The sequence below is a fragment of the Candidatus Bathyarchaeota archaeon genome, from assembly GCA_029882535.1.
In the GTDB taxonomy this organism is placed as follows: Archaea; Thermoproteota; Bathyarchaeia; order Bathyarchaeales; family SOJC01; genus JAOUKM01.
Map to the genome: position 1 here is coordinate 1 of JAOUKM010000006.1, position 57,239 is coordinate 57,239.

General features: G+C 43.4%; 61 protein-coding genes, 3 tRNA genes and 1 rRNA gene. 28 read left to right on the forward strand and 37 right to left on the reverse strand.

What is annotated here, in order from left to right; genetic code table 11:
* From OEX01_02950 to OEX01_02975, 6 genes are all read right to left on the reverse strand, one after another.
* Window positions 1–1,163 (reverse strand): hypothetical protein (locus tag OEX01_02950; protein MDH5447947.1); only part of this gene is annotated, 1,163 nt, incomplete at its 3' end.
* A 64-nt stretch (window positions 1,164–1,227) separates the two neighbouring features.
* Entirely contained in the window at window positions 1,228–2,853 is a 1,626-nt protein-coding gene (locus OEX01_02955; protein ID MDH5447948.1) for a hypothetical protein, read from the reverse strand.
* A gap of 63 nt (window positions 2,854–2,916) precedes the next feature.
* On the reverse strand, window positions 2,917–3,666 hold the full coding sequence (locus OEX01_02960; protein ID MDH5447949.1) for a nucleotidyltransferase family protein: 750 nt from the start codon (window positions 3,664–3,666) through the stop codon (window positions 2,917–2,919).
* A 60-nt stretch (window positions 3,667–3,726) separates the two neighbouring features.
* Window positions 3,727–3,993, reverse strand: a complete 267-nt coding sequence (locus OEX01_02965) for a transcriptional regulator (GenBank protein MDH5447950.1) — start codon at window positions 3,991–3,993, stop codon at window positions 3,727–3,729.
* Between the two features lie 58 nt (window positions 3,994–4,051).
* Window positions 4,052–5,308 (reverse strand): adenosylhomocysteinase, encoded by a 1,257-nt coding sequence (locus tag OEX01_02970; GenBank protein ID MDH5447951.1) that lies wholly within the window; start codon window positions 5,306–5,308, stop codon window positions 4,052–4,054.
* Window positions 5,309–5,361: 53 nt separating this feature from the next.
* Window positions 5,362–6,711 carry an amidohydrolase gene (locus tag OEX01_02975; protein MDH5447952.1) on the reverse strand — a complete coding sequence of 450 codons (1,350 nt, stop codon included), beginning with the start codon at window positions 6,709–6,711 and terminating at the stop codon, window positions 5,362–5,364.
* Between the two features lie 83 nt (window positions 6,712–6,794).
* Here OEX01_02975 and OEX01_02980 point away from each other — a divergent pair, with 83 nt between their 5' ends.
* Both OEX01_02980 and OEX01_02985 read left to right on the forward strand, forming a co-directional pair.
* A complete protein-coding gene (locus OEX01_02980; protein MDH5447953.1) occupies window positions 6,795–7,259 on the forward strand; it encodes a hypothetical protein in 465 nt (154 codons plus the stop codon).
* Window positions 7,246–8,382 (forward strand): aminoglycoside phosphotransferase family protein, encoded by a 1,137-nt coding sequence (locus OEX01_02985; protein ID MDH5447954.1) that lies wholly within the window; start codon window positions 7,246–7,248, stop codon window positions 8,380–8,382. Before OEX01_02980 ends, OEX01_02985 begins: the two co-directional genes overlap by 14 nt.
* Before the next feature lie 204 nt (window positions 8,383–8,586).
* Here OEX01_02985 and OEX01_02990 read toward each other — a convergent pair whose 3' ends face one another.
* On the reverse strand, window positions 8,587–8,775 hold the full coding sequence (locus OEX01_02990) for a hypothetical protein (GenBank protein MDH5447955.1): 189 nt from the start codon (window positions 8,773–8,775) through the stop codon (window positions 8,587–8,589).
* 111 nt (window positions 8,776–8,886) lie between these two features.
* On the opposite strand from OEX01_02990, the gene OEX01_02995 reads away from it, so the two are divergent.
* The 5 genes from OEX01_02995 (at window position 8,887) to OEX01_03015 (ending at window position 12,955) form a co-directional block, all read left to right on the forward strand.
* On the forward strand, window positions 8,887–9,678 hold the full coding sequence (locus OEX01_02995; GenBank protein ID MDH5447956.1) for a methyltransferase domain-containing protein: 792 nt from the start codon (window positions 8,887–8,889) through the stop codon (window positions 9,676–9,678).
* 136 nt (window positions 9,679–9,814) lie between these two features.
* The gene (locus OEX01_03000; GenBank protein ID MDH5447957.1) at window positions 9,815–10,456 is read left to right on the forward strand and encodes a class I SAM-dependent methyltransferase; all 642 of its coding nucleotides are present in this window, start codon (window positions 9,815–9,817) and stop codon (window positions 10,454–10,456) included.
* 222 nt (window positions 10,457–10,678) lie between these two features.
* Entirely contained in the window at window positions 10,679–11,245 is a 567-nt protein-coding gene (locus OEX01_03005) for an adenylyl-sulfate kinase (protein MDH5447958.1), read from the forward strand.
* Window positions 11,246–11,267: 22 nt separating this feature from the next.
* Window positions 11,268–11,966: a hypothetical protein gene (locus tag OEX01_03010; protein MDH5447959.1), complete on the forward strand. Its 699-nt coding sequence runs from the start codon at window positions 11,268–11,270 to the stop codon at window positions 11,964–11,966.
* A 236-nt stretch (window positions 11,967–12,202) separates the two neighbouring features.
* Entirely contained in the window at window positions 12,203–12,955 is a 753-nt protein-coding gene (locus OEX01_03015; protein MDH5447960.1) for a hypothetical protein, read from the forward strand.
* A 193-nt stretch (window positions 12,956–13,148) separates the two neighbouring features.
* On the opposite strand, the gene OEX01_03020 is transcribed toward OEX01_03015, so the two are convergent.
* The 3 genes from OEX01_03020 to OEX01_03030 form a co-directional block, all read right to left on the reverse strand.
* On the reverse strand, window positions 13,149–13,604 hold the full coding sequence (locus OEX01_03020) for a hypothetical protein (GenBank protein ID MDH5447961.1): 456 nt from the start codon (window positions 13,602–13,604) through the stop codon (window positions 13,149–13,151).
* Window positions 13,605–13,999: 395 nt separating this feature from the next.
* Window positions 14,000–14,275, reverse strand: coding sequence for a hypothetical protein (locus OEX01_03025; protein ID MDH5447962.1), 276 nt, complete (start codon window positions 14,273–14,275; stop codon window positions 14,000–14,002).
* A 323-nt stretch (window positions 14,276–14,598) separates the two neighbouring features.
* Window positions 14,599–14,676, reverse strand: a tRNA-Ala gene (locus tag OEX01_03030).
* A gap of 285 nt (window positions 14,677–14,961) precedes the next feature.
* Here OEX01_03030 and OEX01_03035 point away from each other — a divergent pair.
* Window positions 14,962–15,993 (forward strand): DUF4114 domain-containing protein, encoded by a 1,032-nt coding sequence (locus OEX01_03035; protein MDH5447963.1) that lies wholly within the window; start codon window positions 14,962–14,964, stop codon window positions 15,991–15,993.
* 67 nt (window positions 15,994–16,060) lie between these two features.
* Here the strand turns inward: OEX01_03035 and OEX01_03040 are convergent, their stop codons facing one another.
* The 4 genes from OEX01_03040 to OEX01_03055 form a co-directional block, all read right to left on the reverse strand.
* Window positions 16,061–16,315 (reverse strand): hypothetical protein, encoded by a 255-nt coding sequence (locus OEX01_03040; GenBank protein MDH5447964.1) that lies wholly within the window; start codon window positions 16,313–16,315, stop codon window positions 16,061–16,063.
* Window positions 16,316–16,318: 3 nt separating this feature from the next.
* Window positions 16,319–17,605: an SLC13 family permease gene (locus OEX01_03045; protein ID MDH5447965.1), complete on the reverse strand. Its 1,287-nt coding sequence runs from the start codon at window positions 17,603–17,605 to the stop codon at window positions 16,319–16,321.
* Window position 17,606: 1 nt separating this feature from the next.
* A complete protein-coding gene (locus OEX01_03050; GenBank protein ID MDH5447966.1) occupies window positions 17,607–18,143 on the reverse strand; it encodes a hypothetical protein in 537 nt (178 codons plus the stop codon).
* 114 nt (window positions 18,144–18,257) lie between these two features.
* Window positions 18,258–19,109, reverse strand: a complete 852-nt coding sequence (locus OEX01_03055) for a class I SAM-dependent methyltransferase family protein (GenBank protein MDH5447967.1) — start codon at window positions 19,107–19,109, stop codon at window positions 18,258–18,260.
* Window positions 19,110–19,522: 413 nt separating this feature from the next.
* Between OEX01_03055 and OEX01_03060 the strand changes: the two genes are divergently transcribed.
* The gene (locus OEX01_03060; GenBank protein ID MDH5447968.1) at window positions 19,523–19,693 is read left to right on the forward strand and encodes a DNA-directed RNA polymerase subunit P; all 171 of its coding nucleotides are present in this window, start codon (window positions 19,523–19,525) and stop codon (window positions 19,691–19,693) included.
* An 8-nt stretch (window positions 19,694–19,701) separates the two neighbouring features.
* Here the strand turns inward: OEX01_03060 and cofD are convergent, their stop codons facing one another.
* The 3 genes from cofD to OEX01_03075 form a co-directional block, all read right to left on the reverse strand.
* On the reverse strand, window positions 19,702–20,634 hold the full coding sequence (gene cofD / locus OEX01_03065; protein ID MDH5447969.1) for a 2-phospho-L-lactate transferase: 933 nt from the start codon (window positions 20,632–20,634) through the stop codon (window positions 19,702–19,704).
* Window positions 20,635–20,705: 71 nt separating this feature from the next.
* Entirely contained in the window at window positions 20,706–20,993 is a 288-nt protein-coding gene (locus OEX01_03070; protein ID MDH5447970.1) for a hypothetical protein, read from the reverse strand.
* A gap of 102 nt (window positions 20,994–21,095) precedes the next feature.
* Window positions 21,096–23,195, reverse strand: a complete 2,100-nt coding sequence (locus OEX01_03075; protein MDH5447971.1) for a carboxypeptidase-like regulatory domain-containing protein — start codon at window positions 23,193–23,195, stop codon at window positions 21,096–21,098.
* A 207-nt stretch (window positions 23,196–23,402) separates the two neighbouring features.
* Between OEX01_03075 and OEX01_03080 the strand changes: the two genes are divergently transcribed.
* The 6 genes from OEX01_03080 (at window position 23,403) to OEX01_03105 (ending at window position 28,694) form a co-directional block, all read left to right on the forward strand.
* The gene (locus OEX01_03080; GenBank protein ID MDH5447972.1) at window positions 23,403–24,584 is read left to right on the forward strand and encodes a hypothetical protein; all 1,182 of its coding nucleotides are present in this window, start codon (window positions 23,403–23,405) and stop codon (window positions 24,582–24,584) included.
* Between the two features lie 116 nt (window positions 24,585–24,700).
* Window positions 24,701–25,639, forward strand: a complete 939-nt coding sequence (gene twy1 / locus OEX01_03085; protein ID MDH5447973.1) for a 4-demethylwyosine synthase TYW1 — start codon at window positions 24,701–24,703, stop codon at window positions 25,637–25,639.
* A gap of 46 nt (window positions 25,640–25,685) precedes the next feature.
* Complete coding sequence (locus OEX01_03090) at window positions 25,686–26,321, forward strand: hypothetical protein (GenBank protein MDH5447974.1); 636 nt, start codon at window positions 25,686–25,688, stop codon at window positions 26,319–26,321.
* Window positions 26,322–26,331: 10 nt separating this feature from the next.
* A complete protein-coding gene (locus tag OEX01_03095; protein MDH5447975.1) occupies window positions 26,332–27,042 on the forward strand; it encodes an endonuclease V in 711 nt (236 codons plus the stop codon).
* Between the two features lie 21 nt (window positions 27,043–27,063).
* Window positions 27,064–27,951, forward strand: coding sequence for a PhzF family phenazine biosynthesis protein (locus tag OEX01_03100; protein MDH5447976.1), 888 nt, complete (start codon window positions 27,064–27,066; stop codon window positions 27,949–27,951).
* A 41-nt stretch (window positions 27,952–27,992) separates the two neighbouring features.
* Complete coding sequence (locus OEX01_03105; GenBank protein MDH5447977.1) at window positions 27,993–28,694, forward strand: HD domain-containing protein; 702 nt, start codon at window positions 27,993–27,995, stop codon at window positions 28,692–28,694.
* Here OEX01_03105 and OEX01_03110 read toward each other — a convergent pair whose 3' ends face one another.
* The 8 genes from OEX01_03110 to OEX01_03145 form a co-directional block, all read right to left on the reverse strand.
* Window positions 28,695–29,213, reverse strand: a complete 519-nt coding sequence (locus tag OEX01_03110) for a metallophosphoesterase (protein MDH5447978.1) — start codon at window positions 29,211–29,213, stop codon at window positions 28,695–28,697.
* A gap of 202 nt (window positions 29,214–29,415) precedes the next feature.
* Complete coding sequence (locus OEX01_03115; protein ID MDH5447979.1) at window positions 29,416–29,778, reverse strand: flavodoxin family protein; 363 nt, start codon at window positions 29,776–29,778, stop codon at window positions 29,416–29,418.
* A gap of 43 nt (window positions 29,779–29,821) precedes the next feature.
* A complete protein-coding gene (locus OEX01_03120; protein MDH5447980.1) occupies window positions 29,822–30,367 on the reverse strand; it encodes a 2-oxoacid:ferredoxin oxidoreductase subunit gamma in 546 nt (181 codons plus the stop codon).
* On the reverse strand, window positions 30,364–31,221 hold the full coding sequence (locus OEX01_03125; GenBank protein ID MDH5447981.1) for a 2-oxoacid:ferredoxin oxidoreductase subunit beta: 858 nt from the start codon (window positions 31,219–31,221) through the stop codon (window positions 30,364–30,366). Before OEX01_03125 ends, OEX01_03120 begins: the two co-directional genes overlap by 4 nt.
* Window positions 31,218–32,375, reverse strand: a complete 1,158-nt coding sequence (locus tag OEX01_03130; GenBank protein ID MDH5447982.1) for a 2-oxoacid:acceptor oxidoreductase subunit alpha — start codon at window positions 32,373–32,375, stop codon at window positions 31,218–31,220. Before OEX01_03130 ends, OEX01_03125 begins: the two co-directional genes overlap by 4 nt.
* Window positions 32,359–32,655 carry a ferredoxin family protein gene (locus OEX01_03135; protein MDH5447983.1) on the reverse strand — a complete coding sequence of 99 codons (297 nt, stop codon included), beginning with the start codon at window positions 32,653–32,655 and terminating at the stop codon, window positions 32,359–32,361. Before OEX01_03135 ends, OEX01_03130 begins: the two co-directional genes overlap by 17 nt.
* Before the next feature lie 11 nt (window positions 32,656–32,666).
* Window positions 32,667–35,075 (reverse strand): CoB-CoM heterodisulfide reductase HdrA2, encoded by a 2,409-nt coding sequence (hdrA2, locus tag OEX01_03140; GenBank protein ID MDH5447984.1) that lies wholly within the window; start codon window positions 35,073–35,075, stop codon window positions 32,667–32,669.
* A gap of 1 nt (window position 35,076) precedes the next feature.
* Window positions 35,077–36,498: an FAD-dependent oxidoreductase gene (locus OEX01_03145; protein ID MDH5447985.1), complete on the reverse strand. Its 1,422-nt coding sequence runs from the start codon at window positions 36,496–36,498 to the stop codon at window positions 35,077–35,079.
* Between the two features lie 229 nt (window positions 36,499–36,727).
* Here OEX01_03145 and OEX01_03150 point away from each other — a divergent pair, with 229 nt between their 5' ends.
* From OEX01_03150 to OEX01_03165, 4 genes are read left to right on the forward strand one after another with little or no spacing between them, the layout of a single operon-like run.
* A complete protein-coding gene (locus OEX01_03150; GenBank protein ID MDH5447986.1) occupies window positions 36,728–37,756 on the forward strand; it encodes a hypothetical protein in 1,029 nt (342 codons plus the stop codon).
* A gap of 18 nt (window positions 37,757–37,774) precedes the next feature.
* A complete protein-coding gene (locus OEX01_03155) occupies window positions 37,775–38,548 on the forward strand; it encodes a 5-oxoprolinase subunit PxpA (GenBank protein MDH5447987.1) in 774 nt (257 codons plus the stop codon).
* A gap of 9 nt (window positions 38,549–38,557) precedes the next feature.
* Entirely contained in the window at window positions 38,558–39,256 is a 699-nt protein-coding gene (gene pxpB / locus OEX01_03160; protein MDH5447988.1) for a 5-oxoprolinase subunit PxpB, read from the forward strand.
* Complete coding sequence (locus OEX01_03165; GenBank protein MDH5447989.1) at window positions 39,253–40,209, forward strand: biotin-dependent carboxyltransferase family protein; 957 nt, start codon at window positions 39,253–39,255, stop codon at window positions 40,207–40,209. The genes pxpB and OEX01_03165 overlap by 4 nt, the downstream gene beginning before the upstream one ends.
* A gap of 3 nt (window positions 40,210–40,212) precedes the next feature.
* Here the strand turns inward: OEX01_03165 and OEX01_03170 are convergent, their stop codons facing one another.
* The 4 genes from OEX01_03170 to OEX01_03185 form a co-directional block, all read right to left on the reverse strand.
* Entirely contained in the window at window positions 40,213–41,406 is a 1,194-nt protein-coding gene (locus OEX01_03170; protein ID MDH5447990.1) for an MFS transporter, read from the reverse strand.
* A 308-nt stretch (window positions 41,407–41,714) separates the two neighbouring features.
* Entirely contained in the window at window positions 41,715–43,259 is a 1,545-nt protein-coding gene (locus OEX01_03175) for a carboxypeptidase M32 (GenBank protein ID MDH5447991.1), read from the reverse strand.
* Window positions 43,260–43,359: 100 nt separating this feature from the next.
* Window positions 43,360–43,437, reverse strand: a tRNA-Asp gene (locus tag OEX01_03180).
* Window positions 43,438–43,484: 47 nt separating this feature from the next.
* Window positions 43,485–44,249 (reverse strand): class I SAM-dependent methyltransferase, encoded by a 765-nt coding sequence (locus OEX01_03185; GenBank protein MDH5447992.1) that lies wholly within the window; start codon window positions 44,247–44,249, stop codon window positions 43,485–43,487.
* Window positions 44,250–44,337: 88 nt separating this feature from the next.
* Between OEX01_03185 and OEX01_03190 the strand changes: the two genes are divergently transcribed.
* The 3 genes from OEX01_03190 to OEX01_03200 all read left to right on the forward strand — a co-directional run bounded on the left by OEX01_03190 (window position 44,338) and on the right by OEX01_03200 (window position 47,467).
* Window positions 44,338–45,786: a M3 family metallopeptidase gene (locus OEX01_03190; GenBank protein MDH5447993.1), complete on the forward strand. Its 1,449-nt coding sequence runs from the start codon at window positions 44,338–44,340 to the stop codon at window positions 45,784–45,786.
* Between the two features lie 534 nt (window positions 45,787–46,320).
* A complete protein-coding gene (locus OEX01_03195) occupies window positions 46,321–46,740 on the forward strand; it encodes a DUF6144 family protein (GenBank protein ID MDH5447994.1) in 420 nt (139 codons plus the stop codon).
* Between the two features lie 22 nt (window positions 46,741–46,762).
* Window positions 46,763–47,467 (forward strand): DNA alkylation repair protein, encoded by a 705-nt coding sequence (locus OEX01_03200; GenBank protein MDH5447995.1) that lies wholly within the window; start codon window positions 46,763–46,765, stop codon window positions 47,465–47,467.
* A 21-nt stretch (window positions 47,468–47,488) separates the two neighbouring features.
* Here OEX01_03200 and OEX01_03205 read toward each other — a convergent pair whose 3' ends face one another.
* Window positions 47,489–47,632: a hypothetical protein gene (locus OEX01_03205; GenBank protein MDH5447996.1), complete on the reverse strand. Its 144-nt coding sequence runs from the start codon at window positions 47,630–47,632 to the stop codon at window positions 47,489–47,491.
* Between the two features lie 106 nt (window positions 47,633–47,738).
* Window positions 47,739–47,832: transfer RNA gene (locus OEX01_03210), tRNA-Lys, on the reverse strand.
* A gap of 138 nt (window positions 47,833–47,970) precedes the next feature.
* On the opposite strand from OEX01_03210, the gene OEX01_03215 reads away from it, so the two are divergent.
* Window positions 47,971–48,591, forward strand: a complete 621-nt coding sequence (locus tag OEX01_03215; protein MDH5447997.1) for a DUF4443 domain-containing protein — start codon at window positions 47,971–47,973, stop codon at window positions 48,589–48,591.
* Here the strand turns inward: OEX01_03215 and OEX01_03220 are convergent.
* The 4 genes from OEX01_03220 to OEX01_03235 form a co-directional block, all read right to left on the reverse strand.
* Window positions 48,581–49,342 carry an ATP/GTP-binding protein gene (locus OEX01_03220; protein ID MDH5447998.1) on the reverse strand — a complete coding sequence of 254 codons (762 nt, stop codon included), beginning with the start codon at window positions 49,340–49,342 and terminating at the stop codon, window positions 48,581–48,583. The two genes, OEX01_03215 and OEX01_03220, sit on opposite strands and share 11 nt — an antisense overlap.
* A gap of 179 nt (window positions 49,343–49,521) precedes the next feature.
* Window positions 49,522–50,349: a nicotinamide mononucleotide deamidase-related protein gene (locus OEX01_03225; protein MDH5447999.1), complete on the reverse strand. Its 828-nt coding sequence runs from the start codon at window positions 50,347–50,349 to the stop codon at window positions 49,522–49,524.
* Window positions 50,350–50,461: 112 nt separating this feature from the next.
* A complete protein-coding gene (locus tag OEX01_03230) occupies window positions 50,462–50,668 on the reverse strand; it encodes a hypothetical protein (protein ID MDH5448000.1) in 207 nt (68 codons plus the stop codon).
* A 78-nt stretch (window positions 50,669–50,746) separates the two neighbouring features.
* Complete coding sequence (locus tag OEX01_03235) at window positions 50,747–51,802, reverse strand: radical SAM protein (GenBank protein MDH5448001.1); 1,056 nt, start codon at window positions 51,800–51,802, stop codon at window positions 50,747–50,749.
* Between the two features lie 112 nt (window positions 51,803–51,914).
* On the opposite strand from OEX01_03235, the gene OEX01_03240 reads away from it, so the two are divergent.
* On the forward strand, window positions 51,915–52,547 hold the full coding sequence (locus OEX01_03240; GenBank protein MDH5448002.1) for a winged helix DNA-binding domain-containing protein: 633 nt from the start codon (window positions 51,915–51,917) through the stop codon (window positions 52,545–52,547).
* Between the two features lie 469 nt (window positions 52,548–53,016).
* Here OEX01_03240 and amrS read toward each other — a convergent pair whose 3' ends face one another.
* Window positions 53,017–54,084, reverse strand: a complete 1,068-nt coding sequence (gene amrS, locus OEX01_03245) for an AmmeMemoRadiSam system radical SAM enzyme (GenBank protein ID MDH5448003.1) — start codon at window positions 54,082–54,084, stop codon at window positions 53,017–53,019.
* Window positions 54,085–54,178: 94 nt separating this feature from the next.
* On the opposite strand from amrS, the gene OEX01_03250 reads away from it, so the two are divergent.
* The 4 genes from OEX01_03250 to albA all read left to right on the forward strand — a co-directional run bounded on the left by OEX01_03250 (window position 54,179) and on the right by albA (window position 56,369).
* Complete coding sequence (locus tag OEX01_03250) at window positions 54,179–54,583, forward strand: hypothetical protein (GenBank protein MDH5448004.1); 405 nt, start codon at window positions 54,179–54,181, stop codon at window positions 54,581–54,583.
* Window positions 54,584–54,601: 18 nt separating this feature from the next.
* Window positions 54,602–55,117, forward strand: coding sequence for an Hsp20/alpha crystallin family protein (locus OEX01_03255; GenBank protein ID MDH5448005.1), 516 nt, complete (start codon window positions 54,602–54,604; stop codon window positions 55,115–55,117).
* A 16-nt stretch (window positions 55,118–55,133) separates the two neighbouring features.
* Window positions 55,134–55,838: a hypothetical protein gene (locus OEX01_03260; GenBank protein ID MDH5448006.1), complete on the forward strand. Its 705-nt coding sequence runs from the start codon at window positions 55,134–55,136 to the stop codon at window positions 55,836–55,838.
* A gap of 246 nt (window positions 55,839–56,084) precedes the next feature.
* Window positions 56,085–56,369 (forward strand): DNA-binding protein Alba, encoded by a 285-nt coding sequence (gene albA, locus OEX01_03265; GenBank protein MDH5448007.1) that lies wholly within the window; start codon window positions 56,085–56,087, stop codon window positions 56,367–56,369.
* Between the two features lie 126 nt (window positions 56,370–56,495).
* Here the strand turns inward: albA and OEX01_03270 are convergent.
* Window positions 56,496–57,239: ribosomal RNA gene (locus OEX01_03270) — 16S ribosomal RNA — on the reverse strand; the annotation flags it as partial.

The following is a 57,239-nucleotide window of genomic DNA, read 5'->3' on the forward strand; positions in this document are numbered from 1 at the left end:
CCAATGACCTCTCGGTGCATTTCATATTTGATTTCGCCGCGTTCCATGGCGAGTTTCAACGGCTCTACCATACCTTTGTATTTAAACCAGTCGTTAAACTCGGGAACGATGAAATTAAAAACTCTTCCAGAATAGGCTTGACCTATACGAATGAACCTGGCTGGAGTGATGCCTCCAGTGTAGCGGTTGCGTCCGGGAATTCCGTGAGGGGGAACTTTTGCTTCTGGCTTTCCTAGAATCATGTCTCTAGCTGAAAAGCTCTTACCTGTGCCTGGCTCACCAAATAAGGAGAGATTCCACCCTGTTCGCATCCCAGTTCTGCCCTCAGCGTGAACAATCTCAACGTCAGCCACCCCGTACTGCTGAGTAATACTAAGCAAACTATCAAAGTACAGAACTGGACCGAAAAGGTCCTCCAAGTAGTTGGCAAGGTGAGAGATTGAAAAAGATTTACCAAACGTTACCGCTTCATCTACTCGATACTTGAGCAAGTCATTTAAGTAATCGTTTAGTTCTCGGTCCATTTTCTCAATTATCCGATGTTCTTCATTTATGGGGTCACTCTTTATAGGGGCACCAGCAACCGTAGCCACTCTCCTTTCAACCTCCTTAGGCGCCAATCCCAACTCTAACTGGATTATCGGAGAGGTTTCTTCCAATATTGCCCATTCTTGAAGTTGCTTGCTCCTGTAAGAAGTTACTATCACTTTCAACCTTTCCAAGTCCGACAAAATTGGTGAAGGATCTGTGTCTTCTAGAAGATTCTGCTTAATGTCTTTGAGGCTGCAACCCTTACCCGATTCTATCAAACACTTCAAAACAGCGAAGCAGTTTTTTCCATATTTTTGCTTTGTTTGAGCAACCGAGGTTTGAATCGCTTTCCAAGAACCCTCGAGTCGAAGTTCACCGTTTTCAAATGTATAATATTGACCTCTGAAAACTTCCCATCTGCGGGGGGCATGTTTGGTGAAAGCTTCCTTGAGTTGCTCATCATGTATATTGGAAGCAATTTCGAGGGCTGCTCTATCATCGTCTATGTCCCATCGACTATGAAAATTATGAAAATAAGGGATGTCTAGCGTTTTTCCTATTTCGAAAAGTTTACCTCTTGAAAAAACACGTTTAAGCAGAAGCTTACGTTCAACAACTTTGTCATCCAACATTATATCTCAACTCTCTTAAAGACAGAAGTTGCTTTTTACGTTTTCAACTATTCGTGAGGACAAACTAGCTTGTCACATACGTCTCTAACATAGTTGCTTTTTCTTCCGGTTTAATCCACCCTTCAACTTCAAGTTCCTCTATTCCCTTTCTCACTTTTTCTTTGAAATCTACAGACGTTAACAAGTTGTGTGACATACCCAACTGAACCATTTTTCTTTGAACTTTCTTATCACTGCCTAGTCTTTCTTCAAAAGAGGTCAGCAATTTTTCTAAAACCTTAGAGCGTGGTTTCAAAAGGGTACTGTAGCGTCTAAAGGTCTTACGAATCTTCACGACAAATCCCTCATGTCCCCTCGCAACAATAGGCGGACGAATGCAGTGTCTTTTCTTTTTCTCAACTTCATATTGAATTAAGTAGAAGGGCACATGAATCAAAGTAAGAGTTTCAGTTTTCCAAGGAATTGTAGCTTCTTTAAGTGTTGAGGAACGCTCTCTTTTCTGTTCAACTAGTCTTTCAATCTTGTCCGTTATAGCTAATGTCTCTCGCCCCATTTCTTCTATTTTTTTTTCGTTTTTGTCGATTTCTGAGTCGCGCAAACTTTCTAAATCCGTGATTTTCTTTTCTTCTTCATCTACCAGATTCTGATAAGTGTCATGCAACTTTTTCGTTGTTTTTTCTGTTTCTTTGCTACTTCGATTGATAAAATCTGAAAGTGCCTTGATTTTTCCCTTCACAGTTGAAATTTGATTTTGAACATCTCGCAATCTTGCATCCCACCGAGCTTCCCCAACTTCATCGCTTTTCCGCTTCCGCAACTCTTTCCTTTTTTCATATTCACTCTTGTTTTGTTCGAGCCTCAGTAGCTCTTGTTCCCATTTTTTCCTTTCTTCGAGTCGAGTGTTTACCTCTTTTTCGTTAGTTGCTGTTATTTTCTCTATTTTCTCTTCTCGTTCCTTCTCCAATTCTCCTGTTCTCTTCTCAACCTCTACTCTAACATTTGAAATCTGTCCTTCGTATTTTTCTCGCGTTTGCTCCAGTTCTTGCCGCAACTTGCCGATATGTATCTCCGTTTCTTCGTTCACAGTGTCGATTGCAAATTTCAAGCCCTTTATTTCTGACTGAAGAGTGTTATAATGTTCCATAACCCTTTCGCTAATTCTAACCGCGTTTTCCTCATCGATTTTTGGCTGTATTAATGAGGTGAACTCTGGGAATGAAGTATTCTTTCCTGTTCGGCTGTCTTTGATGAAAGTCGACATGTCGGACAACAATTCTTCGTCAGTGATGTATCCTTCCATAGGAATTTCTGTTTGCGAGGTGAAGTCAGAAAAAGTCTCTTGGTGGCTTCTCAAAGTGCTGTGATACAATTCTTGAACTGTAGTGCTGCTTTTCAAATGTTCAATAAAGTTTTCTACGTTAGGTGGCTTGAAGTATAGTATATTGTTCGCAATAGTTTCCATACCGTCTATTAGTAGGCAGTTGTTTTCCCATGGGATTGCCCAAAGAGGATAATAGAGCTTGGAGATAAACGTAAGAGTTTCTGCTGCTCCTCTAAAAAGTCCTGATTTCTTTTTTCGTTCTGCTTCAGCAATGCCAAGAAGTGCCGCAACTTCCATGTTCTCAGAAAAGCGTTTCTTTCTGCCGCTATCTTCTATCGCATAAGGTAGTATTAGATTAGAGTTGGGCACAGCAGTCTCCACGAAAAATATATCCTACGAAAATCTCGCTTATAACTTATCCTCAAAGAGTTTCTAAAACAAGAAAGACATAGTGTCTTTCACTTTCTTTTTATCCAGTTTTTCGTAAGCTTCGGCGCTGCCAACATCATACCAAAAAGCGTCGGACACAAATCCATATACAGGTTTACTCATTTGTATCAGGTGAGGAATTATGTCTCCCATCAAATCCATCGTTCGTTTCTCTTCAGCCAATTTTTGTGCATCTTTCAAGACCTCTCCTTTAAAAGCCACGATGCCGATGCTTACAGGCTTTTCTAATGTGGGTTTCTCCACGAATCCCCGCATTTTACCCTCTTTTTCAAGGTCAGCTAAGCCAACTCTGACTACAAACCCAGAAGCAAGCGCCACAGTCGCAATTGCGTTCTTCTTCTTATGAAAACTAACCAAGTCCTTTAAGCTGATGTTGGTGATGATGTCTCCATAGTAAACAAGTACAGTGTCCTTTTCATTGAAAACTCCCTGCTTGTAAGCATTAATTACTGAGCCTCCTGTTCCCTTAAATGATTGACTATCTTGAACATAGCGTATTTTTACACCTAATCTGTCTCCGTTGTCAAAGTAATTGTGGATTTGCTCAGCTTTATAGTCCACCAAGAAGGTTATGTCAGTTATGCCGTGAAACTTGAGAAGGCGAACTATATATTCGAGAAGAGGTCGCTGCATATAACCAAGCGGAATCATGGTTTTTTGGAGATAATACGTGATTGGCCTAAGTCTTGTCCCTCTGCCTCCGCATAACACTAAAGCCTTAACTTTGCCCATAACGGACCACATAGTGCCCTTTTATGGAATGAGAAAGAAAAAAGCGTTTCGCTAGTGTGCCTATTTTTCTTTTTGCTCTTCGGCTTCAATTTCTTCAATTGGTTTTGGCGGAGGGGTAGTCGCCATAGTCCAACCTATCCAAGCGCCAATACCGAGGATAAGTATGAATGCGAGATACACTGGGATTGTGATGAGCCAAAATGACAGTGTCCAAGAATTGTCGCCAAGAGGCTCTCCTAGCCAGAAGAGCCCTAGGGTGTAGCCGATGGCTATGATAACGCATACGAGGAAGATTAAGCCGCCAATTCCTTGATCTTTACTTACCATGTTGTCATCACTTTGTAGCCTTTTTTATACTATTACTGTTATAAGTTTTGTCATTGATTTAGATTGTTCCAGCTTCCCAACTGGCAAGATATTCCCTCTGTTCTTCCGTCAGCCTGTCTATTTCCACTTTCATCGCTCTTAGCTTAAGACTAGCGACAAGTTCATCTATTTCTTTTGGGACGTTGTAGACCTTAGGCTCAAGCTTGGGTTCTTTGACTAGATGCTCTATGCAGAGGGCTTGGTTTGCGAAAGACATGTCCATAACTTCTGAGGGATGACCTTCTGCAGCGGCTAAGTTGACGAGTCTTCCCTCACCAAGCAAATACAGTTTTCTTCCATCTCGCAACTGGTACTCCTCCAAGTTTGGTCGAATTTTCCTTTTTGCAGCAGACATGTTTTCTAGTTCGGGAATGGTTATTTCTACGTCGAAGTGTCCACTGTTAGCCAGTATTGCGCCATCTTTCATTTTTTCCATGTGTTCTTTGCGGATTACGCTTTTGTTTCCCGTGACTGTAATGAAGATATCGCCTATTTCTGTAGCTTTTTCCATGGACATTACTCGGAAGCCGTCCATAACAGCCTCTAATGCTCTTGTCGGATTAGTTTCTGTCACAACTACATTGGCGCCCATGCCCTTCGCTCTCAGCGCTAATCCGCGTCCACACCATCCATACCCGGCTACGACAAAGTTTTTGCCCGCAAGTAGAATGCTGGTTGCCCTTAAGATCCCGTCGAGGGTACTTTGTCCTGTTCCGTAGCGGTTGTCGAAAAGATACTTCGTATAAGCGTCATTTACGGCTATTATTGGATATTTTAGTGCTCCCGACTTTGCCATTGCTCGTAGCCGCACGACCCCAGTGGTGGTTTCTTCGGTTCCGCCTTTAATGTTTGGTATGGCTTCGGTTCTTTTGGAGTGAATTGTGCCAACCAGATCAGCGCCGTCATCAATGGTTATGAAGGGATTGTGGTCTATGACTCTTTCAACGCACCAGTAGTATTCTTCGGTTGTTTGTTCTCTCCAAGCGTAAACGTTTATGCCTTTTTCTGCTATGGCTGCTGCAACTTCGTCTTGGGTGGATAATGGGTTTGAGCCGCAGAGAGCTGTGTCTGCGCCGCCTGCTAGGAGGGTGTCCATGAGAACGGCGGTTTCTTTTGTTACGTGGAGGGAGGCCCCTAGTTGTATGCCTTCGAGGGGTTTTTCTTTTTCAAATCGTTTTTTAATCTGATTTAGCACGGGCATGTGCATTGAAGCCCATTCTGTTAGAAGATCTCCCTTAGATGAGAGACTTGGATCTTTAACTTTGAATTCAGGCATTATTTTTACTTGCTCCACCACGTTGTTGATGACAAGCTATTTAAAATGATACCTTAAGGGCTTTTATCCACGCGTTCTAGGAGACTATACTTAGTCTTTTCCACCAGTGCCATAACCTTGTCTACATTCACGGTTTTGATTTTTCTGTTTTCCATCACAATTTTGCCGTTTATAATGACCGTGTCCACATCCGCGTTTTTGGCTGAGTAAACAAGATGGCTTGTTTCGTTGTATACTGGCGTCAGGTGGGGCTTTTTGAAGTCAACTATCGCCAAGTCCGCTTTTTTGCCGCGTTCTATTGAGCCAATCTCTCTATTCCAACATAGTGCTTTGGCGCCGTTGATGGTTGCCATACGTAAAATTTGTTCGGCAGATAACACTGTTGGGTCTCTGCTTATTCCTTTATGGAGCAAAGCCGCAACTTTCATAACTTCGAACATGTCTGAGCTGTTGTTGGAGCAGGAGCTATCTGTGCCAAGACTCACCGTCACGCCTTTCTTTAAAAGCTGCTGAACTGGACTTATGCCTGAAGCGAGTTTTAAGTTTGACACGGGGTTGTGAGCGACTTTTACCCTTCGATTTCTCAAAATTTCCACATCTTTCTTTGTGAGGTGGACGCAGTGAGCCGCCACTACATCGCAGGAAAGAACACCTAAAGCATCAAGATACTCTACCACTCCACCTTTGACATCAACATTGAAAGCCTGCCTAGTCTTTCTCGGTTCATCGGATGTTTCAGCTACGTGAATGTGCCAGATTATGGGCGAGTTATGTGATGCATATTTTTCGTTCAGTTCCTGCGTAAACACCCTTAGCTTTCCCATGTAGTCTGAGTCCACGGTGTAAGGGGCGTGAGGGTCCACGCTGACTCGTATAAGACCGCCTTTTTTGTTGTGCCAAGTTCTAACCAGAGATTCTAAGGCTTTCCTGTCATGTTTTTTTCGCCACGAAAAACACACATGACCAACCACGCCTCGTAGACTTGCTTCTGCGAAGGCCTGTGCCTCGTTGTATTTGTCAGTGTAGTGATACATGGTGTTGATGGTTGTTGTGCCGCCCATGATGGACTCGACAGCGGTTAGTAAGGCGCCCGCGTAGATGTCTCGGCTTGTCATGCATTTTTCGACGGGCCATATCCGTTTTTCCAGCCATGTCTTGAGGTCTAAATCGTCTGCGTAGCCTCTTAGGATGCTCATGGCGGCGTGGTGGTGCGTGTTTATCAAGCCGGGAATAACAACTTTGTTTTTTGCGTTGATTTTTTCGTAGCGGCGATACTTTGGCTTTAGCTTGTCTGTTTTTCCTACTTCAACTATTTTGTCACCTTCGATAACTATTGCACCATTTTTTAACGTGCCTCTACGGCTCACAGTGACTATTGTTCCACCTTCTATAATCAAATTCATAGATTTTCTCCTGCTATTCCACTACTTCTTCTTGATAAAACGTTATTAAAGCTGTTAAACTTTAGAAGAATCTTGAGGGTTGAATGAAGTTAAGCAAGCTAGATTGGGTGATTCTTGTCTTACCCTTCTTAGGCATTTTTGACGTGTTGTCCACATTTTTTGTTGCGTGGCGAGGTTACCCCATTTATCTGTACGAGACTGGCCTGTTTGCGTCTTATTTTGCTCAAGAAGGCTTACTCCACTTCTATGTTTTTGTTTATTTAGGCATCTTATCTGGGATAGCAGCGGTGCTTCTTTTTATCAAACGTGAAATTAGCACAGGCATGTTCTATGACGAATTGTTACTTCTGCTACTAGTAGCGATGATCTGTTTCATTGAAGCATTCTTGACAGGTGTTATAGTATCCAACATCTTGCTAGGGTTGGGCAGACTTTCGCTTGACGGATTACTTTGGCTTATTTACTTAAGCGTGTTCGTGGCTATATTGATGTATACTGGGGATGAGTTAAAAGAACTGTTTGGATTTGGGGTAAATGGCGAAGAGTGAAAAAGAGAGAATTGTGATTCTGCGGGAAAGTTTGGAAGCATATCTTTCGTCAGTGTTCGGCAAAGACGTCGACATCGTTTACGTTGATGAGCTGGGTAAAGAAAAGAAGCAAAAACCTTTGAAAGAGGGGAAGGAAGTTGACTTGAAAGGCTTCGGCTATGGAACTCCCTACCTTATAGTCTTAAACGTCGGAGGGCAGATGAAAAAGATAGTTTTAGAAACGATGCGTCCCGGCGGCGGTTTCGGCCACGACTATTCCAGTGACCGCGCTGGGATTCTGCTTTGGCAACATTCTGCCTTCAACAAGCTGTCTAACCATGTGCGTTCGGTAGATGTGGGGGCCTTTACGAAAAGACACAGCTTAAAGTCTCTCGGTGACTGCGACGAGTTCTTTATCGTTACAGAGTTTGTGGAAGGCAAGCTTTACCATGAAGACCTGGACAGGCTTAAAATGTTCAAGCAACTCGTGCCGTTGGATTTAGAGCGCTGCAGAGCCCTTTCTGACTATCTGGTTGAGATTCACAAGGTTAAGAGCGACAAAACGGAGCTTTACATTCGACGAATCCGCGACCTCGTAGGTCACGGAGAATGCATAATGGGGTTGGTGGACAGCTACCTGGCTGGTCTAGGCTATATTAGCGAGGAGGACTTGGTGGCGATTGAGAAGCGCTGTGTAGAATGGAGGTGGAAACTGAAACAATGCACTCGTAGGCTGGCGCAGGTGCATGGAGACTATCATCCTTGGAACATACTTTTCCACAAAAATGCTGATTTTACTGTTCTTGACCGTAGCCGTGGGGAGTGGGGTGAGCCCGCGGATGACGTTAGCGCCATGACAATTAACTACCTATTTTACAGCTTGCAGACATACGGACGACTGGAGAAATCCTTCGAGACACTCTTCAACATATTCTGGAAGAACTATTTAGATAAGACGGGCGACGAAGAGATTTTGAGCATCATTCAGCCTTTCTTTGCTTGGCGTGGTTTGGTTGTTGCTTCACCAGTTTGGTATCCAAATCTGCCAGAGCAGGTGAGAGCTAAGCTTTTCAACTTTATTCGAAATGTGCTTGAGACCGAAAAACTAGACTTGAAAAATGTTAACGCCTATTTCAATCTATAAGCCTTAGCTTCACTATCACTAGTCTTCACTTATTTGCCATAATATCATATGTAGCTTCCAATTATTGAGCCTGGTTCTAATCCTGTAAATAAGTTCTACTTCACCGTCATACATGGGAAAGCCAAAGCACGTTCATTAGGTAACACAGTGTAGGTCTAGCTTCTATTACATAGAGCTTTTACTTCATTTACTGCGTCCGGCTGGCTAGAAGGCCATACTTATCCAGATTGCAGCTATTAAGCCACATACAATGAGTGCAGAAACTATGAAGAACGCTATGTTTTGCCAGATGTCAAAGCCCGTTTGATAGAAGGCTAAGAATGAGATTGTGAAGATTAGCCAGCAAAACACAAGAACAACTGTACTGGTAATCCTTGTTCTAAGGGAGACCATACTTTTTGTATCAAGTGGTCTGGTTAATATCTTTTGCGCTGTTTGCCAGATTGGTTTCTTCCACAAGTCATAAAACTGAGAAAGAAGCTCAGTCCTTGGAAGTGAGTGACAATGTCAGCTAAGAAAGGATGGAACATCATTTCCAAGGCTTATCAATCATCTGTCAGGATTTCTCTTGTTGATGTACATTATGGTCCAATTTCTCCTGGAGAAACAGAATTGAAATTACTTGGAGATGTGGAAGGAAAGGACATTCTAGAGGTTGGTTGCGGAGGGGGACAAAATGCAATAGTATTAGCCAAGTGGGGTGCTAGATCTGTTGGTTTGGACATTTCTGAGGAGCAGATAAAGTATGCTAGAAGACTTGCTAGAAAACACACGGTGAGAGTTCAATTCTATGTTGGAAACATGGAGGGCATGGACATGTTAAATGATGAGAGCTTTGATATTGTTCTTTCTTCTTGTGCCATAGGCTATTCAGAGAATTATGGGCAAGCTTTTAGTGAAGCTTTCAGGGTGTTGAGAAGGGGTGGACTGTTTGTTTTTTGTGTGGTTCACCCAATCGCTAATAGAGGAAGAGCCGTAAAATATGGTAGGAGAAAAATGTGGGGCATAGGTAGCTATTTTGATAGAAGAAGACGAACTTGGACATGGAAATTCGACGGAACAGCTGCCAAATTCTGTGGCTATCATAGAACACTCCAAGACTATTTCAACTCACTTGTGTCTGCGGGCTTTATTGTTGAGAAGATACTTGAACCTGAACCCTATCCCCTCACAAAAATGACAGAAGAAGAAAAACAGAAGATTCCATACTATTGGGAAGGTTCAGAAAAGGAATATGATACATGGAGAAGGGTGCCTTACATCTTAATCTTCAAAGCCAGAAAATCTCTGAAGTAGAAGCACATCTTATCCTTTGAACTGAGGAAAAATGAAGTCCACTAGATATGAGTTAATTGGTGAACCCTGAAGGATGAACTGGCTAACTCCAGAGTTTCTTCCATAAGTTATAAAACTGAAGCAAGGAACATTATTGATGATGTGGGAAGAATACTATTCAGTTTTGGGTCAACTTCCTGATTGGCTCAGGAAACCTGTTCCTTTTGTTGTAGAAGCCATGCGTCTGTTCAGGGAATGTCGAGCGCAAGTATTTCTTGATTTAGGATGTGGTATGGGTAGGAATTCCATTTACTTGGCTAAGGAGGGTTTTGACGTTGTTGGAGTTGACATTTCAAAGAGTGCTCTAAGGAAGACCAAGACTTGGTCTAGGATTGAGGGAATTTCGAATGTAGCAGTATTGTGTGCGTCAATGACTCATTTGCCATTTGTTGACCAAGTATTTCATGTAGTAATAAGTGTAAGCGTTATCCATCATGCTATAAAGGAAGATATTGAAAAAGCAATAGAAGAGATTCACAAAGTTCTAAAGGATGAAGGCTTGCTTTTGGCTAATTTCCTGTCCGTAGAGGATTATCGATATGGCTTAGGTCTGAAAATCGAAGAAGGGACATTCCGAATTTTGGAAGAGTTTGGGGGATTTGAAGAACTGCATCATTTCTTCTCACATAAGGAAGTTTTAACTCTTCTAGCAGAATTTAAGGGGATTAATATAGAATCAGTTCAAAGCGGGAAAAAAGAACGACCAAATAGATATTGGAAAATCATTGCGAAAAAATGAGAAGATGATTGCTTGATGGCAACACCTCTAATAGCCATATGTACAGATGAAAAAGAGCCAAGCCTGATATAGTATGGATATACTGAATGTCCATCAACCTAAGACCTGACAGAATCTGAAAGATTCCTGAGTGATGATTGCTTGTATCTTCTATTCCTAAGACTTATCAGCAGATTGACAATATTCTCTCTTTGGTCACAGCTAGAGGGTGAGTAATTCACTTTGGAGAAGGGGTGGTGTGTTTGGGTTACTGGGTTGCCGGGAAGCGGCAAATCCATCGTAACCAATCTGCTGCTGGAAAAGCTGAAGTCTCTAAACAACTATGCTCAAATAGTCTCCATAGACATGATACGCCAATATGCCACTCCACAGCCAACGTATTCTGAAAAAGAACGTGCCACAGTATATGGTGCGCTGGTTTTCACTGCGAAAATGCTAACCGAAAACGGTGTCAATGTCATAATCGACGCTACAGCTAATCGCCGCCTATTCCGGGAACAAGCAAGACAAGTCATTCTCCGTTTCATCGAAGCCTACCTTGAATGCCCTCTTGAAGTTTGTATGCGCCGGGAAGCGAAGCGCAAAAACACCTATTTGGCGCCGGCTGACATTTACAAGAAAGCTGAAGAAGGCAGATCCTTCACAGTGCCTGGTGTCGGTGTTCCCTACGAGGAGCCGCTTAATCCAGAGATAAAAGTTGATTCTTCAAGGCTTTCAGCAGAAGAATGTGCCGAAAAAATTTTAGCTGCAGTCCAGAAACACTTTGACATAAAATTTGCAAAGCCGTAACATTAGACTTGGTTGAAAGATTTTGTCCCAGAAAAAACAAACCATAAAGAAACTCTTAGCGTGTTTTTCTAAAACTTTCTCAGAAGAGTTGGGCATAGATTTAGCCTCACGCAGCGAAAAGGAAATTTTCAAATGGTTTCTAGCTTCAATTCTTTTTGGAGCACGAATATCTTCAAAAGTAGCAGCGAAGACCTACAAACAATTTGAAAACCGAGGGCTTGTCACGCCTGAGGCAATCCAGAAAGCTGGCTGGAATGGGCTTGTTGAAGTTTTAGATGAGGGTGGCTACGCTCGTTATAACTATAAAACCGCTGACATGCTTCTAGACATAACCCGGCGACTACAGGAGCTGTATGGTGGAAAAATAGTTGCTCTAATGGAGGAAGCAGTTGACTATGAAGAACTGGAGGAAAGACTGGAAGAGTTTAAAGGCGTAGGTCCAGTAACAGTTAACATTTTTCTCCGTGAGCTTAGAGACACATGGTTTAAGGCTGACCCGCCCGTTCAAAAATTCGTAGTTCGCGCAGCACGTCATTTGAGCCTCATCAAACCAAATGATTTTAGCAAAGCCCTTGAACAACTCAAAGAGGTTTGGAAATGGAACAGAGTAGAAGGAAAGTCTTTCATTCACTTAGAAAGCGCGTTGCTCAGATTTGGAAAGAACTATTGTACAGAAGAGAAATGTGACTTGAGCGTTTTAGAACAGTTTGCTGCTTTATAGGAGGAGAAAAACATCAGCAAAACGGAAAAGAGCGCAAAAAATAGAAACAACGTTTACACAAGCTCTCAATTAAGTAAAGAACTCGAGCTAGACTCAAGCTAAATAACTGCACAAAGCCTCTTTTCTTTTTTCATAACTCTAAGACTTAACAGAGCCCGAAAATCTGGGGATTTAAAAGCTTCTACCAAAAGAGATATTCTGTCAATTCGTTAACATTGCTACCAATCGGTGTCGATATGACTAAAGAATCAGAAAATTCATGGTCACGTAATTTTGAAGAAAGTCCTGACTATAAAGAAATCAAAGAAGAGATAGATCCTCTCATAACAGGACTTATAATTATGGGTGGGGAAAATATTAGATTTAAGCAGTTCAAAAAGAGCCTTACCGAATGGAACATACGCTATGTAAAAGCTATAAAGACTATTGATGTTGTACAGTATATGCAAAAGTTGCAGATCTCATTAATGGGAAAAGAAAAAAATGAAGATAACCGTAGGCTACTAACAGTAATTGGATTATTCAGATATCTTGGACTTATTGAGAGCATTGGAGCTCAATTTGTAGATTTATTGGTTTTGCTTCTAGTGGCAAATGGTCATGAGTTCCATGTAGAACGAGAACATGAAGTGCCTCGCATAGTTCATGCAACTACTCTAAGAGATCTAAGAAATGCATTTCTAGGTCCAAAGGTCCGATTTTTGGAAAGATGTGGATTGAAAAAAACATCAAAGCTTATTGATGTAGATTTAAGAAATAGTATAGCCCATCTTGATTTTGAAATAGATGAAAGTGGAAAGGTTTCAGCCAGAAGTCAAGGAGAGTCAAAAAAAGAGATTAATGTCCTTCAGAAAATTGATGAATTCAATCGCAGATTTCTCATGCTTTTTTTCATGTTTAATGAAATCCAAGACCACGTATTAAGTGCTCCCACTGACAAGAAACTTAAGGTGACACACATAAAAAAAAGGGAAGTAATGCAGAAGTAGGACATCACACGGGATATTTCTTTTCTCTAAAAGTAACATTTGTCACATATCTAGAGAAGTAATGGGCGACTGTGTTGTGAACAAAGACAACTAGAGCAATCAGTCAAAGCTGTTCGCTTTGATCAAAAACCCACCCGCCCACCCCAAACACCTTCTATGCACGCGCTTTATCTTTTATAGCTTCTTTTTCTCCTCAAAGTTTTGCATCCCTCCATTTTATTTCAATTTCTTTGGGGTGTTCTTCTCTTCGAAATTCTTCTTCAAACCATCCAGCCACTTTCTTACCCACAAATCCACCAGCAAATGCTCCAATTATGGAAGTAATCACTGTTGTTGTTATACTAGGAAAAACAGAGTTAGGAATCCCCGCCAAGATACCGTTTACAACGAGTAAGGCTAGAAATAAGACAATTCCATGAAAAAATAAACTCCAGAATGACGTTTTTGTTTGCACACCCCAAATGACTTCAGCCAGAAAACAGTTTAAACCACCGACTGCTAACATCAGAATTCCAAATCCAATTATTAATCCTATGAAAGATCCAATAGTCACGAGGACAGCAGTTAAAAATAACACCACGAGACCCAAGACGAGAAACAGTAAAGAGAACGCAATTCCATGCATAAAATATTTAGCAAAAACAAACAAGTCCAAATATCCTCAACTCCCAACCTAACATATTATTTAAGAAGTTGCAATAAAAATTTATCTTTTTTTTGGCAAGCGCAAAGTAGACACAACTACACCATCCTATACCTAAAATCAGGGTTATCCACAATCTCAGCCATCTCATCATTACTCAAACGCTGAAAATCATGCCACCGCACAACCTCACTTGCTAAATACCCTACAAGCTTCCATTTAGTAACCGATAGAAGCACACCACTATCATCAAGCCGCTTAAAACCAAACACAACAGTGTTTGAATTACTATGTAGTGTTATTCCATCAGCATAGTTGGAACGTGCCTATCACCCTCGACGCGCGCCGTGATAGTGCTATTCAGAATGCGGCACTTCTCACAGTTCTTTCGGTGCTGATGGCTACTTTCCGCATCTACTTAACGGGTTAAACTTTCCGCCGGTGCGCTGATAAAACTTTTGCTGCCATCCGCGATAGTCTCTTGCAGTTTCGAGCACCCGGTCGTACTTGCTTCTAAGCCAGCTGAGGCGAGTTTTCACAGTCACAACAGAGATCTTCAGCTTCGCGGCTGTGAGCTTGTAGATGCGAGATTTGTCTCGTTCTCCTCTGTCGACGAAAGAAAGCATGGTGTTAAGCGTCTCACGCTCCTTATCCGTCAACTCAGCCAAGTGAGTCAAAAATTACACCGTCCAACCCTTATTCATCAAGAGCACCACGTTGCTACTGTTACAGAACGCTCGAAAGTATAACGAAACGTGGACGTTCTGCAGAGATAGAACATTCAATTTCTAGTACTCCCAAACCTAGCCTATATGCCTATTTTTTGGTCGGTTACTTTCCAATTCGGCTGAAACTCTTTCTCGCGGAGATGGTGTTTATAGAAAGGCCACTTGATCTTGTCCAGCTTGAAAACTGTCTAAAAGAGACGATGCCCCGAATGACAGAACCCAAATCGCGAGAAAACTGTGAATCGAACCTGAACAGCAACGTAAAGACTGATTGGTGGACCGGGCGGGATTTGAACCCACGGCCTCCTGAGTGCAAGTCAGGCATTCATTCCAGACTGAACTACCGGCCCACTGACACGTGAATTTCTTGAAATAGTTAGTTTACTATTAAAGGTTTTTAGTTTCTACTTGCCTTTTCTTCTCTTTTTTCTCTTCAGAAACCGTTTCTTCGGCAACTTCGGCTTTTTAACACGTTCTGCATCAGTGACAGCCATAACGATCCCTCAAGTAAAATTTTTCAGCCTATTATAATTGTCTTACGACGGTATAAGAAACTTCTAGAGGAAACTTCTATACAAATTCAGTTACTACACATTTATATCACCACACGGAAAAACAGTATCGAGGACGTAAAAATGAGAAAAATTGTGATTACTAAAGGTCTTGTAGTAATTGCATTCATAATGTTGATTCTGCCATCCATGTCCGCTTCAGCAATTCCTAGATTAGAAACGGAGGTCAAAACAATCGCTTCAGGGACAGCGATAGCTCCTAAGATTGAAAAGGCGGAAACAGTCGGAGAACTGACCTTACAAGAATGGTTCGACGCAAACGGATATGCCATCAACGTAACTGAGGACGAACTAGAAATTGAAACATTCGAAGCAGGATATTGCCAAATCACTATTTTAGCAGAAATTGCAGGATATGCACCTTCAAACAATTTAAGCTGGTATCCAGCATCCTCAAGCGATTTACATCTGATCTTTTCAGAAGTCAACAGCACTGGAGACACAATAGTCTTCAAAGCAACGGAAACCTTCGGATTATGTTTAGGCACTCCAGACGGAGTGCTTTACAACGAAACAACGTTTCAATTATTCTATACTGAGACAAACCGCAACCTAGACGAGTTTGACCATGCCTTAGTCTTTGTCAATCCTAACTTACCGGGCGGGTACATAATTGTCTGGGAGGACCTGTGGGAAGGTGGCGATATGGACTTTCAAGACATGATTCTAGCAGTTACTCCTGTCATTGAAGCTCAAGTTTGTATTTGCCCCTTCACGTTGAACTTGAAAAGCAGGGGAAAATGGATAACAGGGTTTATCAAGTTGCCTCGAAACTATCATGTTGAAGATATAGATGTTTCCACGATAACGCTGAATGGTACGATTCCTGCTGAACCAAAACCTATTGCGATTTTCGACTTTGATTGTGTTGGCTTTAAAGTACTTATGGTAAAATTCAACAGAATGGCTGCCATAGAATACGTCAAGAACGCAATAGTTATAGATGGAAATACTTCGAAATGGGTTAAGATTACATTGACGGTCTCTGGAAATCTCTTCAACGGTCAAGCCTTCGAAGGAAGCACCAAAATTCGAATTATCCACTTTCCAAGATGTATCACATGCGAAGCTAGCGTTTTACAAACCAAAGCTTAACTAAAGATATAGACCTCCAATAACTTGCATAAGAGAAACTTGGCTCTTCAACTTACAATTTGCAGTTCTATGAAATGCGCTTTACGCCACGCTTCTCATATACAAGCCATTTCTTAACCAGATCCTCAACTTCCATAAGAAAATCTTTATCCTTCTCCAAATTAAGAAATTGAGCGCGAAGATCTTCAAAGCCTTTAGGAATCTCTACTTTTATGCTGATGAACGGCTTTCCCATCGCCATTTCAAATTCTCTTTTAGCCTCATCATATTCAGCTTCTGGTTTTTTTATTCTTGATTTAATCCATTTTTTGACTTTAACCAATCATTACCCTCCTAATAGTGTAAACCTCCAAATGAGATAAAGGCTAGAGACGCCTAATTGAAGGATTGACGTTATCAAACCTATCTTGGTGAATTCGCTAAAGCTCATTGAGATTCCTTCGCGTTTTAGAGCACCTATGGCCATCATGCAGACAGAACCGCTTAACGGTGTGGTGGCGCCTCCAAGATTTGTTCCAAGAACGAGCGCTGATGAAACTGGTGGACGAAGAGTTGGGTTTAAGGCTGAAAATTTTGCAATAATCGGCACGAATGTTAAGGCAATAGCGACATTGCTTACCACGGCGCTTGCAAGTCCGCTGAACCACAAGGTTGTAAGGGTCGTGTTCAATGGGCTGCCGCCAACCAGTAGAAAAAGTTGTTCTGACATGACGTTTAGAATCTCGGTCTTCTGTATGCCTCCTACTATGAACATGAAACCTGCGATGAAAACCAGTGTTTCCCAGTCGAGTCCCTTGAAGATTTGTGCTGGATCCGAATTGCTGAGAACTAATGCTAGGATGGCGCAGCCTAGAGCAACAGCTTCAGGGCCGACCCCCAAGTTTCCTAATATCAAGAAAAGGAATACCAAAAGGACAAGGGTGAAGATGGATTGATAGAAAAGTTTCTTGTTTTCTATGCTCTGCCAAGGATTGTATTCTGGAAGAGCTTTTTTCTTTCCCAATCTTGGCTTGAAAAGCATGTAAAGTGCAAAAATTGTTAGTGCCCACAAGGCAACTTCGCACATTAATAGATAGCTGATGAAGTCTGTAAAGGTCATTTCTGAAGCAACGCCGATTACCATGTTACTTGTTGAGCCGATTAACGTGCTCGTGCCGCCAAGGTTTATCATAATAGTTGCTGAGAGAAAATAGGGTATAGGGTCATAATTAAGAAGTTTACTTATCGTCACTGTAGCCGCAGCCATAAGCAACATTGCTGTTGGGTCGCTGAGAAACATAGAAACAACTGCAGAGATTATGCAGATAGAGACGAATAGTCTGCCCGGGTTTCCTTTCGAAAGTTTAACGGCGTACAATGCTCCAAAGCGAAATAAACCACTTTTTTCAGCCACTTCCACTACAATCATTGTACCCATTATTAGACCAAGAAGTCTTACGTCTATGAAGCCTACAGCTTCTTCATAATTGAACACTCCGTATTGCAGCCCAAACCATGCAGTGAGCAATGCTCCGCTTAAGGCTGCGATGGACATAGAAACAACTTCGGTAGCTGAAAGAAGGATTGTTAGCAGATAGATGAGGATGAAAATTATTATTATTGTTGGCTCCATGTTATTCACTCGTTTTGTTTTGTTCAGCTATCTTAGAAAGGCGATCAGCCAATGATTCGGCTCTTTGCTCAACTATCCTATAAAGAATTCGTCCAATATCGTAAATCAATATGAGGGTTATTCCGAGGGCGCTGTATATAGTGAGCGTTGTTAACCAATATCTAATATCTCCCTCCAACGTGCCGACAATTGGCAAAACAGCCGTTGCTATCAGAATGATAACGATTATGTAGATAAGGTCTCTGGCTGCTCTTTTTGGAGATCTTTCTTCCTTTATGCCCATTTGTCTAATGATTATGTCGGTTACAATGTCGACCAATACTAAAGCGTCGGACAACGCTCTTATTAGGAAAATCGCTGTGATGACTACTATTATAGTCCATATTAGTAAACCAGCGTCCATGTCAAGACCTGGAATAAGAATACCGCTGACAGTTGGCGGAACTACTATACTTATCACCAAGAAAATAACAGTCATAACCAAGCTCATTATAAGCCGAGGAACTCTGCGGCGTATTTCTTCCCTTATCTTACTCATGCCTACTTGCCTTCTCAATTGAGAGATATCACGGTTTATATTCGAATAAATTATTAAGATTATAGTTTCAATTAGGCTTGGCATTCTCAGACTCAAGCAATTGGCAGTGGTATGTTACTTGTTTACTTGGATGTCGATGGCTATTTGATACCAGTTGGGTCCTGTTTGCCGTACTATGCGACTGAAGGATAATTCAAAGTTAACCTTTTGTTGCTGTAGCTTTTCCTCAACCTTTGCCTTTACTTTTTCAATCGGGTCTTCTTCTTTTCCTGCGTGTTCAAAATCGTAGTAGTGTATCCAACCGCCTTGAGGCTTAACCGCGGAAAATGCGGAGTCAAGGTATTCGTATGCTCTTTCTGGTAATGGCATAAGAACTCTGTCCGCCATATTTTTAAGCGTTCTTTCAATAATTGTCCTTGCATTGCCTTCTATAGGCATAACCTTGTCAATTACCTTGTTGAGCAGAACGTTTTCTCGCACATATCTTACTGCAACAGGGTTTATGTCAATTGAATAAACCTTTGTAGCCTTCGAGTGTTTAGCAATTATTATCGAGTAGCAGCCTACGCCGGCAAACATGTTCACAACAACTTCGTTATCCTCAACCAAGTTGGCAATTCGCATTCTTTCGAAAGCAAGTCGGGGAGAAAAATAACATTCTTTAATGTCAACTTTGAACAGGCATCCGTGCTCTTTGTGAATCGTCTCAGTCTTTTTCTCTCCTGCAACCCATTCAAGCTTGCGCAGTCTAAAATCACCAGAAACTGGGCTTGACTGTTGCCAAACAGCCTTGACATGCTTGTGCTGCTGCATCAAAGCCTCAGCAATCGTTTCACTAAGGGGCAAAAGTTGTTCTGGAACACGAATAACAGCAATGTCTCCAATGACATCGTAGGATTTGTAAACTAAAGCAAGCTCTTCAGGCGAAAGTTTCTCTTTAAGAGCGGCTTTCAAATCATTCTTCATAACCTTCACCATTACGCACACACAAGTATGACGCAACTACACGATTTGACTAACAGTATATAGCCGCTACCATAAGAAGATAATTAAGTCCTAAAAGAGAACCTAAAACTTTGCGTCTGCGTTTTGGAAGAAAGCTTTCTTTTCCTTAACCCACCTAGGAACTAATTCTACCATGGGTTTAGGCAAAAGATTGAATTCTTCTAGTTCGTTGACCTTTACCCAAAGGAACTCTAATTTTCCCTTATTGGACTCCATTCCACTTTCACATGATGTTCCACCTTTCTTATCTTCACTTTATTTAGAATACCACCCCCCCTTAACTTCTTGTCCTTTAATTGTTGCGTGCAAAACTTTGGGAAGAGTCAATAGATTTAAATTGCACGTTAGATACCCATCGTAAAGAAGGCGAGCCTATGTCTGAAGAAACTGGTGAGGGACTTATTTACGAATGTGTGAGATGTGGTGCAAAAGTGGCTACGAAAGAATTGGAGCTGCGTGGTGGAGGAATCAAATGCACCTTCTGCGGATACCGTGTTCTAAAGAAAATTCGACCACCCGTTATAAAGCGGGTCTCAACAAAATAGCATGCTGTCTATTCAAGTGTTTCTAAAACGAACCTAGCCAGTTCTACCTTGTCTTGCAACGACTGCATAACCGTATTAGCTGTAACAGCCTTCACTCCAAGCCTTTCAATCTTGTCTTTCTCTGCCCTGTCAACTTCGTCAAATATGAACACGTCGAGAAAGTCGCGGTAGAGAAAAGCAACAGAATAAGCTGAAACCTCGAGCCCTAGCCCTCGCATCAATTTGTCCGCAGGACCTTTTATCGTAGCGCCTTTAACAATGGGGCTTATAGCAGCTACCTTCACTGGAGTTTCCTTCAAAGTCTCTCTAATTTCCTTTATCGCCAAAATTGGTCCTATGCTTACTATCGGGTTGCTGGGACACACTATAACACCCTCAGCATCTCTTATAGATTCGATAACTCCCTCGGCTGGGTGTGCCGATTCGACGTCTCCAAAAACCACATTCAAAACTTTATCCCTTGCCCCTCTTTTCACAAGATATTCCTCAAAGTGCATTTCACCTGCATCAGTAATTATTTTGGGTGAAGTTTTCTCGTTGGTCATTGGCAGAATTTTCACTTTAAGCCCAAGAGCTTCGCAAAGTTTCTGTGTAACTTCTTCCAGAGAGAACCCGTTTTTCAAAAGCTTTGTTCTATAAATGTGCGTAGCGAGGTCTTTGTCGCCAAGCTTGAACCACGTTTCCAAGCCATACCTCTGGAACATATCGAGGCTGTTGAACGTGTCGCCCCGTATTCCCCACCCTTTCTCCTCATCCACAACACCCGCTAGAGTGTACATTACGATGTCAGGGTCTGGAGAAATATGTAAGCCGTACAGTTCTATATCATCGCCAGTGTTGACGATTACCGTTATGTTTTCTTGCGGCATCATTTTGACGAGCCCTTGGAGAAATTTGGCGGCGCCGACTCCTCCCGCTAGACAAGTTACTTTTTTGATCAAAGGGATTACCTGGGGTATGTTTCGGTTGGTTGAGGTTTAATGTTAACGGTTTAGGACTTTATAGAGGGCTTTTAGAAGATTTCTTTTTCACCCACCCTTCTTAATGTTTTTCCACGCAGTTTTATAGGGGGTCCAACGGTTTCTTCCATTCGTTTATCAGTCGTTTTACGCTTTACGGTTTCTCCACATATGCCTCCCAGCAAGAGTCTTCGTTTTATACATGTTGCGTAGTTACAGTTTGCGACGTTGCATTTTTCATCGGTTAATCTGCACCAGACATCGTTGCTGCTATGAATCGCAGCGTTCTTTATGCATTTGAACAAATTGCATCTTGGGGAACAATGTTTTACTTCGCCCAATATAGACACTACCTTAGTGTTGTTTTATACAAAATTCTGGTTGAACTCACTTTTCAACAAGAATGGCTTAGGCGCTTGCGCGTTATAAACTTTTTCCAATTGCTATTCTTCTTTCTGCCTCGATTTGAACCTGCGATAAATAAAAGCAAGCAGAAAAACAATAATCACTAATAGTATGAGGACGGCTGTGATGAAGTGGCTTGTTTCTGTTATGAAGCCGCCGATTGACACGATTTCCTCTATTTTTAGAGTAACAGTTTTTGGCTCTTGAAGATACAGCGTGGTGATTTTGTATGGTTTTTCGGCTATGTAGACAAAGATCTTATAGTCGCCCCCGATGAGTTCGGTGAATTGGGCAACGCCGTTTCCTCTAGTGGTCGAAGATGAAAGAATGGTTCCTTCACGTTCTATGGTAACGTTCGCGTCTGATATTCCCTGTCCAAAATAGTCCAGCACGCTAACTTCAAGCGTTAGGTTGTAAAGCTTGCAGTAGACCGCAAAGCTTGTTGGATCGTCTTTGAGGAACATGCTTGTTTCGTTCAAGAGGACGCCGTCTTTGTATACCTTCACAATGTATTTTCCGAATGTAAAATTAAAAGCAACTTCTCCACTTGCATTCGTGTTTCCTTCTCCCACTAAACCGCTTAACCCAATACCCCAATCATAAACTTTTACTAGCGCATCCCGAAAAAGTGAACTGCTTCTATCGAAGACTTTTATGATAAGTTCAAGTGTTGGACATGTCATGTTGAACCCGCTTGTAGACACTAAGTCTAAGATCGTTGTATTGAATGTTTGACCGTAACGACTTGCTTTTATTGTATAATTGATGTTTATGAAGAGATTTCGAAGCGTAGCTACGCCTGTTAGGTTAGTTTCAGTGGAAGCCGTCCTTGCAATTGTTATGTTTGCTCGCGTAGTATACGTGAAGTTTGCGCTGATGCTCACAAAGGGGAGCATCTTGCCCTCTGCATCTCTTACTGCGACTCTGATGTGAGCGAGAGAACATTTTATGTTAAGCGCCAAAGTTCCAGTGAGATTTCCGGCAAGGCTTGTTTCCGATGTGGCACCCACTTGTGAGTCGTTCAAGAACGCGGTGAAAATATAGTTGGTAGCTTCTAAGTAAAAAGATGCAAGTCCATCTTTATTGGTGGTATTAGTACTTATGGTGGATGTAAAAGTATTGTTTGCTTCCACAACAATCCCTTCAACGGGTTCACCGTCTAAATTAAACGCGTTAACTTCGCAAGCAAAAGACTTTGAAACAATTGTGAAGGTTTGGTTGTCTGGCACCGGCTTTTCTGTGCCTATAGATGTTGTATTTATCACGTTTACTATGTAAAGCCCTATACTAGCGTTTGCAGAAATCGTCCAATTTGCTATAATTACGCCGCCAGTTTCTGAGGCATTCATGGTGGGAGAAGTAAAAACAGTTTCTCCATTGTGAGTTATTGTTATCTTCATTATGTCAGTTGGCAAGGTGTAGTTTGCCGCTTTAGTGTTTACAACTTGAAACCTATGATATTCTGCAGCATCAGTAAGACCTACAGTGAAACTGCCGATAGTTGTGTTGAGCGCAGCGTTAAGCGTTAGGTTGTAAGTTCCAACATAGAAAGTATGAGGTTCTGCATCGAAATCTGTTGGATAGATCTTGCTTGTTTCACCATAGCCATTTTGTTCTGTGGTTATGTTGAAGTTTGGGCAAGAATGAGTTTTGTTATCAGGATCCATTACGGTGACATTTGCAGACAATGTAATGTTTGCCTCTCCACCTGTAATAATAGCTAGAATTGTGGCGTTTTCATCTTCTTGAATGCGAGGCTTAGTTGCTTTTACAATGTATCCTGTTTTAACTGTGAAAGTTGTAGCGTCGCTAGTAATGTTCGCCTCTACGTCTCTCAATGCCACAACGTGGTCGCCTTTTGTGCTATTCGGAACTACAAATGTGTCCTCAACAGTTGTTAAATTCGCATTTCCCGATTCAACCAATGATCCATCAAACAAAATTTCGTAAGCCCCATCTGTTGTATTAATCTGCCCATCCAGTTCAACAAGATCCCCAACAAGTCCTTCATTTAGAGAAAGCCCACTTATTGAAACTTCGGCAGAAACTTTCGGTATAGGCCAGGCTGTGAGAAAGGTCAAGATGAGTAGAATTATTGAGAAAGTCGTAATCCTTTTTATGTGCAGTTTTTTGTGCAATTTTTTCCCTCTTGTTCTGGCATTGTATGGAAGGTTGACATTTCTTAGTAAAGGGACATTTTAAGCTTTTATCTGTTGTCTTTGTTCGATTATATTATCATTTCCTTTTTTCATTAAACTCATGTATTAGAACTGAAAAGAAGCTAGTTTTTCCGTAAGCGGTAAATATCTGAGATGCAAAGAACTTGATAAGTTGAGGTGACTGGAATGATTTCGGATATTCTAAGCCTAGTGCAAAAACACGAACAGTGGCGTGGAAAACAATGCATCAACCTTATTCCTTCAGAAAACATCATGAGCCCTCAAGTTCGCTCCCTACTCTCTTCGGAACTAGCTCACCGATACACCGCATCAAACCATTTCTACATGGGCACTCACTTTACTGACGAAATAGAAAAATACGGAGAAAAAGTTGCCAAAGACCTCTTCAAAGCAGAAACTGCAGATTTGCGTCCTCTTTCGGGGCACATAGCAGACTTGATTTTTCTGGCAAACTTCACCAAGCACGACGACACTCTCATGTGCGTTTCACCTGAAGACGGCGGATATCCTGGAATGTGGAAAGAAGGATTATCCAGAATTCTAAGAATAAAAGTTGAAGCGTTTCCTTTCTCTAAAGAAAAAAGGAACATAGATGCTGAAAAGACAATAGAAGCCATAGTTCAAATCAAGCCTCGTACAGTGATTTTTGGAGCCAGCATGTTTCTCTATCCCCACCCAGTTCGCAAAGTAGCCAAAGCGGCAAAAGCAGTCGGTGCACATGTGGGGTTCGACGGCTCCCATGTTATGGGTTTGATCGCTGGTGGAAAATTTCAAAAACCGCTTCAAGAGGGTGCTTCAGCCCTTTTCGGGTCAACTCACAAAACGTTGTTCGGACCACAGGGAGGTATAATACTTGCAGACAAAGAACATGGAGAATTCTTGAAAGAAAGGATTTACCCAACTTTTGTGGACAATGCTCACTGGAATCGAATAGCTGCTCTAACCCTAGCCTTAGCTGAGATGGAAAAGTTTGGAAGCGCCTACGCTGAACAGGTTATTCGCAACGCGCAGGCTCTTGCAAATGCATTACATGATTATGGATTTCCTGTTGTCGGCTTAAACCTTGGCTATACAAGGTCGCATCAGGTTCTATTAGATTACGGAGGATATAAGCAAGGACGAGGAGTGGCTGAGCGGCTTGAGAAGGCAAACATAATTGCTGACTGTGGAGTGAGGCTTGGCACTTGTGAAGTAACGAGGCGGAGGATGAAGGAGGATGAGATGGAGCAAATCGCCGAGTTCATCAAACAGGTAACAATCGACAAAAAAGACCCTGACAAAGTTAAACGAAAAGTGGAAAAGTTTGCAAAAAAGTTTCAAGAAATAAATTACTGTTTTCAACAATAAAAAATGCAGGTTGCAAGCCAAAGGTACTCTTATTTGTAACCCGATCTTTTTAGTTCTTAAACCCTTTCGGAGATTCAACATTGCAGCCCTCAGTCCAAAAGGAACTCTTTCAACTGATGAAAGCTCAAAAATATCATGTGGTAGGCCAGCACTCAGCAGTCAAACGTTGTCGATGGCTTTACAACACGTTAATCCACGACCAACCCTGCTACAAACAGAAGTTCTATGGAGTAAAAACACATCAATGTATACAAATGACGCCGACAGTCTTCAGCTGTACGATGCGGTGTCTGTTTTGTTGGAGGGCTCAAAGCGGAGACAAAGGATTGAAGTGGGAAGAAACAGAGCTGCCACTCTGCGACGAGCCCGAGGACATTGTGGAGGGTTGTATAAGGGCGCAAATGAGGCTTTTGAGTGGCTACAAAGCAAACCCCAAAGCAGACAATAAGAAATATGGAGAAGCGTTGAAGCCCAGACACGCTGCCATAAGCCTAACGGGCGAACCAACGCTCTATCCGCGACTTGGAGAACTGATCAAATCCTTCCATAAAAGAGGATTCACAACATTCCTCGTGTCCAACGGCACCATACCAGAAGCACTATCTAAATTAAGCGAAGAGCCCACCCAACTGTACATTTCAACATGTGCTCCAGACAAAAAAACTTTCTATGAAACTTGTCAACCTCAAATCCCAAACGCTTGGGAAAAACTAAACGAAACCCTTTCTTTGCTGCCAAGCTTCAAATGTCCCACCGTTATGCGCATAACATTAGTGCGACACCTCAACCTTAAACATCCAGAACTCTACGCCAAACTGGTAGAAAAACCCAATCCCACATACGTGGAGCCCAAAGCCTACATGCATGTTGGATTTTCACGGCTGAGATTGACATATACAAACATGCCGTTACATGAAGAAATCCGAGACTTTGCTGCTTCACTAGCTGAGAAAACAGGCTACAAGGTGCTTGACGAATCAAATAAAAGTCGGGTAGTTTTGTTAAGTAGGCTGGAGAATTCTATCAACCTGAGACCTCATCAGAAAGCCTATTAAGACAACTCGCGAATCACTTTGCAAAGCAATTCTGGAGCTTATATAAATGACACTTAAAAAAATCCTAAGCAAGATCGAAAGAGAAATGAAGGAAAGAGAAGAAATCAAAGATGAACTTTATGACGCGATGCGAAAAGCAACACGTCTCTCAAAGCAGGCAATTTTCCTGGTGCATAAAGAACAGCTTGAAAAAGCAAAGGAAATGCTGAATGAGACAACGAAACTTTTTATCATACTTGATGAAGTTCCTGAGGTTCATCAGAAACTTGTCCATGCAGGCATTGTGGACGCTGCTTTTCAAGAATATACTGAAGCCCACGTTTTTCTCAAGTTGGCGCAAGATAACAAGTTTGTCGGCCATAAGAAAATTGGTGTACCGTCAACTTCGTATTTGCTTGGATTAGCAGATGTTGTCGGCGAGCTTAGACGCAGAGCTTTAGATTCTCTTCGAAAAGGGGATGTGAAGGTTGCTGAGAAAAGTCTTGAATCGATGGAACTCATCTATGGCGAATTTATGGTTATGGATGAGGCTTTGCGTGTTGTTCCTGAACTAAGGCGGAAGTTTGACGTTGCAAGGCGAATTATAGAAGCTACCCGTGGAGACGTTACAATTGAAGTGCGTAGAAGTTCACTTGAGCGTTCGATTAAGAAGCTTGAAAAGGTCTTGAAGACAAAGAAGTAAGGTCGCTGTTTTGTCTCTACGAAAATCCAAACGCAAGAAAGTTTCATCGTGGTTTTCTGTTAAAAAAGCTCACGCTGCACAGCTTAAAGTATCCAAGCGTATAATTTGGAGAGACACCCTTTCTGAGAAAATACGTTACGTTGGCGGAGTAGATGTTGCCTACACCGAAGAGTTCTCAGTTAGCGCAGCTGCAGTTCTCGACTATGACTCGCTTTCCCTCGTTGAATCAAAAACCACCCACGTAAAAACAGAGTTTCCATACATTCCCACGTTATTGTCTTTCAGAGAAATTCCGCCAGCAGTTGCGGTTATCAAGAAGTTATGCTTGCAGCCAGATGTTTTACTTGTTGACGGACAAGGAATAATGCATCCTTACAGGCTTGGATTCGCCAGCCACTTAGGACTTGTTCTCGGCAAGCCGACAATTGGCGCTGCAAAAAGCCCGTTAATAGGGGATGTTGGCGAGTTTAATGCGGAAAACTGGGCGCCTATAACGGATAAGAAAGAAGTTGTCGGGGTGGCCCTTATAACTAGAAAAGGGACACACCCTGTCTATGTCAGCGTTGGACACATGGTTTCGCTAGAGAGAGCAATAGAAGTCGTTAAGCATTGCACTCCACGTTATCGGATTTCAAAACCCATTCGCTTAGCACATAACCTGGCGGCGCAGGAAAAACGGAAAGTTCAAAACAGCGAGTTAGCAAAGAGAGATGTTGGCTGAATACTTTGGGAGGAACCAAATATGGAAACACTCATTTTTTTTATAGTGGATGTGTTTACTGAAGAAAAATACGCAGGTAACCAACTCGCAGTCATCAGAGACGCCAAGCAACTCTCCGATAAGGAAATGCAAAAAATTGCTAAGGAGATGAACTATTCAGAAACAACATTCATTTTGTCAGATGAAAGACGAGATGGTGGATATGATGTCCGCATTTTCACACCAGAAACAGAGCTGCCCTTCGCTGGCCATCCAACACTGGGGACTGCTTACGTGATACAACGTGAAATTGTCAAAAAACCTATCGACAAGATAGTCCTAAATTTGAAGGTGGGGCGGATTCCTGTTTCGCTTAGTTATATTGAAGGAAATGTAGACATTTTGTGGATGAAGCAATTACAACCGACTTTTGGCCAAATCTTCGACGCTGAGTCGATTTCACAGGTTTTAGGTCTTGGTGCTAGAGATATGGACAATGGATTCCCTATTCAAGAGGTTTCTACAGGAGTCCCTGACATAATAGTCCCATTGAAAAACTTAGATGCCGTGAAGCGGGCTAGAATAGTCAGAGACAAATACTTTGAATTGATCAAAGATATCCAGGCTAAAGCCATACTCATCTTTTGCCCCGAAACATATAGCCAAGAAAATGATTTAAATGTTCGATTTTTTGCCGATTATTTCGGTGTGCCTGAGGACCCAGCTACTGGAAGTGCAAATGGTTGTCTGGCGGGATATTTGGTGAAACACAGGTATTTTAGAAAAGATCGAATTAACATTCGGGTCGAACAGGGCTATGAAATAGGTCGGCCTTCGCTGCTTCTTTTAAGGGCAGAAAGCAGAGAAGGAAAAATCGACGTATTTGTCGGTGGAAAGGTCATAATGACCGCTAAGGGAGAACTTATTTAGAGGTACAAGATTCTAATTTCGACACTGAAAAGTGGCTTTGTATGACCAAAAACTCTCGTTTAAACCGGATTATCACCCTAATAAAAAACAAAAATCTTCGAAAAAAAGTTGCCGAAATAGTTGAGAATCCGAAAATCGAGATTGGCGGAATGGTTTATTCCGGTTTACTCCTTGAGACTTCTCCTGCTGGTCTGTCACGTCATCACAGCTATCCCGGAGGATTCATTGAGCACACAATTGCGACTGCTGAGATTGCATTAAAGCTCTGTAATGTTGTCAAAAAAATATATGGCGGCAAAGTGAACCGTGACCTTGTGCTCGCAGGCGTTGTGTTGCATGACATTTTCAAACCCTTAACTTACGAGATGGAAGGCGAAGGCTATTCTACTACACATCTTGGAGAACGCCTAGACCATTTAACCCTCATCACATCCGAACTAATTCGAAGAGACTACCCGTTAGATCTGGTTCACATAGTTTGCGCCCACCACGGAGGCCAAGCAGGACCGATGTGGCCTAGAACCGTTGAAGCATTAATCTGCCACTTAGCAGATCAAGCAGACTCTCGGCTGAATGGTGATGTGTTGCGGGCTGCAAGATATCTTTTGCGAACAGCCACAGGTGAGGAGTTGACGTTGATGACGTCGAAGGAAGCCTTCGAAATCGTCCATTCGAAAACAGTCGAAGGATGGGAAGGAGTAAACAAGGCTATAGAGAAGATTAAACGAAAAAGGCGGAGCTGACTATAGCTGAACAATCGTCACTTCTCGAGTCGCTATGTCTAACAGAGCTAGCGTAGATTTTCCGCTCAAATAACCACACACCTCTCCAGGATTGATTACTGTTGTTTTGCCTTTCTTGTACGTCTTTGCTTCATGGGAGTGCCCACAAATCACCACGTCATAGCTTTCAGTGTTGACAAGCGATTGCAAAAGCTCTTCGTCTTCACCATGCAGTAATGCAATCTTCAACCCGTCAACCATAACCTCGGCGAAGTTGCCTCGAATCTCTGCTGTTTCAATGCTTGCGAATCGTTTCTTCAAAAAATCGTGGTCACCGTCATTGTTTCCAAAGACACCGATCAGTTTTGCTTTTAATTGTTTGAAACGCATTATCGTGAAAGGCGCAACATAATCGCCTGCATGAAGCACCATTTCTACCTTTTCTCGGTTGAGCCTCTCTATTGCCTTGTCAACTAGAGGCAAATTGTCGTGTGTATCTGCTATTATACCGATCTTCAACTTTCTTTCACCTATCGACAAGTAGAGCGCCTATTTGGAAAGCTTTTTTCATCAAGCTTTCATCATCCCTGACTCCGCCATATTTTTCGTCGTGAGGATAGAGAATGGTTTCGGTGAGTTCTATATTAGCCCAGTTAAAGAACCCCCTTAACAGTTGTCAATATTGTTTCGAATTCCTGTTCCAAGCCTGCGACTGCAACGAAAACTCTTTTCTTCTTTTTCTTCATCCTCCGAACAAACCGAAACTTCCGTCAGGAAGCTTAGTCCAAGGCATAAGACAATTTGAACGGTCTATCATCAACTTAACTTGAGCACTAATAGTGTCAAAATAGACCGGAGACCCCAGCACTACGGCTTCACAATATTCCAACATGTTGTAAATTTGCTCCATGTCATCCTCGAAGAAGCAATATTTTGGATAAGGATCTTCGACACAGTCTTGACACGGCTTTATCCTCAAGTCGTTAAGGTATATTTTCTCTATCTCTGTCCCTCGGCTTTTTGCACCCTTCAGCACTTGCGAAACAATAAGGTCTACGTTTCCTTTCTTGTTTGGACTCCTGACTATTCCATAGATTTTCATCATAATCTTCCATTTTTATTTGTGAAATAGCTTACTCGTATTTGCCTTAGCTTTTTACGAGTTGTTTGCCGTAATCATGGCCTTTTTCAAACGCCGCCATATTCAGCTTTTCAGTTCCTTTCGGGACGTTCTGTAAAACGGCTTTTTTCATGGCTTCAGGTGTGACTATGTTTGTGATGGCTGTTAGAGCGCCCAACATAACTACGTTTGCTACTATTGTTTTGCCAATTTCTCCAGCGAATTTCGTCGCCGGGACATCATATATTTTTGTGTCTGATGGGTCACTTCTCTCCGTCACCATGTCTGGGTCAACGAGGATTGTTGCACCTTTCTTTGTTGTGTTGACGTATTTGTGGTAGGCTTCCTGCGACATTATCATCACTATATCTGGGTTGTCTACTTTTGGAAAGTCTATCTCCTCGTCTGCTATGACCACTTCGGATTTGCAGCTACCGCCTCTTGATTCCGGTCCATAGGATTGAGTTTGTACGGCGTTTTTATCGCTGTAAATGCAGGCCGCCACGGAAAGTATTAAGCCTGATCGGATTATGCCTTGTCCTCCGAATCCTGCAAATCTTACTTCAGTTCTCATTTGGCTTCCTCTCCTTTGAGCTTCTTTTGCACTTTAGCTGTCATTTCTCGGAGTAACCTTCCATAGCTTGGCTTTTCAATGTCGACAAACTCGCCGATTATTATTTGGTTTTTTGTGATTTCTGCTTTTGCAGGATCGTATCCGTGTTGGACTTGCGACACCAGCTTAAACCATTTCATTACTTCAACTGCTGTTCCAAGCTTGTTGTAGCGGTCATAGATTTCTGGGCATGGTGATACAACTTCAATGAAGGAGAAGCCTTCCTTTTGCAGCGCCTTCTCTATCGAGTTTTTCAGTCTTCTCGCTTGAAGAGTTGTCCATCGTGCAACATACACGGCGCCAGACGCAGCAGCCAGATGAACTAGGTTGAAGGGATGTTCAACGTTTCCGTAAGGAGTGGTTGTAGTCCACGCATCCAAAGGCGTGGTCGGTCCGTACTGGCCGCCAGTCATTCCGTAGTTAAAGTTGTTGGCGCAGATAACTTTGATATCGACGTTTCTACGGGCAGCGTGAATGAAGTGGTTTCCGCCAATAGCGAAGAGGTCGCCGTCGCCGCTGATGACTACGACTTGTAGGTCAGGGTTGGCAAGTTTCACTCCTGTTGCGAAGGCGATTGCTCTGCCGTGGGTCGTGTGAAACGAGTCAACGTTAACATACCCAGCTGCACGTCCAATGCATCCGATTCCCGAAACAACAACTATCTTGTCTAAGTCGAGCTTAAGCTCGTCAAGAGCCTCGAAGAAGCTGTTCAGCAGAATGCCGTTTCCGCAGCCTTCGCACCAAATGTGTGGCATTCTTTCCCGTCTCAAATATTTCGCCAAGGGATGCCGCAACATCAAATCTGACTCTGTCATTTCAAAATCCTCCTCATTTCTTCCACGATTTCTGAAGGTCGATGGGGTTCTTCACCGAGTTTCGAAAGAAAAAAGACGGGAGTCGTCTTTGCCGCTCTTTCAACTTCCCTAACTAGCTGTCCATAATTCATTTCAGGAACAATTATGGCCTTAACTTGTTTAGCGATTTTGGCAACAATTTCTTCTGGAAATGGCCAAATTGTGATTAGTCGAAGAAGTCCCGCTTGTATTCCCCCCTTTCTAGCTTTTCGCACTGCACTTAACGCTGAGCGAGAAGTAATTCCGTAAGCGATAACTGCCACCTCAGCGTCCTCCAACATCACTTCTTCAACTTTGATTATTTTTTCAGCGTTCTTGCGAATTTTGTCGCATAGTCTCTTGACAAGTTTGGTTTGCTCTTCGATGCTTACCGTTTTGGGCGCACCTTTTTCGTCATGTGTTAAACCGGTAGCGTGGAAGCGGTAGCCTTCTCCGAAACAAGCCATAAAAGGAACTAAGTTTTCGTCAGGTTTAAAGGGTTGATATTCATTCGGCGGCACCCTCGGTTTCTTGCGATTAACAAGAGCAATTTCTTCTGGCGGAGGAATCTTTACTCTCTCCCACATATGACCAATAATCGCGTCAGATAACAAAATAACTGGAACGCGGTAAGTTTCGGCAAGGTTGAAACATACAATAGTTAGATCAAACATTTCTTGAACAGACGAAGGAGCTAGAGCTATAATTTCGTAATCTCCGTGAGAACCCCACTTCGCTTGCATTACGTCTTGCTGACCAGGCATGGTAGGCTGCCCAGTGCTGGGACCGCCACGCATTATATTCACAATAACGAGGGGAGCCTCAGTCATAGCAGCCAATCCTATATTTTCCTGCATTAGACTGAATCCTGGACCCGAAGTTGCAGTCATGGCTTTTTTACCCGCATAAGAAGCGCCGATAACAGCGGCAATGGAGCCGATTTCGTCTTCCATCTGAATGTAAACGCCGCCAACTTCAGGCAGTCGCCTAGACATTCGCTCAGCAATTTCAGTAGCAGGAGTGATAGGGTAGCCACCGAAGAATCGGCATCCAGCGGCGAGCGCTCCTTCTGCACAGGCTAAATCGCCGCTCAGGAAATGCTTTCCAGTAAGAACGGCTCTACTCTTTTTCTCCATCCTCACAACCTTCTTTACATTTCTTTTCAATGGTAAAAATGGCAAAATCGGGGCAGATGGCTGTGCAAAAGCCGCAGAGGGCACATTTGCTTTCATCCACCCCCTTTGGAGGGTACACGCCCCTCTTGTTAAGCTGGTCGGATTTTTCTAACACTTTTTTTGGGCAGAATTCGATGCAGAAATCGCAGCCTTTGCATAAATCTGGTATTATGTGAATTTCTGCCTTAGGCAACTTGATTTTTTCGGTGTCTAACGGTTTTCTCCACATTTTCTGAGGCACAATCAACCCTCCTAGCTCCCTGCAAAAGCTGTCTTCGACTTTTCCACTTCCTCGAGTATTAGCTTTTTCAAAGTTGCTTGCATTTCACGTACCTTAGACGCGACTCTCTCGCCTTCAGCAGCGGAAGCCCACAGAAGCTGAAGCCTATCCTTGTCAACTCCCAGTCTCTCCATTTTCTTCCACAGCCGCTCCACCCTTTTCTGTGTTTGATAGTTAGCGTCGATGTAGTGGCAGTCGCCTGGGTGACATCCGGCAACTATCACAGCGCCGGCGCCTCTGGCAAAGGCATGTTCTACAAACTTCTGGGACACTCTTCCCGAGCACATCGTTCGAATTATGCGTACGTTTGGCGGATACTGCATTCGGCTGACGCCTGCGAAGTCTGCTCCTGCGTAAGCGCACCAATTGCAGCAAAACGCAATTATCTTCTTGTCGGCATCCTCTTCGGTCAACGCGTCGATCTGAGCTAAAATTTGGGCGTTCGTGAAGTGGCGCATATGTAACGCTTCAAATTGACATTCGGCGCCACAAGTGCCACACCCAGCACAAGCAGCCTCGATGACCTCGACCAGTTTTTGCTCCTTGTCCACAACTATGGCGTTGTAGGGGCAAACTCGGGAGCATAATCCGCAGAGCTGACAGTTTTCGGTGATAGGTTCAGGTGTGATGGCTTCAACCGTTACTTTCCCTTGCGCCATCAAGATGCTAGCACGTGCCGCTGCGGCGCTCGCTTGGGTTACGCTGTCTTTTATGTCCTTTGGAGATTCAGCGCAGCCTGCTAGAAAGACTCCTCCAGTAGGGGTGTCTACAGGTCTAAGCTTTGGATGAGCTTCCATGAAAAATCCGTCAGAAGTTCGAGACAGCGTGAAGAGACGTTGAATAACGTTGCTGTCGTGGCAAGGTTCGATGCCAACTGAAAGGATCACCATGTCCACGTTAACCTTGTACAGCTCTTTTTGAAGCGTGTTCTCCCCAATTAACCACAAGTTGTGAGTTTTCCAGTCTTCAACGACTTCTGCCGGCAACCCTCGAATGAATACTGCGCCTTCTTCCTTCGCTCTTCTATACAGGTCTTCGAAGCCCTTTCCAAAGGCCCTCACATCCACGTAAAAAACGTATATCTTAACGTCAGGCCAGTGTTCTTTGATTAGAAGACTGTCTTTTATCGTGTTCATGCAGCACACGTTGCTGCAATAGAGGTTTCCCTTTTCAGATCGCGAGCCTACACATTGGATGAAGGCAACTGCTTCAGGGATTTTCATGTCGCTTGGGCGTATGAGGTTTCCTCCAGAGGGTCCGCCTGCGTTGATTAGTCTTTCAAATTCGAGGGAGGTTATTACGTTCGGGTAGTGGGTGTATCCATAATTTGTCAGCGAAGAAGGATCGTGTACGTCAGCGCCTGTTGCCACAATTATCGTACCGACTTCTAATTCTAGGGTTTCGGGTTTCATGTCGAAGTCTATGGCTTGTCGTTCGCAGGCTTTTATGCACTTCTCGCACGCCATGACGCCTTCTTTGTTGAGGCATATTTCACAGTCAACTATGTAGGTTGACGGCACCGCTTGAGCGAAAGGCGTGTAAATAGCCTTCCTCGTTGCCAAGCCCACGTCAAACTCATTTGGCGCAGTTACGGGGCACACTTCTGAGCAGTCGTTACAAGCGCTGCAGTCATTCGTCACATACCTAGGTTTTTTCAGCACTTTTACCTTGAAGTTTCCAATGTATCCTTCAACCGCTTGGACCTCGCTGTTAGTTAACAGCTCAATGTTAGGATGATGGCCTAAGTCGGACATTTTTGGTGCAAGAATACAGATTGAACAGTCCATCGTAGGGAAAGTTTTGTCAATCTGCGCCATCCTTCCGCCGATGCTTGGCTCTTTTTCCACCAAATACACTATATAGCCCGTATCAGCCAAGTCTAAGGCTGCCTGAATTCCAGCCACTCCGCCACCGATTACTAATGCCTTTTTAATTATGGGAACTTCGGTTTCGATTGCCGGCTCAAGAAGAGTAGCCTTCGCCACAGCCGCTCTAACCAAGTCCTTAGCTTTCTCTGTTGCTGCCTCTTTTTCGTGGAGGTGTACCCAACTACAATGCTCCCGTATGTTAGCCATTTCGAAAAGATACTTGTTCAATCCAGCTTCTTCACACGCCTTTCTAAAAGTAGGCTCGTGGAGGCGTGGAGAGCAGGAAGCGACAACTACGCGGTTGATGTTGTATTCTTTGATGTCGTTTTTGATGAGTTCTTGACCTTGATCGGAGCATGTGTAGCGGTTATCTTTTGCAATGATCACGTGGGGAAGAGTAGCGGCGAACTTTGCCACTTCTTCACAGTTAACCGTACCCGCTATGTTCAAACCGCAGTGGCATACGTAGACGCCTATTCGTGGCTCTTCTTCAGCTTTCCTTTCAGTCGCCAGGTTATTTTTCCTCCCTTTCTTTAGTCTTTGTTAAATATTGGTTGATGGAGCATGCAGCTCGTTTTCCAGCAAGAACAGCTCCTATCACAGTTGCTGGTCCAGTAACCGTGTCTCCGCCTGCAAAAACTCCTGTCATGCTGGTTCCCATGGTAATCGGGTTAACCAGAATTCTGTTACCTCTGCCTACTTCCACTTTCTTAGGCAGGAAACCAGTTTCTGTTGCCTCTCCAATAGCAACTATTACCATATCAAGCTCTAGAGAAAATTCAGAGCCCTCAACAGGTATAGGTCTTTTTCTGCCAGTTTCATCTAGCTCTCCCAGCTTCATTTTTATGCATTCCAACCTCACAGCATTTCCATCTTTCTCTAAAATCTTTAGTGGCGTCACCAAAAACTTGATTTTCACACCTTCTTTTTCTGCTTCCATAGCTTCCCAAGGGTTAGCAGGCAACTCCTCTCGTGATCTTCTGTAAAGAATAACAGTCTCTTCAGCTCCATGGCGAAGTGCAGTCCTGGCAGCGTCGACGGCAACGTTTCCACCGCCAATTACCGCAACTTTCTTTCCAAGGCTTACTTTCTGCTGCATGTTTACTTTCCAGAGAAACTCTAAGGCGTCAACAACTCCTTCCAGCTCTTCACCTTCGATTCCCAGTTTTCGGCTTTTATGAGCGCCAACCGCAACAAACACCGCCTTGTACCCCTCTCGCCAAAGCTCATCAAAACTAACATCTTTTCCAATCGTTGTGTTGGTTCTTATTTCCACGCCTAAATCTTTCAAACGTTGAATTTCGCTTTCAAGCGCTTTTCTGGGCAGTCTATACTCTGGCATGCTCTTCCTTAGCATACCTCCCGCTTCGGGAAGAGCTTCAAAAATCGTAACAGGGTAGCCTTTTTCTGCCAGTTCGCAGGCGGCTGTAAATCCTGCTGGGCCTGAGCCGATTATTGCAACCTTTTCTTTGTGAGTTGCGTATGTTTCTTTCTTTTTTGTTTGCATCCGCCGCGTGATTAATTTCTCCAGAGCATCGGCTATCTTTTCATCACCTGCTTCTGCTCGTTCAGGATGAAAACATGTGTACCAGCAAATTACTGGAAAAGGCACATTTTCCTCTATTGTTGAAACTGCTTCTTTGAAACCATTAAAAAGTCCACGTTTTGCAGTTTCATTTTTCAGAAGCTGAAATATCTCTGGTGGTTTGAGTCCTTGCGGGCAGCGTTTGTAGCACTCGTAGCACCATGCACAGAGCCAAAGTCTATCTTCTTTCAAAGTTTTTTCGGGTTCTGTGAAGACTTTCTGTAAGAGAGTCCGAGGGTTGTAATGCGTTGGCAGCAGCTCTGCCATGGGACAGCTTGCGGTACAAATGCCGCATTCAAAGCAGTATTTTGCTTTTTCACGAATCTCTTTTGGGATGAGCGTTGGTTTCATTAGGCTTTCTGCTCCGTTAGCCGTTCTCTGGGTGGCTCCTTAACAATTATGACACTCCGTTTTACTCTTGTCATTTGTGGCAGACACCGTTTTGCTCTTCTGGAATAGAAGTAAGTCTCCGATATAAAACTTTACAAACGTAAACGTCTTCGCCCAAAAATACCGAAACATACAACTACGAAACACCTATATCCAAACACAAGGCAACAAAAATAAAAAGGTTGAGAAGATGGAGAAAATAAAAGTAGTTCTATACGGAGTAGGAGCAGTCGGCAGTCTCATTGCAAATTTTCTCCTCCAAAAGGAAGGAATAGAAATAGTTGGAGCCATCGACGTGGCAAAGGAAAAAGTAGGCAGAGACTTGGGAGAAGTATTGAATATAGGCAAACGTGTCGGAGTGACTGTTTCAAACAACACCGAAGAGGTGCTTTCAAAGACAGATCCAAACATTGTGGTGCACACAACCTCATCCTATCTGAGAGACGTTTTGCCACAGCTTGCAGAAATCGTGAAACACGGCATCAATATAGTGTCAACTTGCGAAGAACTCTCCTATCCCTATTATTCAGAACCACAACTTACAGAAAAACTGGACGCACTAGCGAAGAAACACCAAGCCACAGTTCTAGGCACAGGCATAAACCCCGGCTTTCTAATGGACACCCTAGTCATCACACTTACAGCAGTCTGCCAAAAAATAGAAAAAATAAAGGCAGTTCGGGTTATGAACGCTGCCACTCGGCGAGTGCCTTTCCAAAAGAAGATTGGTGCTGGTCTTAGCGTAGGGAAGTTTCACAAAGCCATCGAAGAAAGACGGATTACGGGGCACGTAGGTCTGGAACAGTCTGTCTCGATGATTGCAGCAACTTTAGCTTGGAAGCTGGATAGAATCAAAGTTGGCTCGATTGAGCCCGTTATCGCCAAAAGACCCGAGAGAAGCGAGGCTGTTGAAGTTAAGGCTGGTGATGTTGCGGGTCTGAGACAAGTGGCAAAAGGATACAGAAAAGGGAATGAGGCTATTACTCTTGAGTTTCAAGCATACATAGGCGCAGAACAAGAATACGACGTCATATCAATCAAAGGTGTTCCAAACGTAAACCAGAAAATCACGCCTTGTGTGCACGGTGATATAGGCACTGTGGCAATTGTGGTAAACGCAATTCCAAAAGTAATCAACGCACCGCCAGGCTTAGCAATCATGAAGGACTTACCTGTGCCTTCTGCAGCAACAGAAAGCATGCCTAACTACCTTCATTAAACTCAAGAAGGCTAGCGGATGAAGCTTAAAATCGACATCAACTGCGACCTCGGCGAAAGCTTCGGCAACTTCAAAGTTGGACATGATGCAGAAATCATGCCCTTCATAACCTCTGCCAACATTGCTTGCGGCTTCCACGCAGGCGACCCGGCCGTTATGGCTCGGACTGTAAAGCTGGCGAAAGAACATAAAGTTGCAATAGGCGCGCATCCTGGCTTTCCAGATTTGATGGGGTTCGGTCGTCGCGACATGAGCCTTTCAAAAGAAGAAGTGAAAAACATTGTTGTCTATCAGGTAGGCGCCCTCGAAGCTTTCACAAAAGCTGCTGACACGCATTTGCAGCACGTCAAGCCTCACGGAGCCCTCTACAACACCGCAGCTAAGAATGAGGCTTATGCAAACGCTATAATTGAAGCAGTAGATGCTATTAACCCAAAACTCGTGCTTTTCGCTTTGGCAAACTCTAAGATTGCGAAGATGGCGACTGAGGCTGGTTTACGTGTTGCTTCTGAAGTCTTTGTTGACAGAGCATATAATCCAGATGGCAGCTTAGTCTCCAGAAACGGAGCAGGAGCGGTGATTGAAGACGCCAAGCTTGCAGCTGAGAGAACAGTAAGTATGATAAAGGAAAAAAGAGTCACAGCCATCGACAGTCAAACTGTGAAATTTGACGAAGTGCACACGATTTGCGTCCACGGTGACACGCTAAACTCTGTAGAGCTTGCAAAAGCCGTCAAGAAAGCGCTTCTGGCTGCAGACGTTCAAGTCATGCCGATAGGTACTTTCATCTAGGTGCAAATATTGTATCAAACTGCGAAGTACATGCCTGTGGGCGACAGAGCATTATTGATTGAATTCGGTAACACAATAAGCCTAGATGTCAACCAGAAGGTGCACACCTTGAATCGTGCAATTTCCCAGCTTGAGCTGCAAAATGTTGAAGAATGTGTACCAACATACCGTTCACTCCTCGTTTACTATGACCCGTTGAAGACAAGCTACGAACAGTTGGTCTTTAGATTAAAAGACCTTGAAGAAAGACTTGACGAATTTAATGTTTCAATCCGAAAGCGGCTAATTGAAGTGCCCGTGGTTTACGGCGGCAAATATGGACCCGACCTCGGTTATGTTGCTAAATATCACGATCTCGATAAAGAAGACGTTATTAGACTACATAGCGAAAGGAAATACACAGTTTATATGATTGGTTTTGTCGCTGGCTTCCCCTACTTAGGCGAGGTAGCCGATGAAATTGCGACACCGAGACTGAAAACACCGCGGCTGCGAGTTCCAGCAGGATCTGTAGGGATAGCTGAAAAACAGGCAGGCATATACCCGTGTGAGTCTCCGGGAGGATGGCAGATAATTGGTCGAACTCCTCTAAAGTTTTTCGACGCCAGAAAGCATCCACCAGCCTTGATACAACCCGGCGACACTGTGAAGTTCAAACAAGTCGTAAAAGAAGAGTTTCAAAACTTCAGTCAGGAACAACAAAAATGAAATCATGTAAAGTGATTAAGTCTGGTCTTTTTACGACAGTTCAAGACTTAGGACGGTACGGCTTTCAAAGATATGGTGTACCAGTTTCTGGAGTGATGGATAACTATGCCTTTGTTGTGGCGAATCTTTTGGTAGGCAACAAGCCTAATGATGCCTGCTTGGAAATGACTTTGCTGGGTCCAGAGCTCGAGTTTATCAATGACGCTCAGATTGCAATCACAGGCGCTGCTTTTTTGCCTACCATAAACGGTGAAAATGATGCTGGTTGGCAAACGTTGCATGTTTGCAATGGTGATGTTCTTTCTTTTGGGCGTCTGCAAAGTGGGTGTAGAGCCTATGTGGCAGTGAGGGGAGGGGTAGACGTGCCTGTGGTGTTGGGCAGTAGATCAACTTATGTTCGTGGTGGATTCGGCGGTTTTGAGGGAAGACGGTTGAAGGCGGGAGATGTCATTCAAACGTATATGCCAAGTACATTTCTGAAGTCAGGCTTCTTAATGCCTCAAGAACTTATTCCCTGTTATAGCAATGACGTGATGGTTGAAGTTGTGCTCGGGCCGCAATCTGACTATTTCACAGACCGAGGCTTAGAGACGTTGCTGTCCAGCATCTACACCGTAACCGCCGAGTCTGACAGGATGGGCTATAGGCTTGATGGCGCAAAGGTGGAACAAAAAGACTCGTTGAACATGGTTTCTGACGCTATACCAGTTGGGGCGGTTCAAGTGCCTAGAAGCGGTAAGCCGATCTTAGTGATGCGAGATGCGCAGACAACTGGGGGCTATCCGAAAATCGCCGTCGTCACTACTCCTGACGTTTCTCGTCTTGGGCAAGCTAAGCCAAATGACAAGATACAGTTTTCAAAGATTTCGCCAAGTAAGGCTCGAACAAAGCTGTTAGAACATATGAAAACTCTTAGTCAGATGAAAGGCAAGCTCATAAAGACGGGGATGTAAGGGCTATTTTTTGTGGAGTTGCGCTTTCTTTTCATTCTTGAGTCTAAATAAGCTGAAGAATCCAATTGTAACTGTTTGTAACACTGCAAAAAGTGAGAGCAGGTAAAAGCTGAAGTTGTATTCTCCTGTGAAATCTTTTGCCAACCCAGCGAGAAAAGGACCTACCAGTACTCCTATGTTTAAACACGCCGTTATGATTCCAAAGGCTAAACCAAGGTTCTTAGGTTTTACTATTTTGGATGGTAAAGAAAAAATTGAAACAGGCACTAACGCCGCGAATATCCCTATTAGTACAAGTAAAGGAAGAATATGTAATGCAGTGGGAATAGAGAAAAGCAAAAACGCTAGAATTACACCACTCAATCCTATGAACATTTCTTCTCTTCTAAACTTGGATACAAGATAACCTATCAAGGGACTTAGAAAAAGAGAGCCCATTATAATTACACTTGACATGAACCCAGCAGACCCAACTTCATGACCCTTAGCCACAAAAAAGTCGTGAGAAAAAGTTAGGAAAGAAATGAAAGCTGCGTTGAACCACATCCAAGAAAAGCCGACAAGCCATATGGAAGCCCCCAACTTGGTGATGCCCCTGAATATACTGCTCTTGGCGTTCTCGGATTTTTCAGTGGGCTTTTTAAAAAGCCACAAAAAAAGCAGAAGGGCGAAGATGCTGGCTGTTGTAGTTAAGAAAATGGGTACTTGCCATCCAAGATCGTTGCCTATGACACTGAATACGTTGAAGCTTAATATCGTGCCTAAAGGCATGGCAGTATTAAACACACCCATCCCCACGCCTAACTCTTTGCCTAAAAACCATTTTGACACTAATTGAGGTAGCACAATCGCTAAGGTTAATCCACCGATGCCAGAAACGATTCTGCCCACGTAAGCTTGGAGAGGAGTGATGCTTGTTCCAACGATTAATGTCCCGGCAATCATTAAGACTAAAGAAGTTATGCCTGTTTTTTTCATGCCAAAACGATCTGAGATTATTCCTCCAGGTAAGGCTACAAATATGCCTGGTAGCGCAAATAGGCTCATGAGCAAGCCTGCATGGGCATGGCTGATGCCGAATTCTTGACAGATTAGAGTGAGGAGCGGTGGAATGGACTGAAAGACCAGTGCAAAAGAAAGCATGCACACATATGCCAAAGCCAATGTTTTCCACCGATAACTAGCTGGATTATCCAACTTTAACACCCAGTAACTGCGACAAGCAACCAGTTTCTTCCTCCAAATATAAGTTAATTGTTATTTGGTAATAGAAAATTAAACGGAAACGATTTGGGAGGTTTGTGCTTGTTTTTTCAAGAGCTTTTCTTAAAGCTTTTGTCAGATAACCTCTTTTCTAATCTGCAAATCGCCTGTGTATTCGCCAATACTCCAGCCCCTATTTCTGCAAAAAACATTCAGAATAAATACAAAAACACGCCACTCATATTTGGAGCTAAGTAGGCTTCTAATAGACGCCAAATGTGAGAATGTTTTAAGGTGGTGGTTTAGTATCTGTATATCCATGAGTATTTTTTGTTGAGATATTCGAGGTAGGGTTTGACGTTTATTTGTTCGCCAGTGATTTTCTTGATGAGAACTGCTGGATCGTAGAGGTTTCCGTAGTGGTGGACGTTTTCGGTTAGCCATTTTTTGACATTTTGGAAGTTGCCCTTTGCAATTTGGTCTTTCCAGTTGGGTATGGCTTTTTCCATTGCGACTAGAATCTGTCCGCTGAATATGTTACCCAGCGCGTAGGTTGGGAAGTAGCCGAAGTAGCCGCTGGCCCAATGGATGTCTTGCATGACGCCTTCGGAGTCATTTTCGATGACTACGCCTAGATATTCTTTGTATTTTCGGTTCCAAATCTCTGGGAGGTCTGCTACGGTGATTTTGCCTGCTATCAGTTCGCGTTCAATCTCGAATCGGATGATTACGTGGAGGCAGTAGGTAACTTCGTCTGCTTCAACGCGGATTTTTGAAGGTTTGACTTGGTTGATGGCACGGACGAAATCGTCTAAAGCCACGTCGGAGAATGTGTTGCCTGTGAGTTGTTTCAGTTTTGGGAAGAAGTAGACCCAGAATTTGCGTGATCGCCCAACTATGTTTTCCACAAACCGTGACTGAGACTCGTGAAATCCGAAGGAGCATCCGTAACCTATTGGCTGGTATATCCATTCTGGCTTGAGACCCTGGTCGTATATGGCGTGGCCGCCTTCGTGTAATACCGAAAACAGCGAGGATGCCATGTTGTTTTCGTAGTAGTGGGTTGTGATTCTCACGTCGTCGTAGTAACCTGTGGTAAAGGGATGCTCGGTCTCATCTATTCTTCCTCCGGCTTTAGGAGACTCCACGTCGTAGTCTATGAATTTGACGAGTTCGTTGGAAATTTTACGTTGAACGTCAAAAGGAACATTCTGCATTAGAAGTGATGTGTCGGTTTGTTTGGGTGCGCTCTGGCATTTTTTTAGTATCGAAACTAATCCTTCTCTTAGCTCTCTAAAAATCTTTGCAATAGTTTCTGCAGTCATTTTATGTTCAAAAATATCTATGAGGGCGTCGTATGGTGTCTTGGTAGCTTTTACGTCCATTAGAATTTCTGCGGCTTTCTTTCTTAGTTTGAGAAGTTTTTCGAGTTCTGGTTTGAACATTGCGAAGTCTTTTGCAGCTTTTGCTTTCTTCCAAACGTTGATGGCTATTGCTTGTTGTCGGGCAGTTTCTACTACGAGTTCTTCGGGAAGTTTTGTTTGTTCGTCGTAGTACTTTCTGATTAGATACACGTTTCTTTTCTTTAGCTCGTTTAAGCTGCCATAGTCTACATGTTTTTCAATCTTGGAAAGGAGGGTTTCGATTTCGGGGTCGGTGCTCATTCGGTGTTCAATTTGGCTAAGCATGGCTAGTTGTTGACTTCGCAGATTGATTGCCTTAGGGGGCATCTTCGTCTCCATGTCCCAGTGGACGACGGATTCGACTGTTTGAAGAATCGTTACGTCTTTAGCTTTCGCCATAAGTTTATCATAACTGGACTTTAATGTGTCCGCTGGTTTTGCCATATTAATCGCCACACAACGATAACCTTCTTCGATAATATATGGCTTACGTGCGGTAAGCAAATTTAGTATCAAAAATTCAGTTTTTCAAGGCAGAAGTGTGTGGCGCCCTGGCCGGGACTTGAACCCGGGTCGAGCGGGCGACAGCCGCTTATACTAGACCGGACTATACTACCAGGGCATCCATTTCCTAAAAGAAAAAAGGCTTCTACTTAAATATATCCCGCCTCACAACTTTCTACATACAACCACATGTTCTAATGGAAACTCCAATCCATAATCTTGCAAATCCTCTTCATACTTGTCCACAAAACGGATATCTGTCTTCCAAAGCTTTAACTGCTCAATTGCCACCTCATAGCCAAGTCTCAAGTTGGTCTCAGAATAGTGAGCACAAATGCTTTTAAAACCAGTTTTATGCATTAGAACCGCCACGTCGTCAACGGTTGGAGAAAACCAAAACGCGCCTTCAGGCAAGATAGGCTCTAAGGAGTAATGAAAATCTGCTTCAATTAACAGCTTTTGAGCTCTGTTTTCAGCTGCTGGACTTAGCTCTGCGTGAACCATCTGTCCTCCATGTTTTAAGACGCGGTAAAACTCCTTCAGAGCCTGCTCTAAGCCAGTCCTATCCAAGTCACAAAACAACTCATTTGACACAATTAAATCCACACTCTCGTCAGCAATAGCCTTCATATCCTTGACGTCTCCCCTCACAGCTTCAACAACATCTTCAGACCCACCAGAAGCTATTGCCTCCTTCAAAACCTCGAAATCACCTGTATAAGAACCCACCCATAAATCATAAGCAATAATCTTGCATTTCTTACCAACACTCGCCGCCAAAGGTATAGTTAATCCACCGCCTCCACACCCAGCCTCCAAAACAACCAACACACCAGCGAAATCAACCAACCCAACCATAAACTCTGCTAACCGCTCGTATAACTGCCGCTTAGCAGTTTTCAACTCGTCAACCATAGTAACAACTTTCACAGCGTTTCCACTTCTAATCCCGAATGCAAAACCATTATATCATCGCTTCATAGTAAAAGTTAACCTCTAAAAAGGAGAGCATGATAACTTGTCCCTCGAAGAACTTGCGTCACGATATGAAAAGCTAGACAGCCAACTTGCAGAACAATATTACAACCAATACGCAGGCTTGACCTACAACCGCGAGCAAATGAAAAAACTTGCTCAACAACTCACAGAAATAAGCAAGGAATTCCTAGAAAAATTCAGCAAACCGAGAAGCATGTACCTAGCCTCGATAGGAACAATCGCCGAAGCCGAAAGACTCGAAGTTGAACTTGACTTTCACGACAAACGAATGGAAAAAATCTCCACCGAAAAACACCGCATTGACGGAAAGAAAGTTAACTGGGGAAACTGGCGGCAATTCAACTCTCAGACAGACGACGCCCAAAAACGCAAAGAAGTTTTCGACGAGTTCATAGCTAAAGCCCCCACAATCTCGCATCTAGTAGAAAAACGGATGAACATCTCAAAGGAAGTCTACAAACGATACGATCTCACACCACTAGACAGCTACTTAGAACTCGAACAAACTAGCTACGACGAACTATCAAACCTTCTCCAAAAGCTTGGTGACGGAGCCAAACAAACATTCCTAGCCGCAGCAAGCCACTTCGCACCCCAAGTTCTCCGCAAAACAACAACAGAATACTACGATGACTACTACACGTGGCGTGGCAGAGTCTACAAACCCTTAAACAAATACCTTGAAGGAAAAAAGCCGCTGAACGAAATTAGACGATTTTTAACAAGTTTGCGCTTCGACACTTCCACCATCAAAGTCGACGATGAAGACCGCCCGAACAAGAGCCCAAGCGCCTCGTGCTGGGGCATCCAAGTTCCCAATGATATCAGAATACTTTTCCGGAAAGTTTCTCCATTCACAGACTTCGGCAGCGTATTCCACGAGTTCGGCCACGGCATCCACGGCAAAAGCGCCAACCCTGAAGACTCCGTTTGGAAACGATACGTTGTCCCTAGGAGCGTCGCCGAAACTTTCAGCATACTCATAGAAAGCGTCACAGAGAACCCGCTTTTCCTACGACAAGACCTGAAGCTTGAGGAGACAGCTATCAAAGAAATCGTTGACCGCGTCAGATTCATGAATCTCGCCTTCCTAACGTTCTACGCGGCAAACAGCATCATGAAAATGGAATTCTGGAAAAACCGCTACACCATAGAACAAGCCGCAAAAAGATGGCAAGAACTGACAAAGCGCTTCTTTATCGAAACGCCTGGCAATTACTGGATACTTCATCACGTAATGCCAAACTACGACATGTACTCTCCAAGCTACGTCATAGCAGCAGTCAGGGTTGCAACTATGAAAGAAAAGCTTGCTCATGATTTTGGTGAAACTTGGTGGAGAAAACCCGAAGCCGGCGAGTTCATTAGACAACTTGCCCAGACGAGGGGGAACTTCGACATCAAAACGTGGAAGCTTAATCCCGACGCATATTTAGACGAGCAAAAATTCCTCAGCTTTCTAAAATAACGCCTAGTCTCTTGTCTCGTCAGTGAAGAAAACAGGTTATGCTTGCTAATCTTCTTTTCTAATGTGGCGTAGCGAATGCAGCCACAATGCGCCCCAGATTACCATGAAAACTATCACTGTCCAGAATGTGATGATAAGCATTTGTACCGCGGAGATAGCTATATCTTCAAACATGTCTTATCAACAACATATTACTGTCTAGGGCGTCCTAAAAGCGAAGTTCCGCTGTTGAAATGCTAGAAACTTCGAGATAATTCGGCTGAGACATATTACAATTCGCGTAGTAACCCATTTATTACTATAGACTATATAGTATTGCCTGAACCATAAAAGGAGAAAAGGAGAAGGCGTTACGGAGCTGAGAGAAAAGCCCCCTATCCCTCCCAACTTCCTCTCGGCGATGATCAACCAAAACCACTTTTTTATGCGTCATCGACTGAGATGAGTTTTTATATCTTCTTTGCAAAACATATAATTGACTCCGTTAAGCCCTTGTTGTTCTGAACACGAGCATTTCATTTAGGAAGTAGTGATATGACACATTTACATAGATGGATTAAAACTTTAATGAGTAGTTTAGACGCAGAGGTTGACGAAGAAACACGAGCAAAAATACTTGAAAACTGTGGGCGAACATGCATTTCTACTGGCTTTGTTAAGAAAGCTCAAGCTTGCAAGAAAAAGGCGGAGAACATGGAGGAGTTTTTGGATAACCTGAGCAAAATATGGAACCAACTGAGAATAGAGAAGGACAATGTCTATGTAATCTATGAAAAATGTTACTGCCCATTGGTAAAGAAATATTCAGGCAAACTTTCGCCTACTTGGTGTAACTGTTCGCGAGGCTGGATTAAAGAACTCTTTGAGTCAGCATTGCAGAGACCTGTAGATGTAGTGTTTGAAAAGTCAATTAAACAAGGAAACGATGTCTGCAAATTCAAAGTTTGTTTATAAGCTGAGACTGAGAAGGGAGAAAATGATTATTCATGAGATTAGAGAGGAACTAGAGAAGCTTATTGATCGAAGGTATCACGATGCCGCAAGAAAATGGACTAGAGGACAAATAAAACTGCTTGGAGTAAGAACCCCTGTCGTCAGAAAGATTTCTGCAAAATACTTTTCGAGAATTAAAACGAAGACCCGACAAGAAATATTCGATTTATGCGAAGCTTTATTGAAATCAGGTTACAGTGAAGAAAGAACTATTGCTTTTGACTGGGCTTTTCGTCTTAAAAAACACTATATGCCATCTGATTTTTATCTTTTTGAATCATGGTTGAAAACGTATGTGTCCAGCTGGGGAGCATGTGATGATTTTTGCACACATGCTTTTGGCGCATTCATTTATCAATTTCCTGAATTCTGCCCAAAGGTGAAAAAATGGACACAATCTAAGAACAGCTGGTTGAGACGGGCATCTGCAGTAGTCATGATCTATTCGATTCGAAGAGCTAAGTATCTTGAAACTATTTTTGAGATGGCAGACATGCTTTTGTTAGACCAAAACGATTTTGTGCAAAAAGGTTATGGGTGGATGCTAAAAGAAGCAAGTAATTTGTATCCACAAGAAGTGTTTCATTATGTTATGAGACACAGGGCAGAAATGCCGAGAACAGCGTTAAGATATGCAATTGAGAAACTGTCACCAGAGTTAAAGAAAAAAGCTATGGCGAAGGACTAAAAAATTACGTCATTAACAATTCTACTTGCGAAGTTTCAGACGGTCAAGCAGAGACGTTGGCTTATTGCTTTCTTTTTCCTTATCCTTCACAGCTTCGAATAAGGCGTGAAAGATTGTGTAGTTTTCTCCAGAAACCGGCTCTGCTAGTTTCTTCTTTTTTCTCAACGGTTTTCTCCCCAATCACTCCTCACAGCATTGTATATCAACCATGTTTCACATAGAAAATATGTCGAGGTGAACAATACCTTTTGTAGAGCGGATATGCGGATGGTGGCGGGCCCGTCGGGAATTGAACCCGAGACCCCCGGGTTAAAAGCCCGGTGCTTTAGATGCCAACGGCGCTATCCTTGCTGAGCTACGGGCCCTTACTGGTTTCACAATTAAAGCCAAACTTGACATTCTTTAAGTTTGCGTTATCTCCCACACGCCTAGTTTTTTGGGAAAGATAGAAATTAACCCTATAAGTAACTTACTGCAAGGAGGCTAAATGTCTGAAACGCCTTTTGGAAGAGTTGGTCTGTGAAAAGGCGCCTGGGCCTAGTCCTTCTTTTTCTGTGGTTCATGTAATTAAAGCGTTGGAGTTGATTGCGGAAAGACCGATTGGTAGAAATCGGCTTTCGAAGGAGCTAGTTTTGGGAGAAGGGGCAACACGGACGTTAATTGAACGATTAAAGAGTTATGGGTTAATCACTGTAAATCGGGCGGGTTGCATTTTTTCAAAGAAAGGTGAAAAGTTGTGGAATACTATGCATGCGGCTTTTCCTCGAAAGATCGTTCTAGAGAGAAGTGGGTTAACACTTGCGGCGTTCAATGTCGCTGTACTCGTTAAAGAGTGTGGCAGCAAGGTTAAGCTTGGGATGGAACAACGAGATGCTGCTCTATTGACAGGTGCAAAGGGAGCAACGACGCTCATCTTCAAAGATGGAAAACTGACGGTTCCTCCAGACTACCGAAACGTTGCTGAAGACTTCCCAAAAGTCTATAGAAATCTCGTAGGTTCGCTGAAACCTGAAGAGAACGATGTAGTCATCATCGGCAGTGCAGACACATTGGAGAAAGCGGAGTATGGCGTTTTGGCCGCTGTATGGAGTCTCCTTAACAATCAAGATGTTGTTAATAGGTAAACTTGTCTCCGCCAGCAAATATACGCTCCAACAGCATGTTCAGGTTTGTCATTCCATCGTTGGTTTTTGCCGAAACAGGAATCAAAAGAAACCGAAGCCCCAACCTATATATTGCATGAGCCATGTCAAGACTTAACAGACGCTTCGTACCTTTCAACTTCTCGTCAATAGCCAGCTCCAACGTTTCCGGATTCGCCGACCAATCCACAATGCTGCCAACTTTTTCTTGCGGCAGAAGATCAGATTTCGACAACACGTGAACTTGAGGAATTAAAAAACGATTGTAAACCGCGGCAGAGAGAAAAAGATTTGAAACATAATTTAGAGGACTAAGCGAGAATACTGAGTCAAAAAGATACACTATGGCTTTAGGCTCTCTAGTCAGTTCTGCTGCAATGTATGGACCACTCGCTCTGAAAGCAAAAAGCTCCATCTGCCCTGGAGTATCCACCAGCACCAAATCTGCGTTAAGTTCTTCAACCTCCGCACTCAATGTCGCCGCCTGTTCTGCAATCAAGTCAGCAGCCATAATCAAGGCTCCATTAGGCCCTAAACGATATTCCTCCATCAAGTTTGCTATATTTATGTAGTCTCTTATGTCCAAGTCAGGCGTATAGGGTAATTTTACTACACCCGGATCTAAATTCATTATCGCCACGTCTTGCTTTGCCATTTTCAACCATTCTGCAAAAGCGGCAGTAAGAAGACTTTTCCCTGACCCTGCTGTACCTACAATAAACACAACATACACAAAACTTCACCTTCACATAATCAGCTTAGAATCTACATTCCTGCTTATTTCCTTTTTTTAGACAGTGGTTGCTTCAGGAACCAGAATTTACAATCATCTTTCGGTCAGAGTCTAGCCTGCTCCCTCATCGCAACCAAACAAAAAAGGCATTCAAAAAAGAAAAACCTTTATCCAAGACGTTAACGCGTTTCCGCTTTGGCGGTTTTGGTTTTTCCACCTTTTGCCTTAACTACCTCAGAAAGCTGGATCAACGCTCTGCAAACACGTTTCTTCGCTGTCTCAGCGTCTTCTGCTGTGGTAGAGAGATGCAGCTCTATTCTTGGCTTTTCCTCGGCGCCCATAGGATGAGACTTAATGTAGACGTAAGGATTGTCGTGCATGACTTGGTCTATGAGAGGCGCCATCTCCGACTCCATAACACCCGAAACGTAAAGGCTCGTTTCAAAAAACGTTAGATTTCCCGATGCAGCCTTGAGAACAGGTGAGAGCGAGTTTTCGAAAATCGCCTTCATCTCCGAGGGAACACCAGGCAACGCAAAAACGATAACTTTGTTGTTTCTAATGGTGATTGCTGGTGCGGTACCAACAGGATTAGGTAAAGGCTCTGCTCCTTCTGGAATCTTCGCCATCTTAACTCTAGCAGGAGTTAACTCAAACTTTTCATGACCCATTCCCTCTGCATAAGCAACATATTTCTCCTCAACCATCTTCAAGGCTTTCTTGTTTACTTGAAGCTTGAAGCCAAAAGCTTCAGCAATTCCTACTAGTGTCTTGTCGTCAAAAGTAGGCCCTAAACCTCCAGTTGTAATAATAAAATCTGGACTTCGATGAACCGCTTCCCGCAGGGCTTTTACAATTTCTTTGACGTCGTCGCCGATGACGGTTATTCGGCTTACGGAAAGCCCGAGGGAAGTTATTCTTTTCGCCAGCCATTTAGCGTTCGTATTGAGTGTTTTTCCAATTAGCAATTCGTTGCCGACAGAGACCATTTCTACACATTTAGCCATTTTGGAATCAACCTGTGAAGATGAAAGTGTGTTTAGAAGCTATAACTGTAGCGAAAAAATAAAAGTCCATTCTCTAGACTAGAAGGTTAAACGCTATGCAGCGCATTTGTTTCTATTTTTTCTTGCCGAGCCACCATTTCAGGTATTCTTTTTGCGCTTTTCTGCGTTTTTCACTATCCGACTCGAGCTTTGGACGCAGTTGTTGTCTTAGCTCAATCAGTTCTTGATGGGTGACTGAGAGCCCGCAACTCTTACATGCATAGCGCTTCATCATGGCAATATATTTCATTTCGCCGCCACATTCTGGACAATAGGGCATTTTCCAGTTTTCTTCCTTAACACAACAGACTAGTTCAAAGAGAAATAGCTTTTGGTTGGTTACCCTATCGAAGTTCTTTCATGTTATAAAATTGAGTAAACCTGCATTCTTAGCGAGTTGGATGGCTTTTTCTCTTTCAGCCCTAGTTAGCCGTCTCCGCAATTCAGGAATTTCATTTGCACGCCATTCAGGTTTGTACTGAAACATGACGTTTGTTCGTGTTGTGGGTCCAAGTTTCTTGCTTATCCACTCTAGAATCTTGGTGACGCAGCAGTCCAAGTGGTCGGGTAAAACTAGGACTCTGATGAGGAGTTCACCGTATTCTTTTCCATACATGTGATTGCGGGTGCACGCTTCCCAGTAGTTTGGGGCGTCGGATATACGTTTGGCGCACTCGTTGTTTCCGTACTTGAAGTCGAGGAGATAAACGTCTACGAACCCTGCGAGAAGTTTAGCTGTTTCTTTGCTGTAGTAAGAGTTAGAATTCCAAACAACCGGCACGTTTACATTGACGTGTTTGAAGGTCTCAAGCCATTGAGCAAACCACGGCGTCGGATCTCCGCCTACTAGATTGGCGTTTCTGCAGCCGTTATTACGCAAATGTTCCACTGCCGCTGCAAGACGTTCAGGTGTGTAGGTTTCTCCCTGTTCCATCCACTGTGATATTGTCCAGTTTTGGCAGTGGCGGCAACGCATGATGCAGCCGAGAGTGAATATGGTTCCAGAAGGCACTAGTTCTGGTTCTTCGCCCATGTGCTCGAACATTGTGGAAACTGTGATTTGGGTGCCGCATTTGCAATATCCCAGCCCACCTTCTTTTCTGTTGACGCTGCATCGTCTAGTGCAGAAGTGGCAGCTTTCTAAAATGCGGTTTGCGATTTCAATCTTTAAATCCAAGAACGATTGTAGGGGCGTTTCTAATTCTCCCAAGCTGGTTAAACGGCTGTCGAGTTTCTTCTCAAGTTGGAGAAATTCTTTTAGCAGTTGATCGTGCATCTTCCATAGCTTTGACGCCGAATTGTCTTGGCTGAAGGAAGCAGCTAGTTTTCGGGCAATCATGAATTTGGCTACTTTATCGTTTTGCATGACATCGAAATATCTGCCTAAGCTTGCACGAGCAACCTTATTTTTCAATACTGTGGTTGCATCTGGTCTTAGAAACGCCCACATCTGTTGGTCATCAAAAAAATACTGTGAAACACCAATTTATATAGTTAGGATTGTATCGAAAAATGGGGGCGTAAATTTGATTTCGGAAAACGTTGTAAATTCTCAAGAAGAAGCGCTGGAGTTCATTAACAAACACGGCGTTGTCACTCTATTTCCTATAAAAGGTACATCGTTCCCTAGTCTTTACCACGCCACGAAGGGGAATCGACAAGAGAAGTTTGACAGGGCATGGGGGTGGGCTGACGATTTAGCTATGGAGAAGTTGATTCATTATGGAAAACTTGTTCGTAAGCAGGTTTCACTGGTTTCGTTAGATCTGTTTCCTTCACTTTATAAGCTTTGTAGAACAAGGGAATTAAGCGATGTCGCCAAGAAAATGCTTAACTTCCTAGAAACGCACGGTTCAACTTCGACAACTGTCTTGCGGAAAAGGCTCGGTTTCTGGGGAAAAGAAAAGAAGAACACGTTTACGAAGGCTGTGGATGAGTTGCAACTAACTTTTGCTATTGCAATCGTTGGAAGGGAAAAACCGCCAAGAATGACTCACATATATGACTTGACAGAGCGTTGGATGCCAAAGTCACTATTTAAAGGAGCAGAAAAAATCGATAGAGCCGAAGCGAAAGCGAAGATAATTGCTAAACTTATGGAAAACCAAGTAATTTCAAGGCCAACGGACGCTGAGAAACTTCTATATTTGCCTTCTTAAAAAGTAGCCCCAAGTTTTAAAACCATTTACTTCATAAAACTTCTTACCGTCTTCGTTCCATACGTTGACTATCAGAAACACGTTCTTCTTTCCGACATTTTTCAAATATTGTATCATACTATCTAGGAGCCGCTTACCTATGCCTTTGTGACGAAAGTTCTTCAAAGCATACATGTCCCAAATATAGGCAGAATCCATCGTAACGTCGAGCACAACATCCTCGTATGAATGTTACCCCTTAGTTGCAATGCAGTAGCCCACCACCTCGCCATCAACAACCGCCAGTTTTACAAGCTCAGGATCCTTTTTTGATATCCCAGCAACAACCTTGATAAATTCTTCAATAAATGTCTAAGGTGGAGACCACTGGAGTTCTTGCTCAAAAAGTGTTTTTAACCGCTTCAAGTCTGCAGAATCTTTCCCTTCAAAATTCCTTATAATAATCGATATATACGCGTCTCCGAAGTTTTTAGAATAGCGCGTATGGATAGGCAATTCCTGCTGGGTGTAGCTCTCCTTTTATAGGTATATCGTGCCCGCATGCTGGACAGCGCATGTCTTTAGTTAAGTTCCATTTCACTATCTCGAAGCCAAAACGTTTTATCAATAACTCGTTACAGTTGGGACAGTAAGTGTTTTCAAAACGATGCCCTGGCACATTTCCCATGTAAACATAGTTTAAGTCAACTTCCTTGTGAGCCACAACATATGCCTCCTCCATAACCGCCACCGGAGTCGCAGTATGCCCAGTCATCTTGTAGTCTGGGTGAAACCTCAAAAGATGAAACGGCGTATCCACGCCCAAGTTGTCATGAACCCATACAGCCAACTCTTTAATCCTATCCATCGAGTCGCCGATTTTTGGCACTATGAGATTAGTGATTTCGATGTGGATGTCGTTTCGCTTCATTTCAATCAACGACTCGAAAATGGGTTTCACCGATGGCACTGATGAAAATTTCTTGTAAAATCCAGGGTCTGCCGCTCCTTTAAAATCTACTGTTGCAGCGTCCAAGTAAGGAGCAATAGTTTTGACCGCTTCGGGCGTCATGTAACCGTTGGTCACGAAAGTGTTGAAGAATCCGACGCCGTGAGCTATTTTCGCAGTGTCGTAAGTGTATTCGAAGAATATTGTAGGCTCGGTGTATGTGTAGCTTATTCCTTGACAGCCGTTATCCCTAGTGGCCTTCACCACTTCTTCTGGCGGAAAATGGTGTCCAGTGACGTCTTTTTCTTGGCTTATCACCCAGTTATCGCAGAACTGACAGCGGAAGTTGCAGCCTACTGTGGCTATCGACATGGTTAGGGCGCCTGGATGAAAATGGGCAAGAGGCTTTTTGGTTATGGGGTCGACGCAGGCAGAGCAGGCTTTGGCGTAGTTTAGAGAGTAAAGTGTTCCTTTCTCGTTTTTCCGAATTAGGCAGAATCCTCTCCCGTCTTCGTTTATTTTGCAGTGGCGGGCGCACAGATGGCAGTGTACTTTGTTTTCGGGCAGTTTTTCGTACAACATGGCTTCTCGAAGAGACAAGCTGTTCATTTCACCTATAGGTTAGTGATTGTTTTCTTAATACATTTTGTCTTTCGCAACCCTTAAATATTACCTTTTGGTAATTACCTTTTGGTAATTAAACATGAGTCTCAAACTATTACTGGTCAAAAACAACAAAGTCCTAATGGAATTACCACTCTCCGCAGAAGCTTGGCCCCGAGACCTTCTGGATAGAGAACTCACTTCTTTTGAAGAAGAATTTGAAAGGTTTACCAAGCTTTTTGATGCTCTTTCCCACGTGACAAGACTTCGCATGGTAAAACGACTGTTCGAAGAGGACGACTACACGCTTGGGTTTACAGATTTCATCAAGGAACTTGAATTGAATCCGAAGATTGTTTGGCAGAACACTAAGAAACTTTGTGAAGGAGGCTTGCTAGAGAAGGATGAGAATGGCAAATACAGTTTTTCCGAAACGGGAAAAGCTGAGTTTTTGATGCTTAGCTTCGTTTTGAGACATTTGCGAGAGGTTGTTGAAAGCATTTAAAGGAGGTGAAAATGATTGGTGGATTATTATGAGGACGACGAAGTTTTCCGAGACATAAACAGCTTCTACAAACATTTAATGGAACGCATGTTCAGGGAAATGCAAGATTTCGAAAAAATTGCCAAAGATGGAAAATCCAAAGGCGGTTGGGAAGTCAAGCCAATTAACAAGCCCGGTGTGAGAGGATACGTCGCACGGAGACAATTCCAGTTCGGTAGCGAGCCGATGCGTATTCCAAGCCGTGCTCTTGAGGAAGAACGAGAGCCGCTTACAGATATTTTCGAAGAGAAAGAAAGTATCAGGATTTACATTGAGCTGCCAGGTGTTGACAAAAGCGACATTCAGCTTAATGTAGCGGAGCGGGTTGTAGAGATTAGGGCTAAGAATTTTTCCAAAACAGTAGAGTTACCGACTAGGGATATTGACCTTGAGAAAGTTGCTGCGAGCTATAATAATGGCGTACTTGAGGTAACTATTCCAAAAGTTCAGAAAACCGTTGAGGATGAAAAGAAACGGACTATAAAGATTGAGTAACAGAGGATGTTTTTCTGTGGAGACTGAAATCCTTAACATAGACTACAACGAATACGTTAACTTGCTGGGCACGGCGCATTTCACTAAGCGAAGTCTTTTGGAAGCTCATGAGGCAGTGAGGAAGCTGAAGCCCACGGATTTGGCGATCGAGCTTGATATGCAGCGGTTTCAGTTTTTGAATCAGCGGTGTGCCTCTTGTCAGGAGCGCAGGTTTTGTGCAGGGAGGTGTGAATTTCTCGGGGCTGCTGATGTATTAGGTAATGCGGATGTGAATATTTGGCTCATTGACATGTCTGAGAGGGAAATTGTAAATAGGGTTCAGCAACTGTTGCCTCCTTCTAGGCTGTGGTGGTTTTCTTTTGTGAGTTTTTCTTTTTGGCATCGCAGTGATGATGAGGTGTGGTTGTGGGAGAAGGGGTATAAGGATGAGGTTTTGGAAAGGCATGCGAGGAGGTTGGAGGTTTTGCGAGCGAGGGCTCCTCATGTTTGGCGGGTTTTGATTGACGAACGGAACGCGTTGATGGCTGCTCGGTTGGCGTGGATTGTGACGCAGAAGCTGAATAAGGGTGAAAGTGTTAGGATTTTGGCTTTAACTGGGGCGGCGCATGTTAATGGTATTAGGGAGTTGTTGGGTTCTCCTATGCAAATTGAAGGGGAGTTGCGGAAGCTGGGGTTAAGGTTTACGGCTCCAAAGCGGATTAGACGGATAAGCGTGAACTAGAGCAAAGGCTGTTTATGTTTATGACTTTTTTAGACCTCTCAAGATTTTATTTTGAGCCAAATAGGCACACTATCAAAACTGAATCGATAGCATGCCATTGCTGAAAAATCCCCTCAACATGGCATACGCATCTTGAAGCGTTAGATTGCACTATATAATAATTCTGGTTTTTTGTTCCTATACATTCATATATTAGTCTGTCTATTGCCTATGTTACCGTAAACACAAAGAAGGCAGATATACAAAATGAGCACAGAACCAAACGTAGTATACGTCGGAAACAAACCTCCAATGAACTATGTCATGGCAGTTATCACAGGCTTTAACATGGGCAACGCAACAGAAGTCACCTTAAAAGCACGCGGCCGCGCCATAAGCACGGCTGTTGATGTTGCTGAAATCATCCGCAACCGATTCCTCAAAGACGCCAAAGTCAACGCCATCTCCATCGGCACCGAACAAATCACACCAAAAGAAGGCGGCAACCCCAGAAACGTCTCAACAATGGAAATCTCCCTCAAAAAAGAATAAACACTTGAGACACTAAAAACCGCCTAACCACCTATTTTTTCTCAACGACAAAAACAAAAAACAGAGTTTAGCCTAGCGCACACATAATCTTTCCCCTCCAACCCACAGATAAAGCGCTGCTTACTTAGGAGGTGATCCGGCCGCAGGTTCCCCTACGGCCACCTTGTTACGACTTTTCCCCTCTCGCGAACCTCAGGCTCGACACAGCCACTAAGGACCGCGCCTCACCCAAAGCCCACTCGATTGGAACGACGGGCGGTGTGTGCAAGGAGCAGGGACGTATTCACCGCGCGTTAATGACACGCGATTACTAGGCATTCCAGTTTCACGAGGGCGGGTTGCAGCCCTCGATCCAAACTACGACCGGCTTTAGGGATTACCATCCTCTCACGAGGTAGGAACCCGTTGTACCGGCCATTGCAGCACGCGTGTGGCCCGGGGGATTCGGGGCATACTGACCTGCCGTGGCCCACTCCTTCCTCCGCCTTGTCGGCGGCAGTCCTCCCAGAGTGCCCCTTGGAAACTTTCCTTGGTAGCAACAGGGAGCGTGGGTCTCGATCGTTGCCTGACTTAACAGGACACCTCACGGCACGAACTGGCGACGGCCATGCACCTCCTCTCAGCTTGTCTGGCAAGATCGTCAATCTGGCCTTCAATCTGCTGTCGCCCCCGGTAAGGTTTCCGGTGTTGACTCCAATTAAACCGCACGCTTCACGCCTTGTGGTGCTCCCCCGCCAATTCCTTTAAGTTTCAGCCTTGCGGCCGTACTCCCCAGGCGGCGGGCTTAATGCCTTCGCTGCGGCACTAGAGTGGCACGTAGCCACCCTAACACCTAGCCCGCATCGTTTACAGCTGGGACTACCCGGGTAT

What these genes read in the sequence shown, in the direction of transcription:
- OEX01_02995 (MDH5447956.1), top strand. Translation starts at nt 8,887, where the DNA reads ATGTCAGCTAAGAAAGGATGGAACATCATTTCCAAGGCTTATCAATCA.
- OEX01_03055 (MDH5447967.1), bottom strand. Translation starts at nt 19,109, where the DNA reads ATGAAGAATGATTTGAAAGCCGCTCTTAAAGAGAAACTTTCGCCTGAA.
- OEX01_03145 (MDH5447985.1), bottom strand. Translation starts at nt 36,498, where the DNA reads ATGAAACCAACGCTCATCCCAAAAGAGATTCGTGAAAAAGCAAAATAC.
- OEX01_03105 (MDH5447977.1), top strand. Translation starts at nt 27,993, where the DNA reads ATGACCAAAAACTCTCGTTTAAACCGGATTATCACCCTAATAAAAAAC.
- OEX01_03045 (MDH5447965.1), bottom strand. Translation starts at nt 17,605, where the DNA reads ATGGAGCCAACAATAATAATAATTTTCATCCTCATCTATCTGCTAACA.
- OEX01_03125 (MDH5447981.1), bottom strand. Translation starts at nt 31,221, where the DNA reads ATGACAGAGTCAGATTTGATGTTGCGGCATCCCTTGGCGAAATATTTG.
- OEX01_03060 (MDH5447968.1), top strand. Translation starts at nt 19,523, where the DNA reads ATGTCTGAAGAAACTGGTGAGGGACTTATTTACGAATGTGTGAGATGT.
- OEX01_03155 (MDH5447987.1), top strand. Translation starts at nt 37,775, where the DNA reads ATGAAGCTTAAAATCGACATCAACTGCGACCTCGGCGAAAGCTTCGGC.
- OEX01_02970 (MDH5447951.1), bottom strand. Translation starts at nt 5,308, where the DNA reads ATGCCTGAATTCAAAGTTAAAGATCCAAGTCTCTCATCTAAGGGAGAT.
- OEX01_03200 (MDH5447995.1), top strand. Translation starts at nt 46,763, where the DNA reads ATGATTATTCATGAGATTAGAGAGGAACTAGAGAAGCTTATTGATCGA.
- OEX01_03195 (MDH5447994.1), top strand. Translation starts at nt 46,321, where the DNA reads ATGACACATTTACATAGATGGATTAAAACTTTAATGAGTAGTTTAGAC.
- OEX01_03050 (MDH5447966.1), bottom strand. Translation starts at nt 18,143, where the DNA reads ATGAGTAAGATAAGGGAAGAAATACGCCGCAGAGTTCCTCGGCTTATA.
- OEX01_02980 (MDH5447953.1), top strand. Translation starts at nt 6,795, where the DNA reads ATGAAGTTAAGCAAGCTAGATTGGGTGATTCTTGTCTTACCCTTCTTA.
- albA (MDH5448007.1), top strand. Translation starts at nt 56,085, where the DNA reads ATGAGCACAGAACCAAACGTAGTATACGTCGGAAACAAACCTCCAATG.
- amrS (MDH5448003.1), bottom strand. Translation starts at nt 54,084, where the DNA reads ATGAACAGCTTGTCTCTTCGAGAAGCCATGTTGTACGAAAAACTGCCC.
- OEX01_03015 (MDH5447960.1), top strand. Translation starts at nt 12,203, where the DNA reads ATGACTAAAGAATCAGAAAATTCATGGTCACGTAATTTTGAAGAAAGT.
- OEX01_02960 (MDH5447949.1), bottom strand. Translation starts at nt 3,666, where the DNA reads ATGGGCAAAGTTAAGGCTTTAGTGTTATGCGGAGGCAGAGGGACAAGA.
- OEX01_02985 (MDH5447954.1), top strand. Translation starts at nt 7,246, where the DNA reads ATGGCGAAGAGTGAAAAAGAGAGAATTGTGATTCTGCGGGAAAGTTTG.
- OEX01_03225 (MDH5447999.1), bottom strand. Translation starts at nt 50,349, where the DNA reads ATGGCTAAATGTGTAGAAATGGTCTCTGTCGGCAACGAATTGCTAATT.
- OEX01_03120 (MDH5447980.1), bottom strand. Translation starts at nt 30,367, where the DNA reads ATGAGAACTGAAGTAAGATTTGCAGGATTCGGAGGACAAGGCATAATC.
- OEX01_03165 (MDH5447989.1), top strand. Translation starts at nt 39,253, where the DNA reads ATGAAATCATGTAAAGTGATTAAGTCTGGTCTTTTTACGACAGTTCAA.
- OEX01_03035 (MDH5447963.1), top strand. Translation starts at nt 14,962, where the DNA reads ATGAGAAAAATTGTGATTACTAAAGGTCTTGTAGTAATTGCATTCATA.
- twy1 (MDH5447973.1), top strand. Translation starts at nt 24,701, where the DNA reads ATGAAAGCTCAAAAATATCATGTGGTAGGCCAGCACTCAGCAGTCAAA.
- OEX01_03250 (MDH5448004.1), top strand. Translation starts at nt 54,179, where the DNA reads ATGAGTCTCAAACTATTACTGGTCAAAAACAACAAAGTCCTAATGGAA.
- OEX01_03080 (MDH5447972.1), top strand. Translation starts at nt 23,403, where the DNA reads ATGATTTCGGATATTCTAAGCCTAGTGCAAAAACACGAACAGTGGCGT.
- OEX01_03230 (MDH5448000.1), bottom strand. Translation starts at nt 50,668, where the DNA reads ATGCCCTATTGTCCAGAATGTGGCGGCGAAATGAAATATATTGCCATG.
- OEX01_02990 (MDH5447955.1), bottom strand. Translation starts at nt 8,775, where the DNA reads ATGGTCTCCCTTAGAACAAGGATTACCAGTACAGTTGTTCTTGTGTTT.
- OEX01_03175 (MDH5447991.1), bottom strand. Translation starts at nt 43,259, where the DNA reads ATGGCAAAACCAGCGGACACATTAAAGTCCAGTTATGATAAACTTATG.
- OEX01_03000 (MDH5447957.1), top strand. Translation starts at nt 9,815, where the DNA reads ATGATGTGGGAAGAATACTATTCAGTTTTGGGTCAACTTCCTGATTGG.
- OEX01_03130 (MDH5447982.1), bottom strand. Translation starts at nt 32,375, where the DNA reads ATGGAGAAAAAGAGTAGAGCCGTTCTTACTGGAAAGCATTTCCTGAGC.
- OEX01_03150 (MDH5447986.1), top strand. Translation starts at nt 36,728, where the DNA reads ATGGAGAAAATAAAAGTAGTTCTATACGGAGTAGGAGCAGTCGGCAGT.
- OEX01_02975 (MDH5447952.1), bottom strand. Translation starts at nt 6,711, where the DNA reads ATGAATTTGATTATAGAAGGTGGAACAATAGTCACTGTGAGCCGTAGA.
- OEX01_02965 (MDH5447950.1), bottom strand. Translation starts at nt 3,993, where the DNA reads ATGGTAAGTAAAGATCAAGGAATTGGCGGCTTAATCTTCCTCGTATGC.
- OEX01_03090 (MDH5447974.1), top strand. Translation starts at nt 25,686, where the DNA reads ATGACACTTAAAAAAATCCTAAGCAAGATCGAAAGAGAAATGAAGGAA.
- OEX01_03100 (MDH5447976.1), top strand. Translation starts at nt 27,064, where the DNA reads ATGGAAACACTCATTTTTTTTATAGTGGATGTGTTTACTGAAGAAAAA.
- OEX01_03115 (MDH5447979.1), bottom strand. Translation starts at nt 29,778, where the DNA reads ATGATGAAAATCTATGGAATAGTCAGGAGTCCAAACAAGAAAGGAAAC.